The organism is Micromonospora sp. HM5-17, from assembly GCF_003762835.1.
Classification (GTDB): domain Bacteria; phylum Actinomycetota; class Actinomycetes; order Mycobacteriales; family Micromonosporaceae; genus Plantactinospora.
Genome location: NZ_RJWA01000003.1, coordinates 344030 through 400205 on the forward strand (window position 1 = coordinate 344030; position 56176 = coordinate 400205).

Consider the following 56176-nt stretch of genomic DNA (forward strand, 5'->3'; position numbering starts at 1 on the left):
GGTCGGGCTTCCCCGGACCACTCGGAGCAGCGGTTTCTCATCGGCCATGGCCCCGAGCGTACGTCTGTCGGTTGGCGGACGTCTCAGATGGGCGTGCCGACCGTGTGGCCCGTAACGCCGTTGGGTACCGTCCATAGGTGTCCAGTGCGCCCCCCCAACTGATTGGTAACCGTTATCGGCTTGTCGAGCCGCTCGGCCAGGGCGGCATGGGTCGTGTCTGGAAGGCACGCGACGAGGTGCTGCACCGGGACGTCGCGATCAAGGAATTGGTCGCGCCGCCGGGGCTGACCGAGGACGAGCGTCGCGAGATGCGGGAGCGCTCGCTGCGCGAGGCGCGGGCGATCGCCCGGCTCAACCACGCGAACGTGGTCCGGGTCTTTGACGTGCTGCGCACCGACGGTGACCCGTGGATCGTGATGGAGTACATCCCGTCCCGGTCGCTCCAGGACGTCCTCGCCACCGATGGGCCGGTGTCGCCGACCCGGGCCGCCGAGATCGGCCTGGGTGTGCTGGGGGCGCTGAAGGCCGCGCACCGGGCCGGGGTGATGCACCGGGACGTGAAGCCCGGTAACGTCCTGCTCGGCGAGGACGGGCGGGTGGTGCTCACCGACTTCGGCCTGGCGACGGTGCCGGGCGACCCGAACGTCACCCGTACCGGCCTGGTGCTGGGCTCGCCCGCGTACATCGCTCCGGAGCGGGCCCGGGATGGCACGTTCGGGCCGGAGGCCGACCTCTGGTCGTTGGGCGCGACACTCTTCGCGGCGGTGGAGGGGCAGTCGCCGTTCGCCCGGCCGTCCGCGATCGCGACGCTGGCCGCGCTGGCCACCGAGCCAACACCCGTCCCGCGCCACGCCGGCCCGCTCAAGACGGTCCTGGCTGGACTGCTGCAGAAGGACCCGGCGCTCCGGATCAACGCCGAGACCGCCGAGCGGCTGCTGCGCCGCGCCGCGGGCCGGCGTGGTCGCGGCGGGCTGTCGCTGCTCGACAGCGTACGGCGTTCGAACTCACTCGGTTCGCGCGAGCCGGGGGAACCGCGTGCCCGGATGGCGCCGCTGCCGGCCCCGCGGGCGGGTCAGAAGCAGCCGGCCGCGGCCGCGCCGGACAAGCCGGCCCCCTCGGCCGGTGCACCCGCCGCACCCCCGCCCCCGCCGTCGGCCGCACCCGAGACCGCTCCGCTCGTCCCGGCTGCCGCCGAGACCCGGAAGCTCTCGCCGACGGACGCCGAGGCGTCGACGGCAAAGCCACCGGCCGAGGACAAGGCACCGAACCGGGAAGAGTCACCGGCCGAGGCGCCGTCAGCCGCCGACGAGAGGGCGCCGGCCGAGGAGAGGCCGGCGGCGGAGCCGACGGTGGTAGTACCGGCGAGCGGTTCGGCGGAGGCTTCCTCGAAGCAGGAGGTAGCCGCACCGGCTCCGGCCCCGGAACCGGCCCGGACGAAGCCGGAACCGGGACCGATCGAGGTGGTCGCGCCGTCCGCGCCGTCGACCGGCCGCACCCCGGGTCCGGCGGGTACACCCGCGACGTACGAGGGCGGGCGTGCCGGCCGTGGTGCGCTGGCCGGGTTGGCCAGCGACCGCAGGCTGTGGCTGGTCGGCGGTCTGGCCGTCCTGGTGCTGCTCCTGATCGCGGTGATCGTGCCGCTGGCCAACGGCGACTCGGGCGACGGGGGCGATGGCGGGACCGGCCCGGTCGCGAAAGCGACCAGCCCGGCCGCGCCCACGCCATCCGCGCAGGCGACCGGTGCGCCGCCCGCGACACCGCCGAGCACCCCGTCGGCGCAGCCGTCCGCGACCCCGACCGGCCAGCCGGACGGGCAGTTGCCGCCGGGCTGGCGCCTGCACCGGGACGAGACCGGCTTCTCCGTGCCGGTGCCGGAGGGCTGGGAGATGACCCGGACGCGGTGGGGTAAGCGGCCGGACGAGGTGCGGGTCTACTTCCGTGATCCGAACAGCCCCAAGGCTCTCCTCATCGACCAGAACAACAGTCCGAAGTCGGATCCGGTCGCCGACTGGGAGAACCAGGAGAAGGCCCGCAAGGGTCGATACCGCAACTACCAGCGGGTGACGATTAAGCGCGTCGACTACTTCGACATCGCGGCCGACTGGGAATGGATCTACACCGATGACGGCGTCCGGATGCACGTCCGTAACCGGGGCTTCGTCACCGCCAAGGACAAGGCATACGCGATCCGCTGGGACGCCCCCGCCGACGAGTGGGAGGAGAGTCTGGCCGACTTCCAGATCATCGCCAACGGCTTCCGGCCCGTACGGGACTGACCACAGTGCGGGTCGGTGCCGTTCGACGACGACCGGGCTCGGTCGCGTCCCGGGACGGGGACCGTCGACCGATAGCCGGATGCGCGGCGGCTCGCCAGCGTGCCGGGGGAGGCGAGCCGCCGCGCATCGTGAGCTAGGCTCGGTCGAATGTCGCTGGACGGCGTGGCCGAGCTGTGGGACCGACTCGTCGGGACGCAACCCGATCCGCCGCCGTGGCTGGTTCTGCTCACCGGGCTCCTCGCGCTGACCGTGGTGGTCACCCGGTTGCCGTGGCGGATCGGGCGCAACGCCATCACCATCGCCCACGAGGGCGGGCACGCGTTGGCGGCCGTCCTCACCGGACGGCGGTTGCAGGGCATCCGGCTGCACTCGGACACCTCCGGGCTGACGCTGTCGGCCGGCCGGCCCACCGGGTCGGGGATGGTGTTTACGCTGCTCGCCGGCTATCTGGCGCCGTCGCTGATCGGGCTGGGCGGCGCCTGGCTGCTGGGCGGCAACCGGATAACCCTGTTGCTCTGGATCGCGGTCGCGCTGCTGCTCGCCATGCTGGTGATGATCCGGAACGTCTACGGCGTCCTCTCGATCGTGGTGACCACGGCGGTCGTACTCGGGGTTTCGTGGCGGGCGTCGCCGCAGGTGCAGGCGGCGTTCGCGTACACCGGGGTGTGGTTCCTGCTGCTCGGCGGCGTACGGCCGGTGGGTGAGCTGCAAGCCCTGCGCCGCCGAGGGCAGCTTCCGCAGTCGGATGCCGACCAGCTCGCCTGGATCACCCGGGTCCCCGCGCTGGTCTGGGTTGGTCTGTTCGGCGTGGTGAACATCCTCGCCCTCGTGGCCGGCGCGGCGCTGCTCACCGGACCGGCCCTCGACCGCCTCGACCTGCCGGGCTGACCGGCGCGCCACGACCGGCGCTGATCGAGGCGGCCCCCTCCGGCCTATCGCCGGCGCAGGAAGGCGTGCACCAGTTTGCTGTTGCCGAACTCGGCCACGTTCAGCAGCTCCCAGCCGAACTGGGCGAGCGCGTCCGCGGCCATCAGCGCCTGGGTCACCCGCTCCGGCCCCACGCCGCGATGCGACAGGATCGCCAGGTAGCGGTACGGATAGCCGCGAAGGTCGGCGGTGCCGGTCAGCACCGCCTCCGCGGTGACCATGCGGCGCTGGGCGATCGTCTGCGGCGTCTCACGCATCGACATGCGTTCACCGTAGCCAGCCGGTGGTGGCAGGTGAGCGGGCTGCGAGGGCTGGTGTCGCGCGGTAGTTTGTCGACATGGGTCCATCGTCATCCGGGCTCCGGTACGCCCGCCGGGGCGGACGACGTCTCGCCTGGTCGGCCAGCCTCGGTGTGCTCGTGATCGTCCTGTCCGCCACCGGGTGCACCGGGGGTTCGGCGGACCCGACGGTGGCCGAACCGACCACGACCTCGACCTCGACCGGCGCGTCGCCGGAGCCGACCGCGGGCGGTCCCGGCGGGGCGTCCGGCGTGACCTACGACGCGGTGGGGGTCGACTTCTGCGACCGTACCGATCTCGAGTCGCTCGCCGACCTGTCGCTCAAGCTCGTCAACCGGACCCCCAAGCAGCCCGCCTCGGCACCCGGCGCGGCCTGCCTCTTCGAGTTGCGTACCGGGAGCGGGCACGAGGCGAGCCTGCTGGTCGAGGCGTCGACGTTGGGTTCGGCGGACGAGGCGGGACGGCTCTATCGCGCTACCCGAGAGACCACGGAGATGAGCCCGGACGGCCCGGTGTCCGGCCTCGGTGAGGAGGCGGAGGGCTTTTCCGAACAGTCCGATACCGACGTCAAGCGGGCCGAATACATGATCCACGCGCGGAGTTCAAACCTGGTGCTCAAGGTGTGGCTGGCGGTGAGCGGCACGACGTACACCCCGAAGGACGTACTGGCGACCAAGGTCAAGAAGATCGCGCAGCTGAGCCTCGCCGAGGTGCCCGGCTCCTGACCCGCCTGCCCCGGGCCGGCGTGCCTGACCCGCCTACGCCGGGGAGGCGGCGACCGTGTCGGGGACCAGGGAGTCGATGGCAGTAACCTCCCGGGGCTCAGCCGCGTACCGCCTCGGGCCACCGTCCGCCGGGCAGCTTCGAGTGGTCGCCCACCTGGCTGGCCAGGTCCCGGACGTTGCCCAGCGCTTCGACGAACCGCTTACCAATCTCGAGCAGCGTGTTGAGCCCCGATTCCACCAGGCTGCCGATGGCGTTGCCCAGGGTCTCCACCACCAACGGGATGGTGATGACGCCGCCGGCCTCGGCGACCGCCTCCACGATCTTGGCGGCGACGTTGGTCACGATTTTGGCCAACTGGACGGCGTAGTCGACCTTCGACTTGGCGATCTTGAAGAGCCACTGGCTGATGAACTCGGCCTTGGCGGCGGCCTCGTCCACGGCCGCCTTCTGCTGGGCGGACTTGCGGGCGTAGGCCGACGCGGCGTCGCCGCTCCACCTGACCAGGTCCTCGTCCCGCGGCTCGGTGGTCACGAACGAGAGCCCGGAGATCGGGGTCTTCACCTCATGAACCCAGCGAAAGCTGATTTTGATGAGGGAGATGACCGGGGTCTCGTGTTCGATCGCGTACTTGACCCTTTCCAGCAATTTGTTGATGGCTTCCCGTATCTCGTGGAGGCGTCGGATGATCCACGACATGGCCGTGGTGCCGAGCAGGAAGGCGACGCTGCGAATATTCTCGACCAGCGCCGTGAACCCGTCGGTCGCCCGCGCCATGCCTTCTCGCATCTGCTGGAACGCCGTGGTGTACGGTTCGAGGTATTCCGCCTCGCTGCCGATCGGCGGCGGCGTCATGACACCATCCCTTCGCGTCACGCGCTGTAGATCTGGTTGAGGTTGAGGGAGACGATCGCGTCAGCCCGGTCGTAGGCGTCGGCGATGCGGTCGAGCGCCGTGCCGAGCTGATCAAACTCGGTCACCGCACCGCCGAGGATGTTCTCCATGAAGGACTGGTAGCCGTTGTATGCCGCCGAATGTCCGTGAGCGTTGGCATCACCGATGAAGAACGCCGAGACGCTGAGATCGAGGCTGGCGACCGCCGCCTTGATCGGGACCATCCTGTCGGAGAGCTGTTTCCACTTCTTGCCCTCGTTGTAGAGGGCCCGGGTGATGACCCTCACCTCGTCCATGGTGGGTCTTCCTCTCGTCGGCCGGAATCGGATCCGATCAGTTCTCGACAACCTTGGCCACGGTGCGGAACAGGCCGAGCGCCTCCATGCGCAACTGTTCCGGATTGGCGCTCCGGATGTACTGGATGTCGCCGGTGATGTCGGTGATCCCGCCTCCCCGCACCCGGGCGCGCAAATACCCCTGCGGGCTGGTCACCGTCTGCTCCCGGAGGTGCACGTCGGCGCTGATGTGGTGGAGCCGCCGGAGCTGCGTGTCGATGTCTTCGAGCAGTCGCCAGGTCTGATTCAGCCACTCCTGGTCGTCGACCGGTGGCTCGGGCGCAGCGTCCGTCTGATCCGACCGTACGTCCGTCGGGTCGCGCGGCGCGACGGGCTGGCCGCCGACCTGTTCCTGGGCGACGAGGGCGGCCAGGGCGTTCGCGTTGATCAGCTTCCGTACCGCGTCGGTGTACGCCTCGTGGAGCGCCGCCGGAAAGCGCTCCGAGCCCAGCCGGTCCCGCCAGTGCCGGCTGATGTCGACGCTCTCGATGTGGCCCTCGGCGTCGATGGTGACCCAGATCGAGTCCGATCCGTCGGCACCCTCGTGCCGTGGCGGCGGCACGTAGTGGTCGCCGACGTTCGCCAGCTCCCGTCGCAGCTCGGCTTGCAGCTTGTCGGAGTCGCCGAGGACGTCCAGGTCGGGCAGTCTCAGATCGTCGTCGTGACCGTACCGGTCTGGCACAGGGCGCCCCCCGATGCTCGTGGCGAGCGATCCGGGGCATGAGGCCGTGGACGGACGGAGATGCTCCGTCGGACCCGCGGCAACCCGCGTCGGGTCAGGCCGCGCCGGGGTGTCGGGTGACCCGGAAATCGCTCCGCCTGAATATATATGACGCCGGATATCCTAGCGCCTCTCGCATACACGCCGTTACATCCGCGTTACGAACCGGCAGGGGTGGGGCGAGGCGCAGGGCAACCCCGATCGCCGGGACCGGCCGCGGCGCCGCGACGCCGGACCACGTCAACCCCTCGACCCGGGCTCGTGGTGGGCTGACGGGTACGCCCGCTCAGAGCGGGATGTTGCCGTGCTTCTTCGGCGGCAGGGTCTCCCGCTTGGTCCGCAGGAACCGCAGCGCCCGGACGATCTGGCCCCGGGTCTCCGACGGTCGGATCACCGCGTCGACGTACCCGCGCTCGGCGGCGACGTACGGGTTGGCGAGGGTGTCCTCGTACTCCTGGATCTTCTCGGCCCGCAGCGCGGCCGGGTCCTCGGCGGCGGCCAGTTCACTCCGGTAGAGGATGTTGACCGCCCCCTGGGCCCCCATCACCGCGATCTGGGCGGTCGGCCACGCGAAGTTGAGGTCGGCACCCAGGTGCTTGGAGCCCATCACGTCGTACGCCCCGCCGTACGCCTTGCGGGTGATCACCGTCACCTTCGGCACGGTCGCCTCGGCGTACGCGTAGATGAGCTTGGCACCGCGCCGGATGATCCCGTCCCACTCCTGGCCGGTGCCGGGCAGGAAGCCGGGGACGTCCACGAAGGTCAGGATCGGGATGTTGAAGGCGTCGCAGGTGCGGACGAACCGGGCCGCCTTCTCGGAGGCGGCGATGTCCAGGCAGCCGGCGAAGTGCATCGGCTGGTTGGCCACCACCCCGACGGGGCGTCCCTCGACCCGGCCGAACCCGACCACGATGTTCTGCGCGTACAGCGGCTGGATCTCCAGGAACTCGCCGTCGTCGAGGACGTGCTCCACCACCCGGTGGATGTCGTACGGCTGGTTCGCGGAGTCCGGGATCAGCGTGTCCAGCTCCCGGTCGGCGTCGGTGACCTCCGGGTCGGCGACCACGTCGGCGAAGGCCGGCGGTTCGTCGAGGTTGTTCGACGGCAGGTACGACAGCAGCGCCCGGACGTACTCGATCGCGTCCTCCTCGTCCGTGGCGAGGTAGTGCGCGTTGCCGCTGCGGGTGTTGTGGGTCCGCGCGCCGCCCAACTCCTCCATCCCGACGTCCTCACCGGTCACGGTCTTGATCACATCGGGACCGGTGATGAACATGTGCGAGGTCTTGTCGACCATCACTGTGAAGTCGGTCACCGCGGGGGAGTAGACCGCGCCACCCGCGCACGGTCCCATCACCAGCGATATCTGCGGGATGACCCCGGAGGCGCGGACGTTGCGGAAGAAGATCTCACCGTACAGGCCGAGACTGACCACGCCCTCCTGGATGCGCGCGCCGCCGGAGTCGTTGATCCCGATCACCGGACAGCCGATCTTCATCGCCAGGTCCATCACCTTGACGATCTTCTCGCCGAAGACCTCGCCGAGTGAGCCGCCGAAGACGGTGAAGTCCTGGGCAAAGACGCAGACCTTCCGGCCGTCGACCGTGCCGTAGCCGGTCACCACGCCGTCGCCGTACGGGCGGGTCTTCTCCAGCCCGAAGTTGGTCGAGCGGTGTCGGGCCAACTCGTCGAGCTCGACGAAGGAACCCGGGTCGAGGAGCAGCGCGATCCGCTCCCGGGCGGTCTTCTTGCCTCGGGCGTGCTGCTTCTCCACCGCCCGGGCGGATCCGGCGTGCACCGCCTCGTTCACCCGGCGGTCCAGATCGGCGATCCGTCCGGCGGTGGTGTGCGGGTCGACGCCGGTGCTGGTCCGCTGCGCAGTCACGTCCGCGATCGTAACGATGCGCCGTACGCTGGCCTGATGCCGGGATCGCCCTACACCGACCTGGACCGTCCGCCGCTCGACGCGCGACGGTTGCGCCGTGCCCTGATCGTCCCCGACGGCCTCTGGACCGAGCTGGTGCTGCACACCGAGACCGGTTCGACCAACGCCGACGCGGCGGAGGCCGCCCGGTCCGGCGCGCCGGAGGGCTTGGTCGTGGTCGCGGAGCGGCAGACCGCGGGCCGGGGCCGGCGCGGCCGTTCCTGGGAGTCGCCGGCGCGGGCCGGGATCGCGGTCAGCGTGCTGCTCCGGCCCGGTACGGCCGTGCCGGACCGGGGCTGGCCGGCGGTGCCGGCAGCCCGGCACGGCTGGCTGCCGCTGCTGGCCGGGGTCGCGCTGGTCGAGGCGGTGGACCGGCTCGCCGAGCTGGGCTCCGCGCTGAAGTGGCCCAACGACCTGCTGGTCTGGCCGCGGCTCGTCCCGCCCCGCCCGGCGCCGACCGGCGCGGAGCCGGCCGGTCCGGACCCCGCCGGTCTGGACCGGCCGCGCCCCGGACAGGTCGGTCCGGAGCCGCCGTCTCCCGGACCGAACGGTCTCCTGCGGCCGAATCCCCGGGCGGCGGGCCCGGCACCGGTGGGCCCGCCGTCGGAGGGCGAGGCGAAGTGCGCCGGCATCCTGGCCGAGGGGGTGGCGACGAACGCCGAGGAGCCGGCGGCGGTGGTGCTCGGGGTGGGGCTCAACGTCACGCTGCGCGCCGACGAGCTGCCGGTCAACCCCACGGGCCTGCCCGCCACCTCGCTACAGCTGGCCGGTGCGGTGGCCACGGACCGGGATCCGCTGCTGCGGGAGCTGCTGCGCGGGATCGAGCGCTGGTACGGCCGCTGGCGCGCGGTCGGCGGGGACGCTCGGGAGTGCGGGCTGCACGAGGCGTACGTGCGGAGCTGCGCGACCCTCGGCCGTGAGGTCCGGGTGCTGCTGCCGGGCGGGAAGGACCTGGTCGGCGTCGCCACCGCGATCGACCCGGACGGCCACCTGGTGCTCGACACCGCCGTCGGGGAGCGTCGGGTCGCGGCGGGCGAGGTGCTCCACCTTCGCTGATCGGCCGCGCCCGTGCCGGAGCGGACGCCATCGGTCACGACGACGCCATCGGTAAAACCCGGTACCGGTTGGCGCCCCGGTGGCGCGCAACCGCTACGGTCACCGGCGGACATTCGTGTATGGACGAGGAGGTTCGGGTGGCTTTCCCCGAAGACGTGCTCACCGCGGACGAGCACGTCGTGGCGCACCTGCACCCGCACTGGAAGGCGCTGATCCGGCCGGTGCTGGTGCTGATCGTGGCCGTGGCGGCCGTGGTGGCCGGGTTCGTGCTCCTGCCGTCGGACGGCGTGGGCGCGATCGCCAGCTACGTCATCGCGGCGCTCGCGTTGGTGGCCGTGGTGGTGTTCAGCGTCTGGCCGTACCTGGTCTGGCGTACCACGCACTATCTGTTCACCAACGAGCGGGTGCTGCTGCAGAAGGGCGTCTTCTCGCGCGACCGCCGGGACATTCCGCTGAGCCGGGTCAACGACCACTCGATGAACCAGCGGTTCATCGAGCGGCTGCTCGGCTGCGGCACGCTGACGATCGAGTCGGCTGGGGAGCGCGGCCAGTCGGTGCTCGTCGACGTTCCCCGCGTGGAGAAGATTCAGACGACCCTGTACGAACTGGTCGAGGCGCTGCACGACAAGCACACGCTGGGCGACGACGAGATGCGCGAGATCCTCGCGGACATGGCGGAGGGGAAGCCGCTGCGCCAGCAGCCCGCCAACGAGTCGCAGGCCGGGTAGCGGCGGCACGGCCGGAACCGGTCGGCCGGCGGGCCGGGCAGCGCCGAGCGGCCGACCGGGTGTCGGGATGACGAGGTCCGCGCCGGTCAGGATGCCCGGCCGGCGCGTACCGGTGGGTGCGGGACATCCCGGACCGACCGAGCCGTTCGCGTGGGTGACCAGCGCTTCGCGGCGGCCCGGGCCGGGCGGCCCACCGGACCGGCCGCACGGTTGTCGAACCCGATCGCCCCGGGGCGCTTGGCGAGGGGCCCGCGCCGGGCGTTTCCACGGTGCCCGCGGCGGGTGCTCAGCGCGCCGGAGGCCGCGGGCTCATCTTCAACTCCACCGCGTCCAGCTCGGTTACCAGTTCCGCCTCCAGGTCGACGTCGAGCGTCTGGGCGAGTTCCGCGGTCAGCGGATCGACGCCGCGGTGAAGCTCCCGTCGTACGCCGGACGGCGCCGCCACCCCGTCCGGCGAGGCCTGCGGGGCCGCGAAGGCCGCGGAGGCGTCCACCGGCGGCGACTTGCGGAACACGAAGGTGCGGTAGGACCAGAAGCGGAAGATGGTGGCGAGCCCGACACCGATCGTCTTCGCCACGTTCAGCGCCAGCAGACCGCTGATCCCCAAACCGTACTTGGCGAGCGCCAGCACCCCGAGTTCGATGGCCAGACCGGTGGCGTTGAACAGGAAGAACAGGCTGGTTTCCCGGTGTATCGCCGACTTCGGCCGGTCCCGGTACGTCCAATGCCGGTTCATCAGGTACGAGGTGCAGGTGGCGACGACGGTCGCCACGACGTTCGCCTTCAGTTGCCCGTCGGTGAAGACGGTGAGCGCGAGCGCGTTGAAGACCGCGTAGTTGATGGCGGCGTTGACGCCTCCCACGGCACCGAACGTCAGCGCCTCCCGGAGGAGCCGCTGCCAGCGTTCAGGCAACATACGGACGAAACGCATTCGCCCACCTTAGGTCAGTCGGCTGAGCCAGGCACGTCGGCCGTACGGGGCTGGGTCGGGGGTCACGGGCTCTGGTGGCCCTCGGCGACCACCTCAGGGGCGTCGGAGGCGGCCGGACCGACGAAGACGAACCGCCGGTACGACCAGAAGCGGAAGAACGTCCCCAACGCGGCGCCGACGATGTTGCCGGCGATGTTGTCGGCAACCAGGGACGTGAAGACGCTCGGCCAGAGGCTGCCCAGCCCGTAGTGGCTGATGGCGAGGCAGACCAGCCCGATGCCGAGGCCGACCGCGTTGAAGAAGAAGTAGAGCGAGTACTCCCGGGCCATGCCGGAGCGCTCGCGGTGCCGCCAGGTCCAGAACCGGTTGCCGATGAAGGCCACGGTCGCGGCGACCACGGTGGAGAAGGTCTTCGCCGTCAGCGTCTCCCAGCCGAAGCTGGCCTTGGCGAGGTTGAAGAGGGCAAAGTCGACCGCGAAGGCGATCGCCCCCACCGTCCCGAACTTGCCCAACTCATGCACCAGATGGCCGAAGCGGTCCCACAGGTGGAGGAGGAAGCCGCGCCGGGTGCCCGGGGATGAGGGCTGTTCGCCGGTGGCGGTCGAGGACACGGCTTGAGCCTACCGGTTGTGGGCCGCGGCCACGGCCCGCACGGGCCGACTCGCGGCGGAACGGTCGCGCGGGCCGCCCGCCGCGCGTGCTCCGCGCCGACACGCCGGTGGTCGTCCACCCCGCGGGCGCCGCCCGCGACCGCCCGGTGCCGACGAACGAACCACGCGCGGCGCCACTCGACGTACCGCGCGGCCCGCGACCGCCCGGCGCCGGCCGCCCCGGTCTCCCGGGACCCGCTGTGACGTCCGCGACGGCTGACACCTGCGGAGAAAACATGGGTACGCCGTGACGGAATGCAATGCCCGGGAAGATGTGCGCGAAACTGCGCGTGGGAGCGAAAAAAGGGGCGCATTACCGCACCCACCGTTGCCCTGTGCAGTCTTTCACAACCAGTCTCGCCGCCCTGAGCGGCCGCTCGGTTTACGCTGACGGAAAATCCCAGGCTTTCACCGGCGGCACCGTCGCCGGTTCGTTCGGCACCGCACGCTCTGCACTCGGTCAGCGTCGACCAAAGGAGAACTGCCATGGCCGCTCCGGCTACCATCCGGGGTCTCGATCAAGCTCCGACCCGCCACTCGAAACTACTCGCCTGGGTCAAAGAGGTTGCCGAACTGACCAGTCCCGACCAGGTCGTCTGGGTGGACGGCTCCGATGCCGAATGGAAGCGACTCACCGACGAACTGGTCGAGGCCGGCACCCTGGTACGACTCAACCCGGACCGTAAGCCCAACTCCTTCTGGGGACGTACCGATCCCTCCGATGTGGCCCGCGCCGAGGATCGTACCTTCATCTGCTCGGTCAACGAGTCGGACGCCGGACCGACCAACAACTGGATGGCCCCGGCGGAGATGAAGCGCATCATGACCGACCTCTACCGGGACTCGATGCGCGGACGCACCATGTACGTCATTCCGTTCTGTATGGGTCCCCTCGAGGCCAAGAAGCCCATGTTCGGGGTGGAAATCACCGACAGCCCCTACGTCGTGGTCTCGATGCGCATCATGACCCGAATGGGCGCGAAGGTGCTCGCCGGCATGGGGGAGGACGCCGACTTCGTCCGCTGTCTGCACTCGGTCGGCGCTCCGCTCGAGCCGGGTCAGCCCGACGTTCCCTGGCCCTGCAACGACACCAAGTACATCTCCCACTTTCCCGAGACCCGGGAGATCTGGTCGTTCGGCTCCGGGTACGGCGGGAACTCGCTGCTTGGCAAGAAGTGCTACTCGCTGCGGATCGCCAGCGTGATGGCCCGGGACGAGGGTTGGCTCGCCGAGCACATGCTGATTATGAAGCTCACCTCGCCCGAGGGACGGGTGCACTACATCGCCGGGGCCTTCCCGTCCGCCTGTGGCAAGACGAACCTCGCCATGCTGGAGCCGACCCTGCCGGGCTGGAAGGTCGAGACCATCGGCGACGACATCGCCTGGATGCGCTTCGGCCCGGACGGCCGCCTCTACGCGCTCAACCCCGAGTACGGTCTCTTCGGGGTCGCGCCCGGCACCGGCTGGAAGACCAACGTCAACGCGATGCGCACGATCGAGCGGGGCAACTCCATCTTCACCAACGTCGGGCTGACCGACGACGGTGACATCTGGTGGGAGGGGATGGGTGACCCGCCGGCGCACCTCATCGACTGGAAGGGCCGGGACTGGACGCCGGAGAGCGGGGAACTGTCCTCGCACGCCAACAGCCGGTTCTGCACGCCGATCCTGCAGTGCCCGATCGTCGCCGAGGAGTTCAACGATCCGAACGGCGTACCGATCGACGCGATCCTCTTCGGTGGCCGGCGCAAGGACACGATTCCGCTGGTCACCGAGGCGCGGGACTGGGTGCACGGGGTCTACATGGGAGCGACGCTCTCCTCGGAGACCACGGCGGCGGCCTCCGGCGAGGTCGGCGTGGTCCGACGCGACCCGATGGCGATGCTGCCCTTCATCGGCTACCACGCGGGTGACTACTTCCGGCACTGGATCGAGATCGGCAAGGGGGCTGGCGGCGACGAGACGAAGCTGCCCAAGATCTACTACGTCAACTGGTTCCGGAAGAACGCCGCCGGCAACTTCATCTGGCCCGGGTACGGGGAGAACGCCCGGGTGCTCAAGTGGATCGTCGAGCGGCTGGAGGGTCGGGCCGAGGCGGTCGAGACCCCGATCGGGTTCGTGCCCGCTCCGGGCTCCCTCGACGTCGAGGGGCTCGACATGAGTCCGGAGGATCTGCGGATCGCCACTCGGGTTGATGTCGAGGAGTGGCGGCAGGAACTGCCCCGGATCAGCGAGTGGTTCGAGAAGTTCGGCGACAGGCTACCGGGGGTCCTCTGGGCCGAGCTGGACGCGCTACGGGCCCGCCTCGACGAGGAGGCGGCCCGGCAGTGACCAGGGGCCCGGCCGGGCGGGCGGGTGGTCCGCGCCGGGCATCATCGACGACATGACCACGACGGCCGCCGGTAGTGCCCTCCGGCGGCCGTCCGCCGTCCGCGCGCTGGTCTGGTTGCTGGTCGCGACCGCCGCGGCCACCGTCGTGGTCGACGTCCTCACCTGGTGGTACGCCCCGGAGCGCGGAGTCGGACTCGCGGTCCGGACCGGCTGGGCGCTGCTGCGTGCGCTCGGGTTCCTCGTCCTCGTCCGGCACGTGCGGCGCGGCCGGGCGCTCGCCCGCCCGTTCGGGCTGATCCTCGCCGTGACCACGGTCCTCGCGGTCGGACGGCTGATCGTGCCCCGAGCCGGGCTACCGTCGGCGCCCGGCCTGCTCGGCTTCGCCGTCCTGGCCACGCTCTGCGGGGCGGTGCTCTGGCTGCTCTACCGCTCGCCGGCGGTGCGGGACCATCTGGTCCGGCACCCCCGCCGGCTCGTCCTCCACCGCCACGGCATCTCCTGGCGGGAGGTCGCCCCGCGCCGGCCGCCGGTGACCGGCTGGCTGCTCACCGCCCGGGTCGCCGCGCTGACGTACGGGCCGTTGAGCCTGGCGCCCTGCCTGGTGGCGATCGGCACGATCCTCGACGGGCGGCTGCTCGTCGCGCCTACCGTGGTGCTGTGGTTCGTCGTCAGCGTCGCCGTCAGCTGCGCGGTGCTCGTCGCCGGCTTCTTCCTGCTGCGGGGCAGACGGTGGGCCTCCGGGCTGCTCGTGCTGCTCACCGTGCTGGTGCTCCTGGTGGACCTGCCGCTGTGCGGGCTGCTGCTCGGCCTCGACGGCCTGGTGCGGGACGGCACCCCGCTGGTGGTGTCCGCGGGGCTGGCCCTGTACGCGCTACGCCGGGCGAGTCGGGCCGGCCCGGCGGGCCGGGAAACCGCCGGGGCGGCGGAGGCGACCGTACCCCCGGTGGGCACCCGGCTCGGGTGAGCTGAGGGGGCGGCCGTGGAGACCGTTGACGTCGCGGTGGTCGGAGCCGGCCCGGCGGGGGCCAGCGCCGCGTTGGCCGCCCGCCGGCTCGGCGCGGACGTGCTGCTACTGGATCGCGCCGACTTCCCCCGGGACAAGGCGTGCGGGGACGGCATCGCCGCGCACGCCCTCGACGTTCTCACCGCGCTGGGCGTACCGGATGCGGTCGCCGGTTACCGCCCGGTGCCGGCGCTGCGGCTGGTGGCGCCGGGCGGCGGGCAGGTGGCGCGACCGTTGCCCCGACCGGCGTACACGGTGCCCCGCCGGGTCTTCGACGCCCGGCTGGTGGCGGCGGCGCTGGCGGCCGGCGCCGGGCTGCGCCGGCACACGGTGCGCCGGGTCGAGGTCGCCGGCGATCGGGTGGTGCTCGACGGCGTGCTCGCCGCCCGGGCCGTGGTCGGGGCCGACGGCGCCGGCTCGGTGGTCCGCCGCGCGCTCGGGCAGGCCGCCAATCCGGACGGCCACCTGGGGCTGGCGATTCGGGGGTACGCCCCGGCTCCGGCCGGCCCGGTCGAGCAGCGGATCGTCACCTCGGCCACGCACTGGCCGGGCTACGCCTGGGCGTTCCCGATCGGCGACGGCCGGGCCAACGTCGGGTACGGCGAGGTGCTGACCGGGCGACCGCTGCGCCGCACCCACCTGCTGGAGCGGCTCGCCGTCCTGCTCCCCGAGGTGGATCCCGGCGCGGTCACCGACCTGCGGGCGCACCATCTGCCGTTGTCGACCCGCCGGCCGGTGCCGGGCCGGGGCCGGATCGTGCTCGCCGGCGACGCACTGTCGCTGATCAATCCGCTCACCGGCGAGGGGATCTTCTACGCGGTCCTGTCCGGCGCGCTTGCCGGGACGGCCGCCGCCGGCTCGCCGGCCGCCGCGGCCGACGGGTACGCGGCCGCCCTGCACCGGCGGCTGGGTCGGCACCTGCGACACAGCTCGACCGTGGCCGGGCTGGCCCGGCGACGGCCCGTCGTCGACGCGGCGGTCGGGGCCGCCGCCCGGGACGCCGAGGTCTTCCGAACCCTGGTCGAGCTGGGGCTCGGTGACGGCCGGCTGGATCTCCGGGCATTGATCGGGATCGTGGCCGCGACGCCGGGCGCGGTCGGGCGACACTTCCGTCGGCGGGTCTGGTCGGTACGCTGCAGGGGATGAGTCTGCGCGACCTTATCTACTCCGTTTACGAGCGACGTCTGACGGCGAAGCTCGCCGGTAAGCCCGTACCGAGGCATGTCGGGGTGATGTGCGACGGCAACCGGCGGTGGGCCCGGGAGATGGGTTTCGTCGACCCGAACGACGGGCACCGGGTCGGGGCAGCCAAGATCAAGGAAGTGCTCGGGTGGTGCGACCAGGCCGGAATCGGACACGTCACCCTCTACCTGCTCGCCACCGACAACCTGCGCCGTCCGGCCAGTGAGCTGGACCCGCTCGTGCAGATCATCGAGGATCTCGTCGTCGAGCTGGCCGAGGAGGGCAACCCCTGGCGGTTGCGGATGGTCGGCGCGCTCGACCTGCTGCCGGCGCAGACCGCCGCCGCGCTGAAGTCGGCCGAGGAGCGGACCCGGAACCGGACGGGCGGGGCCCAGGTCAACGCCGCGGTCGGGTACGGCGGTCGGCGGGAGATCGCCGACGCGGTTCGGTCGCTGCTGTGGGAGCACGCGGCGGCCGGCGGAACCATCGAGGAACTCGCCGAGGTCCTCGACGTGGAACACATCGCGAAGCATCTCTACACCCGGGGGCAGCCCGACCCGGACCTGGTGATCCGGACCAGCGGCGAGCAGCGCCTCTCCGGATTCCTGCTCTGGCAGTCGGCGCACTCGGAGTTCTACTTCTGCGAGGTCAACTGGCCGGACTTCCGCCGCGTCGACTTCCTCCGGGCCCTGCGCTCGTACGCCAACCGCCAGCGCCGGTACGGCCAGTAGCCCCTCCCGCCGGTATCCGACGGCTGCCCGCCCCGGGGCACCTCCGGGTGTCCGCGCGGTACGCCCGGCGCGGGCCGGGCGGCGAGACCCCGGTGGCCCGGCGTCGAGCGCGTACGCCCCGACGCCGCGCGGGGCGCGCCGGCTCGGCGAGGTGTCGGCACCGGGCCGGCCCGACTCAGCTGAGCCGGTGCAGCGCCTCGGTGAGGAAGTCGCCCAGCGCCTCCGGGGACTCGATGGTCAGGTCGGCGGCGGTGGAAACCTCGTCCCCGGTCTCCGGGTTCGCCACGGCGACGCAGACGCCGAAGAAGTCCGGGTCGCCGGCTTCTCGGGCCCGCAGCGCGGCGAAGGCCTTCAGGTCCGACACGTCGTCCCCGAAGTACCAGGCGCAGCCGGCGGAGCGGACGGCCTCGCCGATCACCATCCCCTTGTCGCGGTCGACCGGCGGCTTGAGCTCCAGCACCATCCGCCCGACCTGCAACCGGAGACCGAGCCGCTCGGCCTGCTCCCGGCCCCACTGCTCGACCGCTCCGGCCAGGTGCGGGGCGGTGCGGTAGTGCAGGGCGACCGAGAGCCGCTTGTACTCCACCAGCGTCCCGTCCGGCAGCTCGTCCCGGGCCCGGTCGGCGAGCCCGGCCATGGTCGGGACCCAGGGGAGGGCGGCCTCCTCGGTGACCGTCTCGCCCGAGGGCAGCAGGTGCTCCAGGCCGTAGAGCCCGTAGATGTCCACCCCGTCGACGCTGGCGAGCCGTTCCCGGAGAAACTCGACCGGCCGGGCCGAGACGATCGCCACGCGCTGCACCACGCCGGTGAGGGCGTTGATGGCGGCCAGGGCCTTCGGCGCGGGTTCGACCGCCGTCGGGTCGTCCCGGACGGGCGCCAGGGTCCCGTCGAAGTCGAAGAAGAGGAGGCAGCGGTCGAGGCGGTCGGCAGTGGCCCGCCATGCCTGCTCAGCAGTCAGGGAACGGGGCGGGGTCTGCTTCCCCGAATTGATCGGCCGCACGCGCGTCAGCGTACCCCGGCGGGTCGCCGCCGCAGACGCCAAAATGAGAAGCTCTCGTTCGGCGTCGCGACGGCGAGTCGTTCCGTCGGTCAGGGGCGTGTCTGGCGGGGCCACCGGCCGGTCGCGGCGGGCCCGGAGGCCAGGAACACCCCACACCTGGCAGTTCTCGATCCGGCCGGCGGTGCCGGACCGCGTTGATCAGCGGTCGGGTGGTCCGTCCGCGCCCGGTGGCGTTGCCGGCCGCCCGGACACCGCGCCGGCATTCGAACGAAGCTCCGCCTCGCCAAATCGGTCCGGACTCCGCCGCGCTGCGCCGAGCCCCACGAACGCCGTCAGTCGTCGCCGCTGATCATCGCCCGGCGTTCCCGTAGCCGGGGGCCGATCGGCACGACCGCGGGGTCCTGCGCGCGGCTCAGCAGGTAACCCTCGACGAACGCGGTGTGCGAGTCGCCCGCGGTGCGGTCCAGGTCGTTCAGCCGCGCGACGAGGAAGTCGGTGAGTGCGGTGATCCGCGCGTCGAGCCGTTCGTGGAGGCCGGCGACGACGGCCAGGACGGTCGCGGTGCCGGCGACCGTCAGGGCGAGGACGTTGACCAGCAGCGGCGCGGGGCCGCCGCCCCGGACGGTGCCGACCACGACGTTCGTGGTCACGAACAGGGTCAGGGATACCGCCGCGACAACAACTGCCAACCACTTCAGGGTCATCGGTTGACCCCTCCTTCTGTCCCGCAGGGCTGGGTTCGGCCTTGTCCCGTCCCCCCGCCGACGACGAGCCCAAGCAGTACGAAGAGGCACGTTAGCGCGAGTGTTTGGTGACCGGAGGTGGTTGGATGGGTAGCATGCGCGAAGTTGCACCATTTGAGTAACTAGCTGGCGCGTTTCCGTCCTTTTCGAATCTCCTTCGGCAGAGGCGGACGATACGCCAGATAGCGGATGGTCTCGCGAATGTGGAACTTTTCCGCGTCCGATACGTTGGGGTCGACGAGCCGGCGCAGCAGCGCCTCGACGTCCGGGTCCATCGGCGGCGCGCTCGGCGCGGGTCGGGCGGATGCCGTGCGGTCCCAGCCCAGCACGCCGAACGCCACGCTCGGGTCCAGCCCCAAGCCCTCACAGAACGCGATCACCCGCTTGGCCTCGGGATCACTGACCCACTCGCCGCGGACCCAGCGGTTGATGGTCTGCCGGGACACCCCGGTGCGGCGCGAGACCTCGGTGCCCGTCCAGGCCCGGGTGGTCCGGGCGTCCTCCAGTGCCTTGCGTACGAACGCGGCGAAGGCGATCTTCCGTCCCTGTGCGCGATCCGACACCTGCCGACGGTACGGCCAGTCGCCCCGTCCCGAGGGATCCGGATCAGTTATGTCCTGTGTGCGTGACAACTGTTCGCGTTTCCGGGATGCCCTATCACGGCTTGTGTCGAGGGGTATCACGCGGACACAATAGGTGTCCGTGGGTGTGGGGGTAATCAGACAAAGAGCTGATACTGTCACGCGTATGGGACGATTTACGGTGTGTCTCGTGCTTGAGACGTTCTTTGTTCACGAGGGTCACGCCCTCGTGACAGGAGGAGTCCGGTGACCGAACTAGCAACCCGGGCCCAGGCGTTCCGTCTGGTCGCCGACGGCGTCGCCGCCGGTCTCAGCGCGCCATGGCGGCTCTACCTGGCCCGGGGCTGCCGTTATCTGTCCCTCAACGTGGGCGACCGCGAGGAGTGGAACTCGTGGCGGGCCCACCTCGGCTGTCCGGAGCTGAGCGTGCGGGTGTACGACGCGGGGGGCGAGATCCGCCGGGCCTCGGTGGCCGGGGTGGTTCTGGACGGCTGCCGGATCAGCGTCGAGTTGATCGAGGAGGTGAGCACCGACGATCTCGATCGGTTGCTCGTCTCCGATCCGACCTCCGTCGATCCGGAGGGGTCATGAGTAGATCGGGGTGCCTGAGCAGATCGGGGTGGATGTGCACGGGAGCGGAGTGTCGAGCGGGGGCGGTTGGCGGGTCGGTCGGGGTCGGGGCGGGGTGACCGGGTGAGTCCCTTCTTCGTGGTCTTCCTCATCGTGCTGCTCGCGTCCTCCAGCTACGCGGTGGGACGGTTGCACGGGCAGCTCAGCTACCGGCTCGGCTACCGGTTCGGCTATCGACAGGGGTACTTCGACGGTGACCGGGGGGCCTGGAACCGTCGACGTCGAGAGGCGCAGGCGGCGATCGCCTCGGTGTTGGCGGTGCCATCACCCACCACACCGCACCACCCCCACACCGTCGTGGGTCAGGGAACGACGTACACGGGCGCCTCTTTCGCGGGGACCGCGACCAACGGCGGACGGCACTCCACCGACGCCTTCGCCGGTCGGAATCTTTGACCGGTGCGCGGTGGGGTGAGCGGTCACCCGCGAGCACGGTGCGACGGTCCGTCGCGGACGCGCACCGTCGGGACCATGTCAGACCGGTGACGGTGGTCCCACCGGCCGGGGTGCGCGCAGGGGGCATGCATCCCGGCCGGTCCGCCGGTCATCCCGCGGTCGCCCCGCGCGTGCCGGCGCTTCCGGTTCCGCGCCATCGTCGTGCTGTCCCGGTCCGGCGTGTCGCGCCGCGTCCGTCCGGGCCGGTGCCGGCGTCGCGCTGCTCGTCAGCACGGAGCGCACGCGAGCGCCAACTCGCACACGTCCATGCCCTAGCCCAACCTGGCGTTCTCCGGTTAGCGTCTAGGCATGGCGCGGGGTCGTCCCGGGCCAGCCGGACGGCCCGGACTCTGCGACCGCATGCACGGGGCCCGCATCCGACCCCGTCTCCGGGCACCGGACGAGGCGGACCGCGGGCGGACGGGTGCACGCCCGCCGGAGCAGGCCTGTGACGACTCGCCGTACCAATTCCCGGGCCGACGACCAGCGCGTAACCGCCACCGAGAAGACTCCGGGCCGGGCCCGGGGCGAACGCCGGAGCCGACCGGCCCAGCCGACGGACACCGCGGAGCCCGGACCATCCACCCGGGCGTTCGTCCTGGACACCTCGGTGCTGCTCTCCGACCCCGGAGCCTTCCACCGGTTCGCCGAACACGAGGTGGTCGTGCCGTTGGTGGTGATCTCGGAACTGGAGGGGAAGCGCCATCATCCGGAACTGGGGTGGTTCGCCCGACAGTCCCTACGACTCCTCGACGACCTGCGGGTCCGGTACGGGCGCCTGGACCAGCCGGTGCCGGCCAACGATCAGGGCGGCACGCTGCGGGTGGAGCTGAACCACAGCGACGACGCCGTCCTGCCGCCCGGGTTCCGGACCGACTCCAACGACGCGCGGATCCTCTCGGTGGCGCTGAACCTGGCCGCCGAGGGCCGGCCGGTCACGCTGGTCAGCAAGGACATGCCGCTGCGGGTCAAGGCGGCCTCCGTGGGGCTGACCGCCGACGAGTACCGGCACGGCCAGGCCAGTGACCCGACCTGGACCGGCATGGCGGAGCTGGAGCTGACCGAGGAGCAGGTCAACCGTCTCTACGAGGACGTCTCACTCGACCTGGACGAGGCGGCCGGGTTGCCCTGCCACACGGGGCTGGTGGTGCACTCGCCGCGCGGCTCCGCGCTGGCCCGGGTGCTGCCCGACAAGACGGTGCGGCTGGTGCGGGGCGACCGCGAGGCGTTCGGCCTGCGCGGCCGCTCGGCCGAGCAGCGGGTGGCCCTCGACCTCCTGCTCGACGAGTCCATCGGCATCGTCTCGCTCGGCGGGCGCGCCGGAACGGGCAAGTCGGCGCTGGCGCTCTGCGCCGGCCTGGAGGCGGTGATGGAGCGCCGCCGGCACAAGAAGGTCGTCGTCTTCCGCCCGCTGTACGCCGTGGGTGGCCAGGAGTTGGGCTACCTCCCGGGCACGGAGGCGGAGAAGATGTCGCCGTGGGCCCAGGCCGTCTTCGACACCCTCGGGGCCGTGGTCCACGAGAACGTGGTGGACGAGGTGCTGTCCCGGGGAATGCTGGAGGTCCTGCCGCTGACCCACATCCGGGGGCGGAGCCTGCACGACGCCTTCGTCATCGTCGACGAGGCGCAGTCGTTGGAGCGCGGGGTGCTGCTCACCGTGCTGTCCCGGATCGGCCAGGGCTCCCGGGTGGTGCTGACCCACGACGTCGCGCAGCGGGACAACCTGCGCGTCGGTCGGCACGACGGCGTCACGGCCGTGATCGAGGCCCTGAAGGGCCACCCGATCTTCGCGCACGTCACGCTCACCCGGTCGGAGCGGTCGCCCATTGCCGAGGTGGTGACGGACCTGCTGGAGGACATGCCGTTGTAGCAGGTGGGGACCGGAAACGTCCGGATCGATGGTGATCTGCGATGTGATGCGGGTCACAAAATATGTCACTGCTTCCCCATGGGTCACACCATGCGCAAGGGTGTCCCTCGAGCGCCCACGCCACCCGGGCATCGTCGGTCATCGGACCCGGGTCCGGCGGTACCGACGACGCCGATCGGAGTCACGACCCGGCCGGGTCGGGGCGCTTGCGGCGTGACCAGGGAACCCCTCGGGTTTTCATACGCCGCGTCCCTGCCCCCGACGAAGGGAACACTGTGTGAGTCGGCTGTGGAGCCGGTTCGGTGTCCGGGGTCTTGCCGTCGCGCTGCTCCTGGGGGGCGTCGGCGGCGGCTACTACCTCGGCGAGGACCGGGAGGCTCAGCAGCGGAGCATCGACGCCCAGTCCGTCTACGAAGCGCAGCAGGCCGAATGGGCCCTACTCCGCCAGCAGCGGGCGGCGCACGTCCTGGCGACCCTCGACCAGCGGGCCGCGGAACGGGAGGCCGCGCGCAAGGCTGCCGAGCTGGCCCGGGCCGCGGCGGCGCGGGCCCGGCAGGCCGAGGAGGCGGCGAGCCGTAAGCGGGAACGCGAACGGGCAGAGAAGGAGGCCGAGCAGGCGACCAAGCCGTACACCGGCCCGATCCCGGACTCGTGCAACGAGTACAGCGGTAACCGGGCCATCGGGTGTGCGCTGCTGCTCGAGGCGGGCTTCAAACTGGCCGAGATGCCCTGCCTGGACAAGCTCTGGACCAAGGAGAGCGGCTGGAACCACAGGTCCGCGAACGCATCGACCGGCGCGTACGGCATTCCCCAGGCGCTGCCGGGAGAGCGGATGGCGAGTGTCGGATCTGACTGGAAGACCAACCCGGCGACCCAGATCAAGTGGGGTCTGGGCTACATCAAGGGCCGGTACGACACCCCGTGTGGTGCCTGGACGTTCTTCCAGGAAGAGGGCTGGTACTGAGCGAGCACGACGATCGAGGGGCGCGGACCGGGGTCCGCGCCCCTCGGCGGTCTCGGGTCCGGTCGGATCCTGCCCCGTCGGTCACCAGGTGAGCGGGTGCATGCTCCTCCCCTTCGCGCCCCTTCCCGCGCCCGGCGGCCGACCGGCCGTCGCCCCCGGTGGCGGCCGGTCACCGAAGCTGATAGCAACGTGAGGGTGACGTTCAACCCGTACTCCCGGGACCCGCACCGGTTCGGGACGGAGGCGTTCTACGCCTCCCTCGGCCGGGCGTTCGTGGCCATGTGCGCCGTCGTACCGGTGCTCTTCGCGATCGAGGCGCTGGACGTCTGGCTGAACGCGGGGTTCGACGCCGGCGCGGGGATCATTCCCCGCCACCTGGAAGGGCTCGACGGTGTCTTCTTCGGCCCCTTCCTGCACCACGGCTGGGACCACCTCTACGGCAACAGCGTGCCGCTGATCCTGCTCGGCACCTTCGTCCTGGCCGCCGGGGCACGTCGCTTCCTCTACTCCACACTGGTCATCATCGTGGTCAGCGGGCTCGGGGTCTGGTTCACCGGCTCACCCCAGTCGATCGTGGTCGGGGCGAGTGGCGTCGTCTTCGGATACCTCGGGCTGCTGCTGATGCGCGGCATCGTTGAGCGGACCTGGTGGAACCTTGCCGTCGTGTTCCTCGTCGGGCTGCTCTACGGCTGGCAGTTGCTGGGGGTGCTTCCGACCGACGAGTTGATCTCCTGGCAGGGCCACCTCTTCGGACTACTCGGCGGCATGCTCGCCGCGGTGCTCTTCCGTCGGCGTCGTCCACGCGACGACCCGTACCGGTCGGAGTCCACACTGACGCTGCCCTGAGCGGCCCGATCGGGGAAAGCCTTTCCTCCTGTTCGCGCAGGGGATGGGACGGCTATTGCCCGATTCTCGTCCCGCGCCTACCGTCGACAGCAGCAAGCCCGTGAGCAGGTCGTAGACGGAGAGCGACGGTGGGAACATGCGCGAGGTCGATGTCGCGATAATCGGGGCCGGCCCCACCGGGCTCTTCGCCGCGTACTACGCGGGCTTCCGCGGTCTGTCGGTCGTGGTCGTCGACGTGCTGCCCGAACCCGGTGGGCAGGTCACCGCGATGTACCCGGAGAAGATGATCTACGACGTCGCCGGGTTCCCGTCGATCAAGGGTCGTGACCTGGTGGCCAATCTCGTCAGCCAGGCGTCCGCCTTCAACCCCGAGTACCTGCTCGGCGTCCGCGCCGATAAGCTGTCGTACCTGGACGGCCAGCCGGTGCTGAGCCTCGCCAACGGCGACGTGCTCCGGTGCGGCGCGATCATCGTCACCGCCGGCCTGGGCAGTTTCACCCCGCGTCCCCTGCCGGCGGCCGAGAACTTTGTCGGTAGCGGCGTCGTCTTCTTCGTGCCGCACCTCGCCGACCTGGCCGGGCAGAACGTCCTGATCGTCGGCGGCGGCGACTCGGCGTTCGACTGGGCGTTGGCCCTGCAGCCGGTGGCCCGCTCGGTCACCCTCGTCCACCGCCGGGAGAGGTTCCGGGCCCACGCCGCCACCGTCGACCGGGTACGCCAGCTGCCGGTACGGATCGTGGTCAACGCCGAGGTGACGAGGCTGCACGGCGACGGGGCGGTGACCGGAGCCGACATCGCGGTCAAGGGCGGCGGCGTCGAGACGCTGCCGGTCGACACCGTGGTGGCCGCGCTGGGCTTCACCGCCGACCTCGGGCCGCTGACCGAGTGGGGCCTGGCGCTCGACAGGCGGCACATCGTGGTCGACAGCACGATGCTGACCAACCTGCCGCGGGTCTTCGCCGCGGGCGACATCACCGAGTACCCGGGCAAGGTCCGACTGATCGCCACCGGCTTCGGCGAGGCCGCGACCGCCGTCAACAACGCCGCCGTGGCGATCGACCCCGCCGCCCACCTCTTTCCCGGGCACTCCTCGGACGCGGGCTGAGCCGACCCCGTCCAGCTCCGCCGGCGCCGGGCGCGGGTGGGGGAGCCGGCTGGCGTTACCCCTGCTCCGCGATCGGACGGCCGTCGAAGTCGACGGCGGAGTAGAGGGCCAGCTTCTCCAGCCGGTGGTACGAGTCGATCACCCGGATGGTGCCGCTCTTCGAACGCATCACGATCGACTGGGTGTACGCCCCGCCGGCCCGGTACCGCACCCCGCGCAGCAGGTCCCCGGTGGTGATCCCGGTGGCGACGAAGAAGCAGTTGTCCCCGGCCACCAGGTCGTCGGTGGTGAGCACCCGGTCCAGGTCGTGACCGGCGGCGATCGCCTTCTCCCGCTCCTCGTCGTCCCGGGGCCAGAGCTTGGCCTGCATCATCCCGCCCATGCACTTCAGCGCGCAGGCGGCGGTGATCCCCTCCGGGGTGCCGCCGATCCCCATCAGGACGTCGACCTCCGACTCGCCACGAGCGGCGGCGATCGCCCCGGCGATGTCGCCGTCGCTGATGAACCGGATCCCGGCACCGGCCTGCCGGATCTCCCGGACCAGGTCGGCGTGGCGCGGCCGGTCCAGGACGCAGACCGTCACGTCCGACACGCTGGAGTTCTTGACCCGGGCGATCCGGCGGATGTTCTCCGCGACCCCGGCCTCGATGTCGACCACGTCCGCGTAGACCGGGCCGACGGCGAGCTTCTGCATGTAGAAGACGGCACTCGGGTCGAACATCGCCCCCCGCTCGGCGACCGCGAGCACGGCCAGCGCGTTCGGCATGCCCTTGCTCATCAGCGTCGTGCCGTCGATCGGGTCGACCGCGACGTCGACCTCGGGGCCGGTGCCGTCGCCGACCTGCTCCCCGTTGTAGAGCATCGGGGCGTTGTCCTTCTCGCCCTCGCCGATCACCACGACGCCCCGCATCGGGATCGAATTGATCAGCTTGCGCATGGCGTCGACGGCGGCTCCGTCGCCGCCCTCCTTGTCGCCCCGGCCAACCCATCGGCCCGCCGCCATCGCCGCCGCCTCGGTCACCCGGACCAGGTCGAGCGCCAGGTTGCGGTCGAGATTCTGTGGTACGCGGGTGCGGGTGCTGGTCATGTCGGTTCCTCCTCGCGACGCTGCGGGGTGGCCCGGCGGAGCGCGGCGCGCGCGGCCGGCTATGTCATGGATACTGACACGCTGGTCAACGTAGCGCCGGTTCGGGGGTGGGAGGCCCCGTTCGCGGGAAGCGGTGACGGGGTGGCCCGGGTGGCGGGAGCCGGCCGGGCTGTCAAGATGGATGGGTGGACACCGCCCCGTCGATCGGCCGTACCCCGGATGACCGCCTGCCCGACCAGCCCGGCGCGGACGGGCCGGACGCGCGTACGGTCGGCCCCGAGGCGCCGGCGGATCCGCCCGGGGCGGCGGATCCGGAGCACGTCCGGCGGGAGGTCGTGTCGACCGCGATCCGGTCCCAGCGATCGACCAGGGACATCGTCCTCTCGCTGGTGGTGCTGCTGGTGCCGATCGCGCTCCTGATCGGGTTCGGTCGGGTCTTCCTGGGCGCGGACACGCCGACCGAGATCGATCCGGCGCCGACCGTCCAGCTGGCCCGGGCCGCGAACGTGTTCCCGGTCAGCGAGGCGACCGGGCTCGGCGACGGTTGGCGTACGGTCAGCGCCGACTTCCGGCGCGGCGACACCGGCGCCACGCTGCGGATCGGGTACCTCAGCCCGGACGACGACGGGCTGCAGCTGGTGCAGAGCAACGTGCCGGCCGAGGAGCTGATCCCCGCGGAGCTGACCCGGGCCGGCCAGCCGCAGGGCACGGTCGAGATCGCCGGCCGCGGCTGGCAGCGGTACACGGCACGCGCCGGCGAGCTGGCGCTCGTGTTGCTGGAGCCGGGCCGGACCGTGATCGTCGTCGGACAGGCCCCGGAGGAGGACCTGCGTCACCTGGCCGCCTCGCTCACGTGATCCCGGCCGTACGGCGGCAGGCCGACACGACGTGCCGTGATCCGGGTCGTCGCGACCGTCGCGCTGCACCCGGGGTTACCGGGTCAGGCCGATGCCGACGTGTCGCGGGCCCGGCGGGCGGCCTCGATGCGTGCGCGGGCTCCCTCGAGCCAGCCCTGGCAGATCTCCACCAGCTGCTCGCCGCGTTCCCACAGCGCCAGTGACTCCTCCAACGAGGTCCCCCCGGCCTCCAGCCGCTCGACCACCGACGCCAACTCGGCGCGGGCCTGCTCGTAGCTGAGCCCGCCGTCCGCGCCGTTCGTGTGATCCTTTTCGTCCCTCATGGTGGTCCCATCTCAGCACACCGCGGGGATCCCGGTGGGCGCACGTCCGGGCCAGCGTGTCGAGGGCCGCCTGCCGACCCGGCGGGGGCGGTCGGCGCCGTTCGGTCAGTTCTCGGCCACCGCGGTCAGCTCTCCCTCGGCCAGGCGTACCCGGAGCCGGTCTCCGGTGCTCACCTCGTCCGGCGTGCGGACCACGCGGCCGTCGGCGCGCTGCACGATCGCGTACCCACGGTGCAGGGTCGCGGCCGGGGAGAGCGCGCGGAGCCGGGCCACGGTGTGCCGCAGCTCGTCGGTCGCGAGGCCGAGGCGGTGCCGTACGCACCGGTCGGCGCGGTCCCGCAGCGCCGCCACCTCGGTGGCCCGCTGCTCGACCATCACCTGCGGCCGGGCCAGCGCCGGCCGCGACCGCCAGGCGTCCAGGCGGTGCTGTTCGCGGTCGATCAGCCCGACCACCGCCCGGTCGAGCCGGTCGCGGGCCAGCCGGAGCAGCCGGACCTCCTCGCCAAGATCGGGAACGATCCGCTTCGCGGCGTCGGTCGGGGTGGAGGCGCGCAGGTCAGCGACGTAGTCGACCAGCGGGGTGTCGGTCTCGTGACCGATCGCGCTGACCACCGGGGTACGGCAGCCGAAGACCGCCCGGCACAGCGCCTCGTCGGAGAACGGAAGCAGGTCCTCCACGCTGCCCCCGCCCCGGGCGAGCACGATCACGTCGACCTCCGGGTCCGCGTCGAGCACCCGGAGCGCGTCGATGATCTGGGGAACCGCCGTCGGACCCTGCACCGCCACGTTGATCGTGCGAAACTCCACCGCCGGCCAGCGCCGCCGGGCGTTGGTCAGCACGTCGCGCTCGGCGGCCGAGGCCCGGCCGGTGATCAGACCGATCCGGCGGGGCAGGAACGGCGGTTGGCGCTTGCGGGAGCGGTCGAAGAGCCCCTCGGCGGCGAGCAGCCTCTTCAGCTTCTCCAGCCGGGCCAGCAACTCGCCGAGCCCGACCTGCCGGATCTCGTCGGCGCGCAGGCTCAGCGTGCCCCGAGCGGCGAAGAACTCCGGTCTGGCGTGCAGCACCACCCGGGCACCCTCGGCCAGTTCGGGGGCGCCGGCGTCCAGCACGTCCCGGTTCGTGGTGACGGTGAGGCTCAGGTCGGCCGACGGGTCGCGGAGGGTGAGGAAGACCGTGGCGGCGCCGGGACGGCGGCTGATCTGTGCCACCTGGCCGTCGACCCAGACCCAGCCGAGCCTGCCGATCCAGGCGCTCAGCTTCTGGCTGACCACCCGGACCGGCCAGGGCTCCTCGGGCGTACTGCGGGGGATTCCGGAGTCCGTCACCGGGCCAGCGTACGGCCGCCGACCGCGTCGACCCCGGAGCCCGGTCGATCGGGGCCGGACCCGACCGGGCCGGATCCGTGAGGTCGCCCTGGTGGGAGACCCGGGCGGGTCCGCGGTGCCGGCCGCTGACCACCCCGACCGTGCCCTGGGGTACGTCGAGGCGGGGCGAGCGGAGCGACGGCCCGTAGACTGGTCGGGTGACCGAGGCTCAGGCGACACTCCAGACCGGCAAGCGCGTCCTGCTGGCCAAGCCCCGCGGCTACTGTGCCGGCGTCGATCGCGCCGTCCAGACCGTCCAGGAGGCGCTGAAGCTCTACGGACCGCCGATCTACGTCCGCAAGCAGATCGTGCACAACAAGCACGTCGTCGCCACGCTGGAGCGCCAGGGCGCCGTCTTCGTCGAGGAGAACGAGGAGGTGCCGGAGGGCGCCATCGTGATCTTCTCCGCCCACGGTGTGGCGCCGGAGGTCTACGAGCAGGCGAGGGCGCGGTCCCTGCGGGCCATCGACGCGACCTGCCCGCTGGTCACCAAGGTGCACCAGGAGGCCCGGCGGTTCGCCGCCGAGGACTACGACATTCTGCTCATCGGGCACGAGGGGCACGAAGAGGTGATCGGCACCTCGGGCGAGGCGCCGGCGCACATCCAGCTCGTGGACGGGCCGGAGGCCGCCGACCGGGTGACCGTCCGGGACCCGTCGAGGGTGGTCTGGCTGTCCCAGACGACGCTCTCGGTCGACGAGACGATGGAGACGGTGGCCCGGCTCAAGCGCCGGCTCCCGCTGCTCCAGTCCCCGCCGAGCGACGACATCTGCTACGCCACGCAGAACCGGCAGCACGTGGTCAAGAAGATCGCGCCCGAGTGCGACGTCGTGATCGTGGTCGGGTCCCGCAACTCCTCCAACTCCGTACGCCTGGTGGAGGTGGCGTTGGACGCGGGGGCCCGCGCCGGCTACCTGGTCGACTACGCCTCCGAGATCGACGACGAGTGGCTGGCCGGGGCCGGTACGGTGGGCCTGACCTCCGGGGCGAGCGTGCCGGAGGAACTGGTCCAGGAGGTCCTCGACCACCTCGCCGCGCGCGGCTACACCGACGTGACCGAGGTGACCACGGCCCAGGAGCGGCTCACCTTCTCGCTGCCCCAGGAGCTCAAGCGGGACATGCGGGCCGCCGCGGCGGCCCGGGCCGGGGACGGGAACGAGCGGCGGGGCGTACCCGTCTGATCAGCATGAAGACCCTGCGGCTCGCCGGGTCCGTGCTCGTCGCCGCGCTGACCCTCACGGCGTGCGGCGAGGCCGGGCCGACGTCACCAACCGCACCGGGAGGAGCCCCCGTGACCTCGTCCACGTCACCAGACCCGACCGGCTCCGGTCCGGCCACTCCCGCTCCGACGACACCGCCCACGTCGACCGGTCCGACCCGGGGGAGGCCGCCGTCGCCGGGATCGCCGACGACCCTCAGCGGGGTCGTCCGGGAGGGCGTCGAGGCCGGCTGCTACCTGATCGACAACTATCTGCTGGTCGGCGGCCCACGTGACGTGATCGCGGCGGGGGGCCGGCTGACCGTGACCGGCCGGGTGCAGGCCGACCTGATGACCACCTGCCAGCAGGGGATTCCGTTCGTGGTGGAGACCGCCACCCGCGGCTGAGCCCTTGCGGCGCCGGCATCCGGCCGATCGCGCCCACCGGTGTCCGGACAGCCCGTTCCCGGGCGCGGCGCGGCCGTCTACGACCCGGGAGGCGTACGGTCGAGCAGCTCCGGCGCCTGCGGCTGGCGAGGTGCGGTCTCGACCTGCGGCGGCGTCGGTAGCTCGTCGCCGGCCACGCCCAGCTCGGCGAGCTTGCGGGCGCTGACCAGCACCCGCGCCTCCAGCGAACCCACCGTCCGGTTGTACGCGGTGACCGCGCCGCCGAGCGCGCTTCCCAGCTTCGAGACGTGCTCGCCGAGGGTGCCGAGCCGGCCGTACAGCTCGCGGGCCAGGGTGTGCACCGCGGCCGCGTTGCGGGCCAGCGCCTCCTGACGCCAGGAGTAGGCGACGGTACGCAGCAGCGCGACCAGGGTGGCCGGGGTCGCGAGGACCACGTTGCGGGCGAACGCGTGCTCCAGCAACGCGGGGTCGCGCTGCAGCGCCACGTCGAGGAACGGGTCGGCCGGGACGAAGAGGACCACGAACTCCGGGGACTGTGCGAAGGCGGCCCAGTAGGACTTGGTGGCCAGCGCGTCGACGTGCGCCCGCAGCTGCCGGGCGTGGGCGTCCAGGTGCCGGTTCCGCGTGGCCTCGTCCCGAGCCTCCATCGCGGTCAGGTACGCCTCGAACGGCGCCTTGGCGTCGACGACCACCGTCCGACCGCCGTACAGCCGGACCACCAGGTCGGGGCGTACCCCCTGCTGGTCGGTGCTGGCGGTGACCTGCTCGGCGAAGTCGCAGTGCTCCAGCATGCCGGCGGCCTCGACGACCCGGCGGAGCTGGTGCTCGCCCCACCGCCCCCGGATCTGGGGCGCGCGCAGCGCCGCCACGAGCTGCTTCGTCTCGGTACGTAGCTCCCCGGAGACGACGGCCATCGACCGGACCTGCTCGCGGAGTTCCGCGTAGGCGTCGACCCGCTCGCGTTCCAGCTCGGCGACCCGCTGCTCGTACCGGCGCAGCGTCTCCTGCAGCGGCGCGACCGCGCGGGCCACGGCCTCCTGGGACTGCACGGTCGCCTCGTAGGAGAGCGCCCGCATCGACCGCTCCAGCCGGTCCTCGCCCTCCCGGGTTGCCCGCAGGGTGGCGTCGAGCCGGGCGATCTGGGCGCTCGACCGCGCGGTGGCGGCGAGCCAGCCGACGGCGCCGCCCGTGACGAGACAGACCACCACCACGGCCACCGTCGCGAGACTCACGTGACGAAGCATGCCAAACGGGCATCGTGATCCGCACGGATGGCGCGTGAGCTGGGACCTTGGGCTGAGGCTCGACACCGTTGGGCCCGGGCCGGGACGATCTGGTCGCCACCGCTGGCCGTCCGCCGACAACCTCGCCGCGAACGCCGCCCGGCGTAGACGGCGGACGTCGCGCGATGCGTGTCGGGTGCGGTGGTGGAGGGGTGGTTAACCGGTTCGCGGGTGGTAGGGCTGGCAGGATGGCCCCGGCCCGGGCCAGGAGGCAGAGTCGAGAGCCGTGAGCGGTGAGGTGACGATGGCGGCGGGGCGGCGACCCGACACGGCCGCGCGGTGGTGGGGCAGCCTGGCGGTGGCGGCGCTGGCGGTCGCGGCGGTGACGGTCACCGCCCAGGCGGTCGGGCGGTTTCACTGGTGGGCCGGATTTGTTCTCGTACCCGGAGCCTTGATCGCGGCGTCCGGCGGGCCGCTGCTGCTTCGCGGCGGTGGACGAGGGTTCGTCGGATACCTGCTGGCCTGCGTCGGCGGTCTGGTCTTCGCGGTCGGTGGGCTGCTGATGCTCGGGCTGATGGGTCGGGGCTGGCCCCTCATGATCACCCTGCCGGCGCTGGCCATCGCGGGCACCTACGTCTGGCACGCGGCGGACCCGCTGCCCGCGGCCTTCCACCGCACGATCGCGATGCTGGCCCTGGTCACCGCCGCCCTTGGGATCACGTTCCTGCTGCTCGTCAACGGCGTCCTCGACTTCGGCGACCGGGGGTGGTGGGGCGGGTTCATCATGGCCGGTGGCGCGGTGATCCTCGGCAACGGGCTGGAACTGCTCCGGCACCAGATCCCGTACCGGGCGCAGGCGGTGACGCTGGCGATCGGGCCGGGGGTGATCGCCCTCCTGCTCGGCCTGCGGTTCCTGCGTGACTGGCCGTTCAACCTGTAGTCCGTGCCCGGCCGGTGCGCCGCCCGGCGGGCACGCTGCCCGACCGACGGGCGCTCCTGACGGTCTGACCGGCGACCCCGTCACCGTTCCTGATTCGTCGCCGTTCCTGATTCCGTCGCCGTTCCTGATTCCGTCACCGTCGACACGCCGAGGTGCGCGCCATAGCTTGATCGTTGATATATATTGACCATGTGAGCGGGATGCGCGAACCCACATTCCTGATCCTGGCTGCCCTGGCCGACCAGCCCCGCCACGGCTACGGGATCATCCAGGAGGTCGCGGCGCTGTCGGCGGGGCGGGTCACGCTGCTTCCCGGAACGCTCTACACCGCGCTGGACCGTCTGGCCGCGCAGGGCCTGGTGGCCCGGGACCGAGAAGAGGTCGTCGATGGGCGGCTCCGCCGGTACTACCGGTTGACCTCGGACGGGCTGGCCGCACTGGACGCGGAGACCGCACGCCTGCGCGCACTCGCCACCGTGGCGGAGCGCAAACTGCGCCGGCACGTTCGGGATCAGCCGGCGGTCGCCGTCCGTCCCCGTCCGGCGTGAGCCGACGTCACCGAGGAGATGTGATGCCCCAGCCGCTGGAGGTGCTGGCGCGCCGCTACCGCCGGCTGCTGCTGTGTTATCCGCGGCAGTATCGCCGGGCCCGGGGTGAGGAGATCGTCGCCACGTTCCTCGATCTCGCCCCGCCCGACCGGACCCGGCCGACCGTCCGCGAGGCCGTCAACCTGATCCGTCACGGCCTGCGGTGCCGACTGGGGCGCCCCAACAGCCGGGGTGTGGTGCTGGGCGCCGTCCTGACCGCACTGGCGTGGGGCCTGTTCACCGGGGCCTTCGCCGCGCGGCTCGGGTGGGAGACCGCCCGTCCACTCCCGACCGAGGCCGAGGCGACGGAACTCTTCGGCCGGATGCTGGGCCGGGACGTGACGGGGCAGGTCGTCGTGGATCCGGCGCTGTTCGTCATCTACGGGCAGCCGCTCAACGCGCAGAACCTGCACCTGCTGTTCTCTCCCGACGCCGGCGAGTACCAGCAGGGGCGTGCCGCGGTAAGCCTGCACGGTCCTTCCGATGTCGACCACCGGGCCCTGGTCGACTCCACCCGAGCCTGGTTGTACGCGCACGGATGGCGGGTCTCCGAGGTGGTGATCCGTAACCGCGTGGCGTGCACCGGATGCGACGAGTCGACGCTGCCCAAGGAGGCGGTGTTCGCCGCGCGGCGCGGGGACGACGTGGTGAGCCTGGAGATCTCGTTGGGCGATCCCCGGCCGCGTCCGCCGAAGCCAGGGGTGGACGGCTACGACGAGACGTACGCCTCGGTCGAGCTGACCCGGGCGAGTCCGGCGGCGGTCTGGCCCCTCGGCGTGGTCGGCGGGCTGACCGGTGCGCTCGTCGGCTGGTTGACGTTCGGGTGGGCCAGTCGGCGTACGGAGGGTCGTGGCCGGCTGCTCCGGGGAAGCACCACGGTGTTGTTCGGCATCGCCGTCGCCATCTGGTACGTGCCGCTGGTGGTGATCGTTCCGTCCATGCTGGTGGACCAACTGGAGACGTCGGCTCCATCCTGGCCTCCGATGTGGGAGTGGCTCGGGCAACCCGCCCTCCTGCCCGTGTCCGTCGTCGGTACGGGCGCGGCCCTGGTCGCGCTCGCCGTGTCCGCGCTACCGCGACGCCGCGAACTCGCGACCGACGCGCGGCCGGCCGTCTGATCGGCGATCCCCGCGGTGCCGGCGTACACCGTGGTCAGCCGGCGGTAGCCCGCGAACCGGCATCTGGCAAGAAACTCCTCTGCTCTTGAAGAGGACGTAGGAAAGCTTCATCCTGGTCTCGGCATCGACGCGAGGGGCGGGGTGACGATGGCGGGACGAGGGATCGGCGCGGGCGGCACCGACGGTGGTTCCGGCGCGTCCCGGCTCACGGCGGCGTTCATGACCGCGACGCTGGTCGGGGCGGTGCTCGCCGTCGCGCCGTCGGCCGCCGCCGGCCCGAGGGTCGGGCAGCGGGTGCCCTCCGGTCCCGAGGGCGGCCAGGAGGTGGTGGTGACCGGGCGTGCGTCCGGGCCGCCGACGGTCGATCCGGCGGCGCTGCGGTTCGTCCACCGGACGCTGCGGGTCGGCCAGGCCGCCGAGGTCGGGCTCCTTCCCGAGTACGTCGACCGGCTGCGCGCCGACGCGGAGGCGTACCTGACGCCGACTCCGGACCACCCGGACCACCCGACCTACGCCGGGGCGGTGGTACTCGCCGCGAAGGACGGGGTGATCGTCCGGCACGAGGCGGTCGGCACGGCGGTCCGGTACGAGGCGGTCGGGCCGCCCCCCGGACGGGAGGGCATCGAACTCCCCGCGGCGCGGCAGATCCCGATGCGTCCGGACACCATCTTCGACCTCGCCTCGATCTCGAAGCTCTTCACCACCGTGGTCGCCCTGCAACTGGCCGAGCGAGGGCGGATAGACCTGGACGCGCCGGTCGTCCGCTACCTGCCGGAGTTCGCCGCCGGCGGCAAGTCGGCGGTGACCGTCCGGATGCTCCTCACCCACACCGCCGGACTGCCGGCCTTCCTGCCACTGTGGAGCACGTACCCGACCCGGGAGGAGCGGATCGCGGCGGCCCTGGCCACCCCGTTCGCGGCCGGGGCCAGTCCCGGCGGCCAGTACATCTACTCCGACCTCGGGCTGATCGCCCTCGGAGTGCTGGTCGAGCGGGTGGCCGGACGGCCGCTGGACGAGCTGGTGGCGAGCCAGATAACCCGGCCGCTGGGAATGTCCGACACCGGCTACAACCCGTCGCCCGCGCTCCGACACCGGATCGCCGCCACCGAGTACCAGCCGTACGCCGGACGGGGCATGGTCTGGGGCGAGGTCCACGACGAGAACGCCTGGGCGCTGGGCGGGGTGGCCGGCCACGCGGGAGTCTTCTCCACCGCCGGCGACCTGGCCGTCTTCTGCCAGATGCTGCTGAACGGCGGCGAGTACGGTGGCGTGCGGATCCTCCGCGAGGAGACCGTACGGGCGATGCTGGTCAACTACAACGCCGCCCTGGAGAGCAGCTATCCGGAGAGCGACCGAGGGCTCGGCCTCGAACTGAACAAGCACTGGTACATGGCCGGGCTCGCCTCGCCGGTCGGCTTCGGACACACCGGTTTCACCGGCACCTCGCTGGTGGTCGACCCGCTCTCGCGCACCTTCCTGATCGTGCTGACCAACCGGGTCCACCCCGACCGGAACTGGGGGAGCAACAACGTCGCCCGGCGGGCGCTGGCCCGTGACCTGGCGTACGCGATGCCGGTTCGGCCACTCGGCGGTGGTACCGCGTGGCGGGCGGACGACCGCGACGGCGCCCGCCTCACCCTCACCGCGCCGCTGCGCCGGCCCGCCGGCCGGGCGACCATCGCCAGCTTCCACCTGTGGTACGACACCGAGCCGCGGTACGACACCCTGCGGTTCGAGGCGTCGGCGGACGGCGGCGCGTCCTGGGCACCGGTCGAGGTGACCCTCTCCGGGGCGGGTCACCACTGGACCGCCGACGGCGAGTTGACCGGCTACGGCGGGCGGCGCTGGTGGCACGTGCTCGCCACGGTGCCGGCCGGCACGACACACCTGCGCTGGAGCTACACCACCGACGGCAGCTCGCAGGGTCGGGGCGTGTACGTCGACCATCTCCTCGTACTCGGGCTCGGCGGGCTGTATTTCCACGGCGAGGGAGCGGACGCGAGCCGCTTCGTCGCCACCGGATGGAGTCGGTCGGACCGGTGACCCGGCGGCCCCGGCGGGACCGGTGTCGGGACCCCGGCCACCGGGCCGGAGACGAAGGCGATCATTGTTCGGTGAACACCCTGAGCGAAGCGTTCGAGAAACTCGGCGCCGACCACGCCGCCCTCGCCCTGGAGCGGCTCGGCGCCTTCAACAGCCACCTGCCGCAGGGCGAGGCCTGGTCGTTCGACCTGCATGCCCGCACCTTCACGATGGGGCGGACGACGATCGCCATCCAGGTGATCGGGACCTTCTCCGCCGAGCACGCCGCCTGGGTCTGGGCCTGGGACAACGCCAGCCTCCAGCAGTTCCCGGAGGCCATAGCCGACGCGTGGCGGGTGCGGGAGTATGGCGAGCGGTATGGCATCCCGGAGTTCGTCGACCGAGGCGTTGACCTGTCCGGCTTCGCCGACCCGCGGTTCGGCGCGGAGAAGCTGGCCCTCATCGCCACCGCCGTGCTCGGGGCGAAGGGGTACGCCGGGGTGACGACCTCCGGTGGATTCCGCGCGTACCTGGTGTCGAACGACCCGGCGATCCCGGAGCGCGGACCGCGTGGCCCGGAGCACGTCAGCCACTACCTGCGTACGGCGGCGGACTGGTTCCCGACGGCGAACCCGATGACGCTCGCGGCCGCGTACGCCACCGGCACCGGCGGACGGTGGATGCAGGTGCCCGGCGGCCTGGTGGTCAACCTGGGCGAGGGCTCGATGACCCTCCACTACCGGGAGGGTCGGCTCGACCGGGTCGGCCCGCCGGTGGCCCTCGTCTGACTACCGGAGCCTGAACCGTTTCGGCGCCAGCGCCGTGCCCGGTGGTCCGGGCCGTGTCCGCTCGGGAAGAACCCGGCCGGGTGGGTGTTGTTCGTCGCCACCGGCGGTCGCAAACTATCGTCGTGAATGTCCGCACGATCTGGCGACGGCCGGTTCCACCCGTCAGCGTGCTCGCGCTCGGGCTCAGCGTGGTCGCGCTGGCGCTGGCCGCGACGGCACTCTACTTCTCGGCCGGACGTCAGGGCGACGACCTGGCTCGGGACGCCTCACGGCGGTTCGCCGCCGTGGAACTCCTCGGCTCGCCCTCCGACACGGTACGGGCCAGCGGGGTCTTCGCCCTCGAGAACGTTCTCCGGGAGGCGCCGGCCGAGCAGCCCATCGTGACCGCGGTCCTCACCGCCTTCGTGCGGCAGTACGCCACGGCTCCGGCCGAAAGGTCCACTGTCGACGACGCGGCGCGGCATCCGGCGGTGGACGTTCAGGCGGCCCTGACCGTGCTCGGCCGGCGCGACGTCCGCTGGGACCGTCCGGGCGAGCGGCTCGACCTCTCCGGTGCGGTGCTGACCGGCGCGTCGTGGCGGGACGCGCGCCTGGCCGGGGTGATTCTCACCGGAGCCCGGCTGGACGGCGCCGACCTGCGTGGCGCGACGCTCGACGGCGCCGACCTCTCCGGCGCCGACCTGACCGGCGCGGACCTGGACCGGGCCAGCATGCGGGGGACCACCCTGACCCGGGCGAACCTGACGAACGCCCGGATCAACCTGGCGATCCTCGACCGCGCGACCCTCAGCGGTGCGCAGATGCCGGGCGCGGGCCTGGACGGGACCGGGCTGGTCGGCGCCACCATGGTCGGGGTCAACCTGCGCGGCGCCCGGCTCGACGCCACCAACCTCTCCGCCGCGAACCTGACCGACGCCGACCTGAGCGAGGCCTACCTCGGCTACGTCACCGCGCCCGGCGCCGACCTGACCAGAGCGAGACTGGTTGGCTCGAATCTGATCGACATCGACCTGACCGAGGCCCAGCTCGCCGGGACGAACCTCAACCGGGCGCTGCTGCACGGGGCGACGCTGAACCGAACCCGGGTCACCGCCGACCAGATCAGCTGCGCGGTGCTGAGCGACCGGACCCTCCTGCCGGCGGCGATGGTGGTCCCCAGCCGACCCGCCCCCACCTGCGCCGACTGACGCCGATCCGGGGAGGGCTCCGTCACGCCGCCGGCGCGACGGAGCCCTCCCGGTGGTCAGAAGGCGCAGGCGATGACGAGTTCCGGGGCGCGGTCGGGCAGGAGGTCCAGCTTGCCGATCCGGCCCGCCGCCTTCAGGTCTGCGGCGATCAGGCCCAGCCGCTCCAGTGTCTCCGCCGGGCCGAGCACCTCGGCCAGCGGCACCTCGGTCCGCATCGACAGCTTCCGTTCCGACTTCGCCCGCCGTACCTGGGTCAGCGCCGTACCGGCCAGCTCCAGCAGCGCCGGATCGCCGTCGGCCGCGACCCGCTGAATCTCGTACGTCGTCGGCCACGGCGCCCGGTGCACCGAGCCGTACCGCCACCAGGACCAGATCTCCTCGGTGACGTACGGCAGGAACGGGGCGAAGAGCCGCAACTGCGCCGAGAGCGCCGCGGCGAGGGCGGCCCGGGCCGAGTCGGCGCCGGAGCCCGTGCCGTACGCCCGCTCCTTCACCAGTTCGATGTAGTCGTCGCAGAACGTCCAGAAGAACGCCTCGGCGCACTGGAGGGCTTCCGTGTGGTCGTACCGCTCGAGAGCGGCGGTGGCGGTGGCGACCACGCCGGCGAGCCGGGCGAGCATCGACCGGTCCAGCGGCTCGGTCGCCGGTGCCCGCAGCGCGTCGGCGGCGCCGAGCCCGAGGGCGAACCGGGACGCGTTCAGCAGCTTCGTCGCCAGCCGTCGACCGACCCGGATCTGGGCCGGGTCGAAGGCGAGGTCGGTGCCGGGGCGACCGGTCGCCGCCCAGTAGCGGACCGCGTCCGGGCTGTGCTCCTCGAGCAGTCCCATCGGGGTGACGACGTTCCCCTTCGACTTGGACATCTTCTTCCGGTCCGGGTCGAGGATCCAGCCGGAGAGCACCGCGTCCCGCCAGGGCAGCACCCCGTGCTCCAGGTGGGAGCGGACCAGGGTGGAGAAGAGCCAGGTGCGGATGATCTCCTGGCCCTGTGGCCGCAGGTCCATCGGGAAGACCCGGGCGAACAGGTCCGGGTCGCGTTCCCAGCCGCCGACGATCTGTGGCGTCAGCGACGAGGTGGCCCAGGTGTCCATGACGTCCGGGTCGGCCACGAAACCGCCCGGCTGGCCGCGCTGCGCCTCGACGTACCCGGGCGGCACGTCGGTGGTCGGGTCGACGGGCAGTGCGGACTCCTCCGGAGTGAGAGGCTGGGTGTGGTCCGGCTCGCCGGCGTCGTCGAGTCGGTACCAGATCGGGAACGGCACCCCGAAGAAGCGTTGCCGGCTGATCAGCCAGTCCCCGGTCAGCCCGGTCACCCAGTGCTCGTACCGGTGCCACATGTGCTCCGGCACCCAGTTCAGCTCCCGGCCCCGGGCCAGCAGTTCCGCGCGCAGGTCGGCGTCCCGGCCACCGTTGCGCAGGTACCACTGCCGGGTGGAGATGATCTCCAGGGGCTGGTCGCCCCGCTCGTAGAACTTCACCGGATGGGTGACCGGTCGCGGCTCCCCGACCAGGTCGCCGGAGGCCGCCAGCAGTTCGACGATCCGCCGCCGGGCCGCGGTCACCGAGAGGCCGGCCAGCTCGGCATACGGGGCCGGGGCGACGCCGGCGGGCGGGTCGGGGAGCAGCCGGCCGTCCCGGCCGATCACCACCCGGGTCGGCAGCCGCAGCTCCCGCCACCAGGTCACGTCGGTCAGGTCGCCGAACGTGCAGACCATGACCAGGCCGCTGCCCTTCTCCGGGTCGGCCAGCGGGTGGGCGTACACGGTCACCTCGACGCCGAAGAGCGGGGTGGCGACCGTGCCGCCGACCAGGTCGGCGTAGCGCTCGTCGTCCGGGTGGCAGACCAGCGCCACGCAGGCGGGCAGCAGCTCCGGGCGGGTGGTCTCGATGTGCACGTACCTCCCGTCCCGGCCCGGTCCGGGCGCGGGCGGCGTCCCGGCGCTGCCCGGCCCGGGACGAACCACCGCGAACCGCAGTCGGTGGTACGCCCCGGGCCGCTCCCGATCCTCCAGTTCGGCCTGGGCCACCGCCGTGCCGAACCCGACGTCCCAGAGCGCCGGCGCCTCCGCGCTGTACACCTCGCCCCGGGCCAGGTTGCGCAGGAAGGCCCGCTGCGCGGTGGCCCGGGCTTCCGGTCCGATGGTGGTGTACGTCAACGACCAGTCCACCGAGAGCCCCAGCCGTCGCCAGAGTGCCTCGAACGCCCGCTCGTCCTCGGCGGTCAGCCGCTGGCACAGCTCCACGAAGTTGCGCCGGGAGATCGAGACCGGGTTCTTCCGCACCTCGTCGCTGACCGGCCGCGCGGGCGGCCGCCACTCGGGGTCGTACGGGAGCGACGGGTCGCAACGCACGCCGAAGACGTTCTGGACCCGCCGCTCGGTCGGCAGGCCGTTGTCGTCCCAGCCCATGGGGTAGAAGACCGTCCGGCCGCGCATCCGCTGGAACCGGGCCACGATGTCGGTGTGGGTGTACGAGAAGACGTGCCCCATGTGCAGTTCGCCGGATACAGTCGGCGGAGGGGTGTCGATGGCGAATACGTCCGCCCGGCTCTTCGACCGGTCGAACGCGTACGTGCCCTCCTCCTGCCAGCGGGGCGCCCACTTCTCGGCGAGCCCGTCCAGGCTCGGCCGTTCCGGGACACCGACGCGGCGCTGCCGCTCTGTATCAGTCATCCGCCGATGGTACGTCGGGCGTCCGTCGCGTCCGACCGGGTTTTACCTGCCCAAAGACCGGGGCCGAGCCGGGTGTGGGGGTGATCCGTCGCCCGGATCCGCCGTCAGGCGGGGGCGCGGCGCGGGCGGGTGCCGAGCCCCTGGAGCAGCGCGTCCAGCACGTCCGGTTCGGCCCAACCGTTGACCGCGATGCCGCCCGACGCGTCGACCGTGACCTCCAGCCGGTCAGGGCCGGCGACCAGCTCCGCGACGGAGGTGGCGATCCGGTCGGTGAGCAGCACGAACTCCTGGTTCGTCGACCCGACCCAGGGACGTACGCGGTCGATCCGGTCGGCAAGGAACGGTCCGGCGACCAGGAGGTCGGTCTCGGCGAGCAGCGCGGCCACGTCGGCACGACCGGTGCTGATCGCCCGGTGCAGCTCCTCGGTGGTGTAGCCGGTGAAGGTCATCACGGATCTGCCGGCCGCGCGTACCCCGGCGGCGACCCGGGCCAGGGCGGCGGCCTGGTCGAACGGCTCACCGCCGAGCAGGGTCAGCCCGGCCGTCCCGGCGTCGAGGATCCGGGCGACCAGCGCGGCCGGTGCGATCCGCTCGCCGCCACGGAAGCCCCACATGTGCGGGTTGAAGCAACCGGGGCAGCGGATGCTGCACCCCTGCACCCAGACCGCCGTTCGCTCGCCCGGCCCCTCGGCGCGGGTCGAGGCGAGGAAGCGTGCCACCGAGACGACGTCGGGTTCCGCGCTCGCCGCCGGGACGCGGGTGTGGTCAGACATCGAGGACGCGACCCTGGTGCGGCGGTCGCCACCCGTCGTCATCGGAGCCACGTCCGGCTCCGCCCGTCGGTCCGGTACCGGACCCGAACGTCGGCCCGGTGGTGTCTCCGGCCGCCGGTCCGAACGCCGATCCGGCGGCCTGCCCCGCCCGGGGCGGTGCGCAGACCAGCCGGTGTCGCAGCCGGGCGAACTCGTGCGGGGCCAGGCCGGCGACGGCGGCGAACTCCTGCACGCTGCCGAAGCCGCGCTGCGCCTGCCGCTGCGCGAGCACCCGGGCGGCGCGGTCGGGATGGAAACCCGGCAGCGCCACGAGCTGCTCGTAGCCGGCGGTGTTGACGTCCACAGCCGGCTCGCCGGCCGTCCCGGTCGGCGGCCCGGGCGCGACCGTCGACGGTGGCCCGACCGTGGCCGCAGCCCCTGACGGGGCGGTGGGTGCTGGCCCCGGCCTGGCGGGTGACGTGACCGGTGCGGCGGACGGCCCCGGGCCGTAGAACGACTCCGGCGGCGGCACCAGGCCCGGCGGCAGCGTTCCGGGACCGTACGGATTGCTGACGTATCCGGTTGGCGCGGAATGGGGTGACCCGTGGTGAGCGGGCCCGGGGTAGGCCGGCCCGGGGTGGCTCGGCGGCGGCGCCACGGCCGGCTGGGCGTACCACGGCACCCAGGTGGCCCGCCACCGCAGCCACGCGCCGTTGATCGCCGCCGCGTGGATCAGGCTCGCGAGGTAGGAGACGAGGTAGACCCAGACAGCGATGGTGCTGACGACGCTCTGCTGGGGTGTCACGCCGACCACGACGAAGGAGGTCCAGCCGAGTACCAGGTAGCAGATGCCGGAGATCCACCACGCCGGTCGACGGGCGCGTATCCCGACGTAGAGGAAGCCGATCCCGCCCAGCCAGCTGAGCCCGAGCGCGGGAATCAGCAGCCACAGGCTGTGCCGGATCCGCCAGCCGAGGCTGCGCGCCGGGTGGTCGGCCGGGAGCGCGACCTGACCGTGCTCAGGCCCGGTCGACATCACGCAGTTCCTGCCGCTGCGCGGCGTACGTCGGCGCCCGGTCGAAGTCGGCGGTGTAGGCGCTCTCCACCACGCGGGCGTCGAGCAGCTCCTCGAGCACCGCGATGTAGTCGAGGCACTCCTCGCCGACGACGCCCCTGGTCTCGGCGTTGACCGTACCGTCCGGGGCGACGGTTACCACGATCCGACGTTCACCCAGCACCACGTACCCCCTCCCGTACCGCGAAGACCAGCCGGACGGCCTCGTCCTCCATGGTCTGTTCCGACTCCAGCCGCAGCCCGGCGGCCGGGGCCCGCTCCCGCAACCGGTCGAGCACGGCCCGCTGCACCTGGCGACCGTACCCGGCGTCAACGGCGCGCACGATCTCGATGGCGCGGCTCTCGTCGACCTCCCCGGTGAAGGAGGCCGTCCAGATGCCGTTCTGGTCGCGCCGGAACGTCGCCTGGACGCCCTGCCAGGCCACCGCGATCTCGTGGCCCCGCACGGTGACCGCCGCACCGGTCTCCCGGAGCGCGGCGGCGAGCAGATTCTCGTCCCGCATCCGGGTCTGCACCTCACACACCACCCGGCCGTCGTCGTCCCGCCCGGATGCCAGGCCCGCCACGGTGGTCGCGGCGGCCAGGGCGACCGGAACGAGGAGCAGTGACACGCTCATCCGTCCCTCCCCACGGTTCGTTGTCGAACGCGTCCCGGCCCGCGACGCCCCGTCCGACGTGGACTGATCTGCACCGCGGGCCGGTCTAGTACTCGACCAGCCGGCCCCCGTGCGGGCCGGGCGGAAAGCCGTCCGGGCCCGGCCGTCCGATCGTGGGCCGACCACCGAGATCCCAGTCCTCGGCGGCGGTGGCCGCCACGGCGCGGGTCGAGGCCCAGGCCCGGACCGCGTCGATCTGCTCGGCCTGGGTGACGCTCAGCGGCACCATGGTGGCGACCGCCCGGACCAGGTCGTCCCGATCCAGCGGACGCCGGGCGGAGAACGCCTCGAAGAGGCCGGCGATCACCGCCTGCTCGATCTCGGCACCCGAGTAGCCCTCGGTCAGCGCGGACAACTCGGCGAGCAGGTCGTCGTCGAGGACGAGTCCGCCGGCGACCGCCGGGTTGCGCAACCGGCGGGCCAGGTGGACCCGCCAGATCGAGCGCCGCTCCACCTGGGTCGGCAGGTCGACGAAGAAGATCTCGTCGAACCGCCCCTTGCGGAGCAGTTCCGGCGGCAGCCGACCGATGTCGTTCGCGGTGGCGATGACGAAGACCGGACGGGTCTTCTCCTGCATCCAGGTGAGGAACGTGCCGAAGACCCGGGAGGCGGTGCCGGAATCGCCGCCGGAGTCCGGTGCCAGACCCTTCTCGATCTCATCCACCCAGAGCACGCACGGCGCGGTGGCCTCGGCGATCCGGATCGCGGTCCGCAGGTTCTGCTCGCTCGACCCGACCAGCCCGGAGAAGACCCGGCCGATGTCGAAGCGCAGCAGCGGCAGCTCCCAGGTCGCCGCGACCGCCTTCGCGGTCAGCGACTTGCCGCAGCCGGGGACTCCGGTGATCAGTACGCCGCGCGGGGCGGGCAGGCCGTACTCGGCGGCCGCGGCCAGCCAGGCCCCCTCCCGTTTGGCCAGCCACCGCTTGAGGTTCTCGAGGCCGCCGATGTCGGCCAGGCCCGCACCAGCCTCCACCACCTCCAGCAGCCCCGACTTGCGGACGGCCTGCCGCTTCTCCTCGTGCACCACGCGCAGGTCATGGACGTCGAGGATCCCGTCGTTGACGATCGCCCGGGCGAAGGCGTTCTCCGCCTCGTGCAGGGTCAGCCCGAGCGCGGCCTTGGCGAAGCGCTCCCGTTGCACGTCGTCGAGGCGGATCTGAATCCGGCCGCTGGCGATGTTCGCCGCGATCAGCCCGTCGAGCACCATCCGGATCTCCGCCTCGCTCGGGAGGGGAAAGTCGACGATCGTCACGTCCCGGTCCAGCTCGACGGGGATCCGCAGCACCGGTGAGACCAGGACCAGTGTCCGGGGCACCGTGCCGGACTTGAACGCCGCCGCCACGTCCCGGAGTCGTCGGATGATGCGCGGATCGCCGGGGCGGCCGTCCCCGCCGAGCACCGGATGCAGGTCGCGCAGGATCACCACGCTCGGTTCGTCGAGCCGGAGTACGGCGTCCAGCGCGTCCGCCGGGTCGGTGGTGCCACGGCGGACAACGCCGTCGGGTTGCACCAGTCCCTCGGTCAGCGACCAGGTCCAGACCGCCCGGGGCGTCCGGACCGAGGTGCCGTCCCGGGCCACCGCCGTCACCTCGGCGATGACCCGGGACTCCTCGTACGACTCCACGTAGAGGATCGGCAGTCGAGCCTTGAGCAGCTGGGCAAGATTGTCCCGAAAACTCCTGCTCACCTCTCCACCCCTACCGCCGCCGGTCGGTCAGCCACTCTAACAGTGCTGGCCAGCGGCGTTCGGACGTCGCTTCGGCCCGGGGTATCCCGGGCGGCTGGCCATGTGGCGTGCCCGCTGGGGGTTGGGTCCGCGTCGGTGCCGGCCGGCCGGAGGGCCTCGCGCCGTGCGGGGTGGCGACGAGGTGGCGGTGCGGGCCGACGCCGGGTGGGCGAACGGTGTGGCCGGGATCGGGGTGCTCACGACGGCTCCTCGCTGGTCGAGGTGGGGATGGTCGTGGTGGGCGGTGGCGCCGAGCCCGCCAGCGGAGTGGTGTCGAGGTACCTGACCTCGTAGACGCGCTCGGCAAACCGCCAGCCGTCCGGGGTGCGCTGGTAGCGGTCGTGGTAGATGGCGTAGTTCAGGTGCGAGCTGCCGTCGCGAAGGCTGACGAGCTCCTGGATGTACGCCCGGCCAGTCGCGGTGTCGCCCGCGAGCCGGATCGGCCCCGGGTGTGTCGTCTGGACGAAGAAGTTCCACCGGGCCTGCAACCGCTCACCGCCGGCACGGATCTCCTCGCGACCGACCAGCTCGACCGGAATGTTGGGCATCCGCAGCGCGCCGTCCGGCGTGAACAGCGACGCGATGCGGGCGGGATCGCGCATCATCACCGCGTCGGCGAACTCGTCACGGAGTGCCGCGATCTCGACGCGGTCCACGATGTCCCGAAGGTGACTCATGGTTCCCTTCCTCTCGTCGGCAAGCCGGGGCGTGGCGGCAGGGCCAGCGCTCCCGTTCGCCGGAAAGGTGTGTCCGGCTATGGTTCGACGACCCAACCCGGTGACATGTGTGGCGGCCCGGCGGCCACACGGTCTGGTCCGGTGTTTCGTCGAATCGGTGAGGGCAGACGTGTGCAGGGAGCCGACAACGCTATGAGTAGCCAGCCCGAGCCGGGACACGGCCGGTCGGAACCGGACCTGAGCAGCATCATGGACGAGCGGCGCCGGCTGACCGGTCTCGCGTACCGACTCCTCGGCTCACTCACCGAGGCCGAGGACGTCGTACAGGAGACCTACGCCCGCTGGTACGCCATGCCCCGGCACCAGCAGGAGGCGATCGAGAACCCGGGCGCCTGGCTGACGAGGGTGGCCAGCCGCATCTGCCTCGACCTGCTTGGCTCAGCACGGGTTCGGCGGGAGCGCTACGTGGGCGAGTGGCTTCCCGAGCCGCTGCCCGAGCGCACCGAGTGGCTCGGCGGAGGGCCGGGTGACAACCCCGTGGACCCGGCCGACCGAGTCTCGCTCGACGAGTCGGTCACCATGGCCTTCCTCGTCGTGCTCGAATCGATGACTCCGGCCGAACGCGTCGCGTTCGTCCTGCACGATGTCTTCCGGTACTCCTTCGCCGAGGTGGCCGAGATCGTCGGCCGTACGCCGGGCGCCTGCCGCACGTTGGCCTCGTCGGCCCGGCGCCGCATCCGCGCCGCGCGGGCTTCCGCGGCCCCGACGGCCTGGCACGCCGGGATCGTCCGGGAGTTCAAGCGGGCCTGGGCGGCCAAGGACATCGAGGCCCTCGTCAACCTGCTTGACCCGAACGCCACGGCGACCGGCGACGGCGGCGGGATCGTCAGCGCCAGTCCCCGACCCGTGGTGGGCGCCGAGCGGATCGCGCGCTTCTTCGTCGGCCTCACCGCCAAGACGGTCGACATGACGATCCTCGAGCGTACGGTCAACGGACGTCCCGGTCTGGTCGCCCAGCGCGATGGCGTCGTCGTGGCGGTGTACGCGTTCCACGTCGCGGGCGACCGGATCACGCGGATCTGGGCGATACTCAATCCCGACAAGATCCGGCACTGGACGGCGAACTGACGTCGATCCCCACACCACCAAGTCCGGCCAGGATGGTCCGCAACGCCCACGGAGGTGGCGGCAGTCGCCACAGGGTGCGTTGTGGTGTCAGCCGGGGCCTGTGGGGTCAGCCGTGGCGCTCGTGCTCGCGTTGCGGTCAGCCGCGGCGTTCGTGGTCGAGCAGCCAGGTCTTGACCGACAGCCCCCATCGGTAGCCGCCGAGGCTGCCGTCGATCCGGAGCACGCGGTGACAGGGGACGAAGAGCGCCGCGGCGTTGCGGGCACAGGCCGCCGCGGCGGCCCGGACCGCGCGCGGCCGTCCGGCGAGGGCGGCGAGATCGGTGTACGTGATGGGCTCGCCCGGTTTGACCTGACGCAGCGTCTCCCAGGCGTGGGCCAGGAAGCCGCCGTCGGTGTGCTGTACCACCGGCACCTCGTCGATCGCCGTCAGGTCACCGTCCAGGTAGGAGCGAACCGCGGCGGTGACCGGCCCGAGGTCGGGCCGGGCGAGCAGCGGTCGGCGCAGCCGGGGATGGACGAGTGCGAGCAGCGTGTCGGCATCGGTGGTGAAGCCGGCGGCGTGCACCACACCGGCGGGATCAGCCACGATCGTCAACGGCCCGGCCGGGGTGCCGAGGGTGGCGTGGTACAGGCTCCTCACTGTGCTCTCCAGAGTCTGATCACCGCGTACGAACGCCAGGGCCGCCACCGGGCGGCGTACGCGTCGAGGGTCGTGGGGTGGTCGGGGAGGCCGAGTGTGGCGGCGCCGCGGCGTACCCCGAGGTCGGTGGGGAGGAAGGTGTCCGGGTCGCCGATGGCGCGGATCGCGACGTACCCGGCGGTCCAGGCACCGATCCCGGGCAGTGCGGCGAACCGGGCGAGCTGTTCCACCCGATCCGCACCCGGGTCGAGGTCGAGTGCGCCGGCGTCGACCGCGCGGGCCACGGCCCGGATCGTCTCCCGGCGGGCGGCCGGCATGCCGAACGCGGCGTCCGGCAGCGCCAGCACCTCCGCCGCGGACGGGAACGGCCGTACGGCGCACCCCGCGCTGCGTTGATCATGGGCTTGTTCCCCCGATGACCGGTGTGTCGCGGGGACACCGTCGTGCCCGACAGGAACGGTCGCGGCGGTGACCAGCCGCGCCAGCGTGCTTCGGGCCGCGGCGACGGAGACCTGCTGGCCGACGACGGCCCGGACCGCCAGTTCGAAGCCGTCGACGGCGCGTGGCACCCGGATCCCGGGCTCCTTCGCCACCAGCCCGGCGAGCGCGGGATCGGCGCCGAGCACGGCGTCCACCGCCATCGGATCGGCGTCCAGGTCCAGCAGCCGGCGACACCGGGCCACCGCCGGGGCCAGATCCCGTACGTCGGCGAGGCGGAGCGTCGCCGCGACGTGTCCGGGCAACGGGGTCAGCGCGACCTCGGCGGGCCCGTGTGGCAGGCGCAGGCCCCGCCGGTACGTCCCGCCGCTCACCTCCTCCGTCCCGGGTATGGCCCGCCGGGCGAGGAAGTCGAGCAGTGCGTCGGCGTGCAGCGGTGGCCGGTACGCGAGCCGGAGGCTGATCGTCCCCGCGGTGCCGTTCCCGGCCCTCGCCCCCGGCCGGTCGCCTCCGGCCCCGCCGCGGCGGTCACGGCGGCGGCCGGGTGCGCGCAGCGCGGACGGCGGGACCGCGTACACCTCGCGGATGGTGTCGTTGAACTGCCGTATGCTGCCGAAGCCGGCGGCGAAGGCGATCTCCGCCAGGCCGAGGTCGGTCGTCTCGATGAGGATCCGGGCGGTCTGTGCCCGCTGCGCCCGGGCCAGGGCGAGTGGTCCGGCGCCGACCTCCGCCACGAGCATCCGGTGCAGGTGCCGTTCGGTGTACCCGAGCCGATGGGCCAACCCGGGTACGCCCTCCCGATCCACCACGCCGTCCGCGATGAGCCGCATCGCCCGCCCGACGACGTCGGCCCGGACGTCCCACTCGGGCGAGCCGGGCGCGACGTCGGGCCGGCATCGCCGGCAGGCGCGCAGGCCGGCGCGCTGGGCGGCGGCGGCCGACGGGAAGAACCGGACGTTCTCCCGCTTCGGGGTCACGGCCGGGCAGGACGGCCGGCAGTAGATGCCGGTGCTGAGCACGCCGGTGTAGAACCAGCCGTCGAACCGGCCGTCGCGACTGTCGACCGCCCGGTAGCACCGCTCGAAGTCCAGCTCCACGCCTCCGATCGTGCCCCGTCCCCGGCCGGTTCGACTGGCGGGAATCGGACCTGGGGGTGGGCGTCCCGGTGAGGTGCGTGGCCCGCCACGGCTGCCGGCCGCACCACGCGCCCGCGACGAGGAGAGGGTCCGGTCGGGGTGGGGCGTCGCCCCGCTGCCGGACGGAGGGTGGGCGGGGCGACCTCGTAGACTCGCGGGAGGCCGACCGGCCGGCACCGCCGGCGGCCGACCGCGCGCCGCGCGGTGCCGAGACCGACCGCGGGGCAACGAGAGAGAGCAGTCGCGTTCGCATGAGTTCACTGACCATCGGGATCGTCGGCCTACCCAACGTCGGCAAGAGCACGCTGTTCAACGCGTTGACCAAGAACGACGTCCTCGCGGCGAACTACCCGTTCGCCACGATCGAGCCGAACGTCGGGGTGGTCGGGCTGCCGGACGACCGGCTCACGAAGCTCGCCGAGATCTTCAACTCTCAGAGGATCGTCCCGGCCCCGGTGTCGTTCGTCGACATCGCCGGCCTGGTCCGGGGCGCCTCGAAGGGGCAGGGCCGGGGCAACGCGTTCCTGGCGAACATCCGCGACGCCGCCGCGATCTGCCAGGTCGTCCGGGTCTTCTCGGACCCGAACGTGATCCACGTCGACGGCAAGGTGTCGCCGCGTGACGACATCGAGACGATCAACACCGAGCTGATCCTCGCCGACCTGCAGACGATCGAGAAGGCGCTGCCCCGACTGGAGAAGGAGGCGAAGGCCCGCAAGGACCGGGCCGGGGCCGCCACCGCCGCGCGGAAGGCGGCCGAACTGCTCGACACCGGGGTCACCCTGTACGCGGGGGCGGCGAACGCCGGCATCGACGTGGCCGAGCTGCGTGAGCTGCACCTGCTCACCACCAAGCCCTTCCTGTACGTCTTCAACGTCGACGAGGCGGAGCTGGCCAACGCCGAGCTGCTGGACGAGCTGCGGTCGCTGGTCGCCCCCGCCGAGGCGATCTTCATGGATGCCAAGATCGAGTCGGAGCTGACCGACCTCCCGCCGGAGGAGGCACGGGAGCTGCTGGAGTCGATCGGGCAGTCCGAGCCCGGCCTCGACCAGCTGATCCGGGTCGGCTTCCGGACCCTCGGGCTGCAGACGTACCTGACGGCGGGGCCGAAGGAGGCCCGGGCCTGGACCATCCCGATCGGGGCGACCGCCCCGGAGGCCGCCGGCGTGATTCACTCCGACTTCCAGCGCGGCTTCATCAAGGCCGAGGTCGTCTCGTTCGACGACCTGGTGGCGGCCGGCTCGATGGCCGCCGCGAAGGCCGCCGGCAAGGTGCGGATCGAGGGCAAGGACTACGTCATGCAGGACGGCGACGTGGTCGAGTTCCGCTTCAACGTCTGACGGTTGAGGCACGCCCTCCGCCCGGGGCAGGACTCGTGCCGGGCGGAGGGGAGGCCGGCGGGCCCGCGGCCACCGGTGGTCGTCGGGGCCGCCGCCCGTGGACTCGGGTCTCACCCCGCCCCTCGGGTCCACTCGTGGCAGCGCGATGTGGCTCGCTACGAAATGCGATGTGATCCGCTACGAAATGTAGTGCAGGATCACGTTGTGGACGTGGTGGCTCTTTTTCTCACCGCGGAACTCCACCTCGTAGGTCTGGGCGCCGACGTGGATCGCGATGGCGCCGGTGGAGAAGAACGAACCGCCCCAGGACTTGTTGCTGACCACGCTCACGCTGGTGATCTTCGAGTACGGGATGCTGGTGATGGCGTACTTCTTCCCGATGAATGACTTGTCCTGGATGATGACGCGGCGGTTGGTCAGCCCGATGAAGCCGGTCCCGGCGCCGATCGCGTCGTACACGGCGATGACCTGCTCCCCGTCGAGCAACCCGCTCTGGATCTGCTGGAGTTGCTCCTGGCGGTCGTAAATGACGTTGGTCATGATCCCCAGGCTAGGTGGGGCCCGCCACCCCGAGCCCGGCGCGCGGATCGCGGTGCGCGCCGGACGGGGTCAGCTCCGCTCGTCGGTCACGGCCCGGTAGACGTCCTCGATACGGGCGGCCAGGGTGACCTCGTTCTCGGTGAGGGCGTCGGCGTCCCGGGAGCCGATCCTGATCTGGGTGTGACCGTCGAGCCGGCGGACCTCGGGGCGCAGGTGCAGGGCGTCCGCGATGACCTTCACTCGTTCGGTCAGCGCCGCGTGTTGGGCGTCGTCGAGTACCAGGGTCCGTTTGATCTGCTGGCCCTCGCGGGTCCAGCCGCCCAGTAGGGTGAGTGCGTCGCTGAGGTAGTCACGGTGCATCCGGCTACCCCACAAAGCACGCATCGCCTTACCTCCCGGGCGTCGTTGCCGGCTTGTGGCCAAATCGTCGCCATCCTGTGTCTCGTCGGTGCTCCCTAGTCTGTCGCTGAGCAGCTGGTGTGTCCACGTCCACCCCTCCGGCTTCTCTTGACCGTGGGGACTCTCAGCGCTACCCGAATTCCTGATTGATCTGGCACGCTGAATGGTCGTGCGCAGTGAACGGGTGAGCGGTAGAGACCGTACCGCGCCGAATGGGGGATTGTCCGACCGCAATCAGCACCAGCCTCGGGTTGTGGTGGGCGCGGCAATTATCGCGGGTGATCGAGTGTTGGGCTGCGCCCGGTCCGGTCCGCCGGAGGTGGCTGGCCGTTGGGAGTTCCCGGGCGGCAAGGTCGAGCCCGGTGAGTCCGAGGAGGCCGCGCTGATCCGGGAGTGCGCCGAGGAACTCGGCGTACGGGTGCAGATCGGTGATCGGGTCGGCGGGGACGTCCCGATGGGCCACGGGCGGTCGGTGCTCCGGGTGTACCTCGCCCGGCTGGTCGGAGACGACGAGCCGAAGCCGCTGGAGCACGCCGAGCTGCGGTGGATGCGGGCGGAGGAGTTGGACAGCGTCCCCTGGCTGCCGGCAGACGTACCGATCGTGCTGGCCCTGCGCCCCGTCCTCGCGGCCCGGTGCGGTTGAGCCGGGCCGGGTGACGGGTGTGCGCCGGACGACGCGGCGGGGTGACCCCGACCATGTGACGCGAATGCGTCGGGCCACGTGGCGACGGCTCGGCCCGTAACCCGGCGCTGGCGGTCGGGCGGTTCGGCAACGGGTTCAACAACGAGCTGAAAAGCGTGCGGGGGTTGCCGGCGACCGCCTGACAACCCCCACACACTCCGCGAGACGAATCAGTCCTGCTGTTCCGGGTGGGCGTAGTTGAGGTCCTTCGCCGGCATCGGGAACGTCACGTCGTCACCGAACGGTGAGGGCGCCGCCGGACGGTCGAAGGCGAACTCGCTGATCGGCAGCCGACCCCGGGAGTCGACCGCGGGCGCCTGGGGCTGCGGCACCTGCCGCCCCCAGTGCAGGCCCCGCTCGGCGTCGGTCTCGGCCCCCGGCTCGTGCGACGCGCCGGCGTGCGAGTGCGCCACGCCCAGCTGGTCGGGGTCACGCGGGCTCTGCCCGGCCCCGTCCTGGCCACGTCGGAAGATCCTGCTGCCCAACCACACAAGAGGATCGTACCGTCGGTCGACCACGCGTTCCTTCATTGGGATGATCGCGTTGTCGGTGATCTTGATGTGCTCCGGGCAGACCTCGGTGCAGCACTTGGTGATGTTGCAGTAGCCGAGGCCCTGGGACGCCTGGGCGTACTCCTTCCGGTCGGTCCTGGTGTCGAGCGGGTGCATGTCCAGCTCGGCGGCGCGGATGAAGAACCGCGGGCCGGAGAAGGCCGGCTTGTTCTCCTCGTGGTCCCGGACCACGTGGCAGGTGTTCTGGCACAGGAAGCACTCGATGCACTTCCGGAACTCCTGCGACCGCTCGACGTCCACCTGCTGCATCCGGTACTCGCCCGGGGCCAGGTCCGGCGGCGGGGCGAATGCCGGGGTCTCCCGGGCCTTCTCGTAGTTGAACGAGACGTCCGTGACCAGGTCGCGGATGATGGGGAAGGTCCGCAACGGGGTGATCGTCACGGTCTCGTTCTCGTCGAAGGTCGACATCCGGGTCATGCAGCCCAGCCGCGGCATACCGTTGATCTCCATCGAGCAGGAGCCGCACTTCCCGGCCTTGCAGTTCCAGCGGCAGGCCAGGTCGGGCGCCTGGGTCGCCTGGAGGCGGTGGATCACGTCGAGGACGACCTCGCCCTCGTTGACCTCCACCTGGTAGTCGGTCAGCTCGCCACCGGACTCATCGCCCCGCCAGATCCGGAAATGCCGGATGGTGCCGGCCTTGGCCGGCGCGTCCTGGTTCCCCATTACTTGGCCGCCTCCTCAGCGTGCGCCTCTGCGGTGAGGGCGTCGAACTCCGCCAGCTCCTCATCGGTCAGGTACTTGGCCAGCTCGGCCCGGTCGAAGAGCATCATCAGCTCCGGGCGCATCTTCGGCAGCGGCTTGTGCTCCAGCCGTACCTTCTCGCCGTCGAGCGAGCAGACCAGGTTGACGGTGCGCCACTTCGGCGACATCGTCGGGAAGTCCTCCCGGGTGTGGCCGCCCCGGGACTCCTCGCGCTCCAGCGCGGCCCGGGCCGTGCACTCCGAGACGAGCAGCATGTTGCGCAGGTCCAGGGCGAGGTGCCAGCCCGGGTTGTAGCGCCGGCCGCCGGTGACGCTGACCCGGTTGACCCGGTCGCGCAGCTCGGCGAGCCGGACCAGCGCATCCTCCAGCTCGCTCCTGCGCCGGATGATGCCGACCAGGTCGCCCATCACCGTCTGGAGATCCTGCTGCAACCGGTACGGGCTCTCCCCGCCCTTGCGCTCCAGCGGGGCCAGGGCCCGCTCCACCGCGGCCTCGACGTCGGCCGTCGAGACCTTCGGACGCCGGCCGACCGAGTCGGCGTACGCCGCCGCGTGCTCGCCGGCCCGCTTACCGAAGACCAGCAGGTCGGAGAGGGAGTTGCCGCCGAGCCGGTTGGAGCCGTGCATCCCGCCGGAGACCTCGCCGGCGGCGAAGAGCCCCTGTACGTGACCGGCCGCCGCGGTGGTGTCCGGGTCCACCTCGACGCCGCCCATCACGTAGTGGCAGGTCGGGCCGACCTCCATCGGCTGCTTCGTGATGTCGACGTCGGCCAGCTCCTTGAACTGGTGGTACATCGACGGCAGTCGGCGCTTGATCTCCTCGGCCGACAGGCGGCTGGCGACGTCCAGGTAGACGCCCCCGGCCGGGCTGCCGCGTCCCGCCTTGACCTCGGCGTTGATCGCCCGGGCCACCTCGTCGCGGGGCAGCAGCTCCGGCGGGCGCCGGTTGTTGTCCGGGTCGGTGTACCAGCGGTCCGCCTCCTCCTCGGTCTCCGCGTACTGCTTGCGGAAGACGTCGGGGACGTAGTCGAACATGAACCGCTTGCCCTCGGAGTTCCGCAGCACCCCGCCGTCACCCCGGACCGACTCGGTCACCAGGATGCCCTTCACCGACGGTGGCCAGACCATGCCGGTCGGGTGGAACTGGAGGAACTCCATGTTGATCAGCGTCGCGCCGGCACGCAGCGCCAGCGCGTGCCCGTCACCGGTGTACTCCCAGGAGTTCGAGGTGACCTTGTACGACCGGCCGACGCCGCCGGTGGCCAGCACCACCGCCGGAGCCTCGAAGAGCACGAACTCGCCCGACTCCCGGTAGTAGCCGAAGGCGCCGGCGATCCGGTCGCCGTCCAGCAGCAGGTCGGTGATGGTGGTCTCGGCGAAGACCTTGATCCGGGCCTCGTAGTCGCCGTGCTGCTTCTTGTCCTCCTGCTGGAGCGAGACGATCTTCTGCTGGAGGGTACGGATCAGTTCCAGGCCGGTCCGGTCGCCGACGTGCGCCAGCCGCGGGTACTCGTGGCCGCCGAAGTTGCGCTGCGAGATCTTCCCGTCCTTGGTCCGGTCGAAGAGCGCGCCGTACGTCTCCAGCTCCCAGATGCGCTGCGGGGCCTCCTTGGCGTGCAGCTCCGCCATCCGGTAGTTGTTGAGGAACTTGCCGCCGCGCATGGTGTCGCGGAAGTGAACCTGCCAGTTGTCCCGGGGGTTCACGTTCCCCATCGCGGCGGCGGCGCCGCCCTCGGCCATCACGGTGTGCGCCTTGCCGAACAGCGACTTGGAGATGATCGCGGTCCGCTTCCCGGCGAGCCGGGCCTCGATCGCCGCCCGCAGGCCGGCGCCCCCGGCGCCGATGACGACGACGTCGTAGTGGTGTCGTTCGATTCGGGTTGTCATGTCAGAGGCCCTTTAGTTGATGAACCGCAGGTCGGAGAACCACTCGGCGGAGACCGCCATGATGTAGAAGTCGGTCAGCGCGAGGGTGCCGAGGGTGATCCAGGCGAGTTGCATGTGCCGGACGTTGAGCTTGGAGACGAACGTCCAGAAGCGGTACCGCACCGGGTGCTTGGAGAAGTGCTTCAACCGGCCGCCGGTGACGTGTCGGCAGGAGTGGCAGGAGAGGGTGTACGCCCAGAGCATCACCACGTTGCCGACCAGGATCACGTTGCCGAGCCCGAAGCCGAAGCCCTCCGGGCTGTGGAAGGCGAGGATCGCGTCCCAGGTGTTGATCACCGAGATGATCGCGGCGGCGTAGAACGCGTACCGGTGCAGGTTCTGGCCGATCAACGGGAACCGGGTCTCCCCGGTGTACCGCTTGTGCCCGTCGGGCACGGCACAGGCCGGCGGCGACAGCCAGAACGACCGGTAGTACGCCTTGCGGTAGTAGTAGCAGGTCAGCCGGAAGAGCAGCAGCAACGGCAGGCTCAGCGCGGCGTCCGGGATGATCCACCAGCCGGGCAGGACCCGACCGAAGTGAGCCGCCTCGGGAAGGCAGCGATCGGTGACGCACGGTGAGTAGAACGGGGTCAGGTAGTGGTAGTCGTCGACCCAGTACCACCTGTGCATGAACACCCGCACCGTGGCGTAGGTGACCCAGGCGCCGAGTCCAATCACCGTGATCAGCGGAGCGAACCACCAACGGTCGGTACGCAGGGTTTTTGCCGTGATGGCCGCGCGCTGCCGCACGCTCCCCGGCAGTCCGGCCGGAGGTGGGGCCGTCCTCGTAGTCATCTATGTCTCCCTGACGGGGCCCGGTCTGGCTGACGGGCACTGATGGTGTTTCCGGCGGGGCCGCGCGGGCAGGGGAGGACCCGCAGCCGCGCTACCTGCGTCCGCGTCGGTGCACACGTTACGCCGCACACGGACGGGCATCTGCGCAAGGGAGTGTTGCGGGTTTCCCGCCGGTTACGAAAGTCCCGGCACCGGATTCGGGCATAGTTGTGCAGAACTTCACTCCACGTGGCGATTCCGCCGCGCTGCACCACCGCGCCGACCGCCGTCACCTGCCCCGCCGTCCCTTGAGGCCGGACCCCTCCGACCCCGCCTCGACGGCGGTCGCGCCGGGCCTGC

55 protein-coding genes and 2 pseudogenes (1 of these 57 only partly in view) are annotated in these 56176 nt (G+C 71.8%); 27 read left to right on the forward strand and 30 right to left on the reverse strand.

All coding sequences use genetic code 11. The features are described 5' to 3' along the window. Positions 1-48: the 5' end (the start) of an acyl-CoA carboxylase subunit epsilon gene (locus tag EF879_RS10970; RefSeq protein ID WP_123557497.1), read on the reverse strand. The gene continues 180 nt to the left of window position 1, outside the view; 48 of the gene's 228 nt are visible here — the first part of the coding sequence; the start codon lies at positions 46-48; the stop codon falls past the left edge of the window. An 89-nt stretch (positions 49-137) separates the two neighbouring features. Here EF879_RS10970 and EF879_RS10975 point away from each other — a divergent pair, with 89 nt between their 5' ends. Further along, positions 138-2276, forward strand: coding sequence for a serine/threonine-protein kinase (locus tag EF879_RS10975; RefSeq protein ID WP_123557499.1), 2139 nt, complete (start codon positions 138-140; stop codon positions 2274-2276). A 147-nt stretch (positions 2277-2423) separates the two neighbouring features. Further along, positions 2424-3164, forward strand: a complete 741-nt coding sequence (locus tag EF879_RS10980) for a M50 family metallopeptidase (protein WP_123557501.1) — start codon at positions 2424-2426, stop codon at positions 3162-3164. A 44-nt stretch (positions 3165-3208) separates the two neighbouring features. Here EF879_RS10980 and EF879_RS10985 read toward each other — a convergent pair whose 3' ends face one another. Then, positions 3209-3466, reverse strand: coding sequence for a transcriptional regulator (locus EF879_RS10985; protein ID WP_123557503.1), 258 nt, complete (start codon positions 3464-3466; stop codon positions 3209-3211). A gap of 74 nt (positions 3467-3540) precedes the next feature. On the opposite strand from EF879_RS10985, the gene EF879_RS10990 reads away from it, so the two are divergent. Continuing rightward, a complete protein-coding gene (locus EF879_RS10990) occupies positions 3541-4227 on the forward strand; it encodes a hypothetical protein (protein ID WP_148086406.1) in 687 nt (228 codons plus the stop codon). 97 nt (positions 4228-4324) lie between these two features. On the opposite strand, the gene EF879_RS10995 is transcribed toward EF879_RS10990, so the two are convergent. The 4 genes from EF879_RS10995 to EF879_RS11010 form a co-directional block, all read right to left on the reverse strand. After that, positions 4325-5080 carry a hypothetical protein gene (locus EF879_RS10995; RefSeq protein WP_123557507.1) on the reverse strand — a complete coding sequence of 252 codons (756 nt, stop codon included), beginning with the start codon at positions 5078-5080 and terminating at the stop codon, positions 4325-4327. A gap of 17 nt (positions 5081-5097) precedes the next feature. Continuing rightward, positions 5098-5415 carry a hypothetical protein gene (locus EF879_RS11000; protein WP_123557509.1) on the reverse strand — a complete coding sequence of 106 codons (318 nt, stop codon included), beginning with the start codon at positions 5413-5415 and terminating at the stop codon, positions 5098-5100. Between the two features lie 37 nt (positions 5416-5452). Further along, entirely contained in the window at positions 5453-6136 is a 684-nt protein-coding gene (locus EF879_RS11005) for a hypothetical protein (protein ID WP_123557511.1), read from the reverse strand. A 325-nt stretch (positions 6137-6461) separates the two neighbouring features. Then, on the reverse strand, positions 6462-8057 hold the full coding sequence (locus EF879_RS11010) for an acyl-CoA carboxylase subunit beta (protein WP_123557513.1): 1596 nt from the start codon (positions 8055-8057) through the stop codon (positions 6462-6464). Positions 8058-8093: 36 nt separating this feature from the next. Between EF879_RS11010 and EF879_RS11015 the strand changes: the two genes are divergently transcribed. Both EF879_RS11015 and EF879_RS11020 read left to right on the forward strand, forming a co-directional pair. After that, positions 8094-9152: a biotin--[acetyl-CoA-carboxylase] ligase gene (locus EF879_RS11015; protein ID WP_123558361.1), complete on the forward strand. Its 1059-nt coding sequence runs from the start codon at positions 8094-8096 to the stop codon at positions 9150-9152. A gap of 137 nt (positions 9153-9289) precedes the next feature. Then, positions 9290-9880, forward strand: coding sequence for a PH domain-containing protein (locus EF879_RS11020; RefSeq protein ID WP_123558363.1), 591 nt, complete (start codon positions 9290-9292; stop codon positions 9878-9880). A gap of 286 nt (positions 9881-10166) precedes the next feature. Here the strand turns inward: EF879_RS11020 and EF879_RS11025 are convergent, their stop codons facing one another. Then, positions 10167-10811 (reverse strand): GtrA family protein, encoded by a 645-nt coding sequence (locus tag EF879_RS11025; protein ID WP_123557515.1) that lies wholly within the window; start codon positions 10809-10811, stop codon positions 10167-10169. Positions 10812-10873: 62 nt separating this feature from the next. Next, positions 10874-11422: a GtrA family protein gene (locus EF879_RS11030; RefSeq protein WP_123557517.1), complete on the reverse strand. Its 549-nt coding sequence runs from the start codon at positions 11420-11422 to the stop codon at positions 10874-10876. 525 nt (positions 11423-11947) lie between these two features. Here EF879_RS11030 and EF879_RS11035 point away from each other — a divergent pair. Genes EF879_RS11035 through EF879_RS11050 form a run of 4 tightly spaced genes read left to right on the forward strand, consistent with a single transcriptional unit; the run spans position 11948 to position 16708 of the window. Beyond that, a complete protein-coding gene (locus EF879_RS11035; RefSeq protein ID WP_123557519.1) occupies positions 11948-13792 on the forward strand; it encodes a phosphoenolpyruvate carboxykinase (GTP) in 1845 nt (614 codons plus the stop codon). A gap of 52 nt (positions 13793-13844) precedes the next feature. Continuing rightward, on the forward strand, positions 13845-14756 hold the full coding sequence (locus tag EF879_RS11040; RefSeq protein ID WP_123557521.1) for a hypothetical protein: 912 nt from the start codon (positions 13845-13847) through the stop codon (positions 14754-14756). Positions 14757-14771: 15 nt separating this feature from the next. Further along, positions 14772-15941 carry a geranylgeranyl reductase family protein gene (locus tag EF879_RS11045; RefSeq protein ID WP_123557523.1) on the forward strand — a complete coding sequence of 390 codons (1170 nt, stop codon included), beginning with the start codon at positions 14772-14774 and terminating at the stop codon, positions 15939-15941. Next, positions 15938-16708 carry an isoprenyl transferase gene (locus EF879_RS11050; RefSeq protein ID WP_123557525.1) on the forward strand — a complete coding sequence of 257 codons (771 nt, stop codon included), beginning with the start codon at positions 15938-15940 and terminating at the stop codon, positions 16706-16708. Before EF879_RS11045 ends, EF879_RS11050 begins: the two co-directional genes overlap by 4 nt. A gap of 175 nt (positions 16709-16883) precedes the next feature. On the opposite strand, the gene otsB is transcribed toward EF879_RS11050, so the two are convergent. The 3 genes from otsB to EF879_RS11065 form a co-directional block, all read right to left on the reverse strand. Then, on the reverse strand, positions 16884-17708 hold the full coding sequence (gene otsB / locus EF879_RS11055; RefSeq protein ID WP_123557527.1) for a trehalose-phosphatase: 825 nt from the start codon (positions 17706-17708) through the stop codon (positions 16884-16886). Between the two features lie 332 nt (positions 17709-18040). Next, complete coding sequence (locus EF879_RS11060) at positions 18041-18412, reverse strand: hypothetical protein (protein WP_123557529.1); 372 nt, start codon at positions 18410-18412, stop codon at positions 18041-18043. A 161-nt stretch (positions 18413-18573) separates the two neighbouring features. Further along, complete coding sequence (locus tag EF879_RS11065) at positions 18574-19014, reverse strand: XRE family transcriptional regulator (protein ID WP_123557531.1); 441 nt, start codon at positions 19012-19014, stop codon at positions 18574-18576. Between the two features lie 264 nt (positions 19015-19278). Here EF879_RS11065 and EF879_RS11070 point away from each other — a divergent pair, with 264 nt between their 5' ends. The 6 genes from EF879_RS11070 (at position 19279) to EF879_RS11095 (ending at position 24882) form a co-directional block, all read left to right on the forward strand. Continuing rightward, a complete protein-coding gene (locus tag EF879_RS11070) occupies positions 19279-19623 on the forward strand; it encodes a hypothetical protein (RefSeq protein WP_123557533.1) in 345 nt (114 codons plus the stop codon). A 102-nt stretch (positions 19624-19725) separates the two neighbouring features. After that, positions 19726-20058, forward strand: a complete 333-nt coding sequence (locus tag EF879_RS11075; protein WP_123557535.1) for a hypothetical protein — start codon at positions 19726-19728, stop codon at positions 20056-20058. Between the two features lie 487 nt (positions 20059-20545). Then, positions 20546-21967, forward strand: coding sequence for a PhoH family protein (locus tag EF879_RS11080; protein ID WP_199736311.1), 1422 nt, complete (start codon positions 20546-20548; stop codon positions 21965-21967). Positions 21968-22244: 277 nt separating this feature from the next. Continuing rightward, the gene (locus EF879_RS11085) at positions 22245-22931 is read left to right on the forward strand and encodes a lytic transglycosylase domain-containing protein (protein WP_123557539.1); all 687 of its coding nucleotides are present in this window, start codon (positions 22245-22247) and stop codon (positions 22929-22931) included. A gap of 195 nt (positions 22932-23126) precedes the next feature. Beyond that, a complete protein-coding gene (locus EF879_RS11090; protein WP_233604379.1) occupies positions 23127-23777 on the forward strand; it encodes a rhomboid family intramembrane serine protease in 651 nt (216 codons plus the stop codon). 136 nt (positions 23778-23913) lie between these two features. Further along, entirely contained in the window at positions 23914-24882 is a 969-nt protein-coding gene (locus EF879_RS11095) for an NAD(P)/FAD-dependent oxidoreductase (protein WP_123557540.1), read from the forward strand. A gap of 55 nt (positions 24883-24937) precedes the next feature. Here EF879_RS11095 and glpX read toward each other — a convergent pair whose 3' ends face one another. Beyond that, entirely contained in the window at positions 24938-25969 is a 1032-nt protein-coding gene (gene glpX, locus EF879_RS11100; RefSeq protein WP_123557542.1) for a class II fructose-bisphosphatase, read from the reverse strand. Between the two features lie 185 nt (positions 25970-26154). On the opposite strand from glpX, the gene EF879_RS11105 reads away from it, so the two are divergent. Continuing rightward, complete coding sequence (locus EF879_RS11105; protein ID WP_123557544.1) at positions 26155-26826, forward strand: DUF4245 domain-containing protein; 672 nt, start codon at positions 26155-26157, stop codon at positions 26824-26826. Positions 26827-26909: 83 nt separating this feature from the next. On the opposite strand, the gene EF879_RS11110 is transcribed toward EF879_RS11105, so the two are convergent. Next, on the reverse strand, positions 26910-27149 hold the full coding sequence (locus tag EF879_RS11110) for an exodeoxyribonuclease VII small subunit (RefSeq protein WP_123557546.1): 240 nt from the start codon (positions 27147-27149) through the stop codon (positions 26910-26912). Between the two features lie 105 nt (positions 27150-27254). Then, positions 27255-28475, reverse strand: a complete 1221-nt coding sequence (gene xseA, locus EF879_RS11115) for an exodeoxyribonuclease VII large subunit (protein WP_123557548.1) — start codon at positions 28473-28475, stop codon at positions 27255-27257. 197 nt (positions 28476-28672) lie between these two features. Here xseA and EF879_RS11120 point away from each other — a divergent pair, with 197 nt between their 5' ends. Beyond that, positions 28673-29695: a 4-hydroxy-3-methylbut-2-enyl diphosphate reductase gene (locus EF879_RS11120; RefSeq protein ID WP_123557550.1), complete on the forward strand. Its 1023-nt coding sequence runs from the start codon at positions 28673-28675 to the stop codon at positions 29693-29695. 5 nt (positions 29696-29700) lie between these two features. Further along, a complete protein-coding gene (locus tag EF879_RS11125) occupies positions 29701-30120 on the forward strand; it encodes a hypothetical protein (protein ID WP_123557552.1) in 420 nt (139 codons plus the stop codon). A 77-nt stretch (positions 30121-30197) separates the two neighbouring features. Here the strand turns inward: EF879_RS11125 and EF879_RS11130 are convergent, their stop codons facing one another. Then, positions 30198-31364, reverse strand: a complete 1167-nt coding sequence (locus EF879_RS11130; RefSeq protein ID WP_123557554.1) for a DNA recombination protein RmuC — start codon at positions 31362-31364, stop codon at positions 30198-30200. A gap of 265 nt (positions 31365-31629) precedes the next feature. On the opposite strand from EF879_RS11130, the gene EF879_RS11135 reads away from it, so the two are divergent. The 6 genes from EF879_RS11135 (at position 31630) to EF879_RS11160 (ending at position 37985) form a co-directional block, all read left to right on the forward strand. Continuing rightward, entirely contained in the window at positions 31630-32283 is a 654-nt protein-coding gene (locus EF879_RS11135) for a hypothetical protein (RefSeq protein ID WP_123557557.1), read from the forward strand. A 200-nt stretch (positions 32284-32483) separates the two neighbouring features. After that, positions 32484-32831: a PadR family transcriptional regulator gene (locus EF879_RS11140; protein ID WP_123557559.1), complete on the forward strand. Its 348-nt coding sequence runs from the start codon at positions 32484-32486 to the stop codon at positions 32829-32831. Between the two features lie 23 nt (positions 32832-32854). Next, on the forward strand, positions 32855-33988 hold the full coding sequence (locus EF879_RS11145; protein WP_123557561.1) for a hypothetical protein: 1134 nt from the start codon (positions 32855-32857) through the stop codon (positions 33986-33988). Positions 33989-34135: 147 nt separating this feature from the next. Beyond that, entirely contained in the window at positions 34136-36031 is a 1896-nt protein-coding gene (locus tag EF879_RS11150) for a serine hydrolase (RefSeq protein ID WP_148086407.1), read from the forward strand. A 71-nt stretch (positions 36032-36102) separates the two neighbouring features. Beyond that, positions 36103-36798 (forward strand): DUF6882 domain-containing protein, encoded by a 696-nt coding sequence (locus EF879_RS11155; RefSeq protein ID WP_148086408.1) that lies wholly within the window; start codon positions 36103-36105, stop codon positions 36796-36798. A 122-nt stretch (positions 36799-36920) separates the two neighbouring features. Then, entirely contained in the window at positions 36921-37985 is a 1065-nt protein-coding gene (locus EF879_RS11160; protein WP_158624152.1) for a pentapeptide repeat-containing protein, read from the forward strand. Positions 37986-38041: 56 nt separating this feature from the next. Here the strand turns inward: EF879_RS11160 and valS are convergent, their stop codons facing one another. The 7 genes from valS to EF879_RS11195 all read right to left on the reverse strand — a co-directional run bounded on the left by valS (position 38042) and on the right by EF879_RS11195 (position 45540). Next, a complete protein-coding gene (gene valS / locus EF879_RS11165; RefSeq protein ID WP_123557569.1) occupies positions 38042-40654 on the reverse strand; it encodes a valine--tRNA ligase in 2613 nt (870 codons plus the stop codon). A gap of 104 nt (positions 40655-40758) precedes the next feature. Continuing rightward, on the reverse strand, positions 40759-41427 hold the full coding sequence (locus EF879_RS11170; protein WP_123558367.1) for a 4Fe-4S single cluster domain-containing protein: 669 nt from the start codon (positions 41425-41427) through the stop codon (positions 40759-40761). Then, complete coding sequence (locus EF879_RS11175) at positions 41420-42442, reverse strand: helix-hairpin-helix domain-containing protein (protein WP_123557571.1); 1023 nt, start codon at positions 42440-42442, stop codon at positions 41420-41422. Before EF879_RS11175 ends, EF879_RS11170 begins: the two co-directional genes overlap by 8 nt. Continuing rightward, positions 42426-42644, reverse strand: coding sequence for a DUF2997 domain-containing protein (locus EF879_RS11180; protein WP_123558369.1), 219 nt, complete (start codon positions 42642-42644; stop codon positions 42426-42428). Before EF879_RS11180 ends, EF879_RS11175 begins: the two co-directional genes overlap by 17 nt. Further along, a complete protein-coding gene (locus tag EF879_RS11185) occupies positions 42634-43098 on the reverse strand; it encodes a hypothetical protein (RefSeq protein ID WP_123557573.1) in 465 nt (154 codons plus the stop codon). The genes EF879_RS11180 and EF879_RS11185 overlap by 11 nt, the downstream gene beginning before the upstream one ends. Before the next feature lie 85 nt (positions 43099-43183). Further along, complete coding sequence (locus EF879_RS11190) at positions 43184-44824, reverse strand: AAA family ATPase (RefSeq protein ID WP_123557575.1); 1641 nt, start codon at positions 44822-44824, stop codon at positions 43184-43186. Between the two features lie 236 nt (positions 44825-45060). Further along, positions 45061-45540 (reverse strand): nuclear transport factor 2 family protein, encoded by a 480-nt coding sequence (locus EF879_RS11195; RefSeq protein WP_123557577.1) that lies wholly within the window; start codon positions 45538-45540, stop codon positions 45061-45063. Between the two features lie 192 nt (positions 45541-45732). On the opposite strand from EF879_RS11195, the gene sigJ reads away from it, so the two are divergent. Further along, a complete protein-coding gene (gene sigJ / locus EF879_RS11200) occupies positions 45733-46668 on the forward strand; it encodes an RNA polymerase sigma factor SigJ (RefSeq protein ID WP_123557579.1) in 936 nt (311 codons plus the stop codon). 136 nt (positions 46669-46804) lie between these two features. On the opposite strand, the gene EF879_RS11205 is transcribed toward sigJ, so the two are convergent. Together EF879_RS11205 and EF879_RS11210 are read right to left on the reverse strand one after the other, a co-directional pair. Beyond that, entirely contained in the window at positions 46805-47308 is a 504-nt protein-coding gene (locus EF879_RS11205) for a methylated-DNA--[protein]-cysteine S-methyltransferase (RefSeq protein WP_123557581.1), read from the reverse strand. Continuing rightward, positions 47305-48843: an AlkA N-terminal domain-containing protein gene (locus EF879_RS11210; protein WP_123557583.1), complete on the reverse strand. Its 1539-nt coding sequence runs from the start codon at positions 48841-48843 to the stop codon at positions 47305-47307. Before EF879_RS11210 ends, EF879_RS11205 begins: the two co-directional genes overlap by 4 nt. 290 nt (positions 48844-49133) lie before the next feature. On the opposite strand from EF879_RS11210, the gene ychF reads away from it, so the two are divergent. Next, entirely contained in the window at positions 49134-50222 is a 1089-nt protein-coding gene (gene ychF, locus EF879_RS11215) for a redox-regulated ATPase YchF (RefSeq protein WP_123557585.1), read from the forward strand. Between the two features lie 177 nt (positions 50223-50399). On the opposite strand, the gene EF879_RS11220 is transcribed toward ychF, so the two are convergent. Both EF879_RS11220 and EF879_RS11225 read right to left on the reverse strand, forming a co-directional pair. Then, positions 50400-50762, reverse strand: coding sequence for a PH domain-containing protein (locus tag EF879_RS11220; protein WP_123557586.1), 363 nt, complete (start codon positions 50760-50762; stop codon positions 50400-50402). A gap of 69 nt (positions 50763-50831) precedes the next feature. Continuing rightward, on the reverse strand, positions 50832-51146 hold the full coding sequence (locus EF879_RS11225; RefSeq protein ID WP_123557589.1) for a 4a-hydroxytetrahydrobiopterin dehydratase: 315 nt from the start codon (positions 51144-51146) through the stop codon (positions 50832-50834). A gap of 178 nt (positions 51147-51324) precedes the next feature. On the opposite strand from EF879_RS11225, the gene EF879_RS11230 reads away from it, so the two are divergent. Then, the gene (locus EF879_RS11230; RefSeq protein ID WP_123557591.1) at positions 51325-51804 is read left to right on the forward strand and encodes a (deoxy)nucleoside triphosphate pyrophosphohydrolase; all 480 of its coding nucleotides are present in this window, start codon (positions 51325-51327) and stop codon (positions 51802-51804) included. Positions 51805-52013: 209 nt separating this feature from the next. Here the strand turns inward: EF879_RS11230 and EF879_RS28795 are convergent. The 4 genes and pseudogenes from EF879_RS28795 to EF879_RS11245 all read right to left on the reverse strand — a co-directional run. Next, positions 52014-52253 (reverse strand): annotated as a pseudogene (locus EF879_RS28795) (succinate dehydrogenase/fumarate reductase iron-sulfur subunit); the annotation flags it as partial. 48 nt (positions 52254-52301) lie between these two features. After that, positions 52302-53078, reverse strand: a pseudogene (locus tag EF879_RS11235) (succinate dehydrogenase/fumarate reductase iron-sulfur subunit); the annotation flags it as partial. After that, the gene (locus tag EF879_RS11240) at positions 53078-55003 is read right to left on the reverse strand and encodes a fumarate reductase/succinate dehydrogenase flavoprotein subunit (protein ID WP_123557595.1); all 1926 of its coding nucleotides are present in this window, start codon (positions 55001-55003) and stop codon (positions 53078-53080) included. The gene EF879_RS11240 and the pseudogene EF879_RS11235, both read right to left, overlap by 1 nt. Positions 55004-55015: 12 nt before the next feature. Continuing rightward, complete coding sequence (locus EF879_RS11245; RefSeq protein WP_123557597.1) at positions 55016-55837, reverse strand: hypothetical protein; 822 nt, start codon at positions 55835-55837, stop codon at positions 55016-55018. Positions 55838-56176: the final 339 nt, after the last annotated feature.

What these genes read in the sequence shown, in the direction of transcription:
- ychF (WP_123557585.1), top strand. Translation starts at nt 49,134, where the DNA reads ATGAGTTCACTGACCATCGGGATCGTCGGCCTACCCAACGTCGGCAAG.
- EF879_RS11150 (WP_148086407.1), top strand. Translation starts at nt 34,136, where the DNA reads ATGGCGGGACGAGGGATCGGCGCGGGCGGCACCGACGGTGGTTCCGGC.
- sigJ (WP_123557579.1), top strand. Translation starts at nt 45,733, where the DNA reads ATGAGTAGCCAGCCCGAGCCGGGACACGGCCGGTCGGAACCGGACCTG.
- EF879_RS11035 (WP_123557519.1), top strand. Translation starts at nt 11,948, where the DNA reads ATGGCCGCTCCGGCTACCATCCGGGGTCTCGATCAAGCTCCGACCCGC.
- EF879_RS11125 (WP_123557552.1), top strand. Translation starts at nt 29,701, where the DNA reads ATGAAGACCCTGCGGCTCGCCGGGTCCGTGCTCGTCGCCGCGCTGACC.
- EF879_RS11095 (WP_123557540.1), top strand. Translation starts at nt 23,914, where the DNA reads ATGCGCGAGGTCGATGTCGCGATAATCGGGGCCGGCCCCACCGGGCTC.
- EF879_RS10995 (WP_123557507.1), bottom strand. Translation starts at nt 5,080, where the DNA reads ATGACGCCGCCGCCGATCGGCAGCGAGGCGGAATACCTCGAACCGTAC.
- EF879_RS11230 (WP_123557591.1), top strand. Translation starts at nt 51,325, where the DNA reads ATGGTCGTGCGCAGTGAACGGGTGAGCGGTAGAGACCGTACCGCGCCG.
- EF879_RS11175 (WP_123557571.1), bottom strand. Translation starts at nt 42,442, where the DNA reads ATGTCGACCGGGCCTGAGCACGGTCAGGTCGCGCTCCCGGCCGACCAC.
- EF879_RS11040 (WP_123557521.1), top strand. Translation starts at nt 13,845, where the DNA reads ATGACCACGACGGCCGCCGGTAGTGCCCTCCGGCGGCCGTCCGCCGTC.
- EF879_RS11110 (WP_123557546.1), bottom strand. Translation starts at nt 27,149, where the DNA reads ATGAGGGACGAAAAGGATCACACGAACGGCGCGGACGGCGGGCTCAGC.
- EF879_RS11050 (WP_123557525.1), top strand. Translation starts at nt 15,938, where the DNA reads ATGAGTCTGCGCGACCTTATCTACTCCGTTTACGAGCGACGTCTGACG.
- EF879_RS11225 (WP_123557589.1), bottom strand. Translation starts at nt 51,146, where the DNA reads ATGCGTGCTTTGTGGGGTAGCCGGATGCACCGTGACTACCTCAGCGAC.
- EF879_RS11220 (WP_123557586.1), bottom strand. Translation starts at nt 50,762, where the DNA reads ATGACCAACGTCATTTACGACCGCCAGGAGCAACTCCAGCAGATCCAG.
- EF879_RS11245 (WP_123557597.1), bottom strand. Translation starts at nt 55,837, where the DNA reads ATGACTACGAGGACGGCCCCACCTCCGGCCGGACTGCCGGGGAGCGTG.
- EF879_RS11025 (WP_123557515.1), bottom strand. Translation starts at nt 10,811, where the DNA reads ATGCGTTTCGTCCGTATGTTGCCTGAACGCTGGCAGCGGCTCCTCCGG.
- EF879_RS11145 (WP_123557561.1), top strand. Translation starts at nt 32,855, where the DNA reads ATGCCCCAGCCGCTGGAGGTGCTGGCGCGCCGCTACCGCCGGCTGCTG.
- glpX (WP_123557542.1), bottom strand. Translation starts at nt 25,969, where the DNA reads ATGACCAGCACCCGCACCCGCGTACCACAGAATCTCGACCGCAACCTG.
- EF879_RS11000 (WP_123557509.1), bottom strand. Translation starts at nt 5,415, where the DNA reads ATGGACGAGGTGAGGGTCATCACCCGGGCCCTCTACAACGAGGGCAAG.
- EF879_RS11130 (WP_123557554.1), bottom strand. Translation starts at nt 31,364, where the DNA reads ATGCTTCGTCACGTGAGTCTCGCGACGGTGGCCGTGGTGGTGGTCTGT.
- EF879_RS10990 (WP_148086406.1), top strand. Translation starts at nt 3,541, where the DNA reads ATGGGTCCATCGTCATCCGGGCTCCGGTACGCCCGCCGGGGCGGACGA.
- valS (WP_123557569.1), bottom strand. Translation starts at nt 40,654, where the DNA reads ATGACTGATACAGAGCGGCAGCGCCGCGTCGGTGTCCCGGAACGGCCG.
- EF879_RS11185 (WP_123557573.1), bottom strand. Translation starts at nt 43,098, where the DNA reads ATGAGCGTGTCACTGCTCCTCGTTCCGGTCGCCCTGGCCGCCGCGACC.
- EF879_RS11015 (WP_123558361.1), top strand. Translation starts at nt 8,094, where the DNA reads ATGCCGGGATCGCCCTACACCGACCTGGACCGTCCGCCGCTCGACGCG.
- EF879_RS11195 (WP_123557577.1), bottom strand. Translation starts at nt 45,540, where the DNA reads ATGAGTCACCTTCGGGACATCGTGGACCGCGTCGAGATCGCGGCACTC.
- EF879_RS11140 (WP_123557559.1), top strand. Translation starts at nt 32,484, where the DNA reads ATGCGCGAACCCACATTCCTGATCCTGGCTGCCCTGGCCGACCAGCCC.
- EF879_RS11240 (WP_123557595.1), bottom strand. Translation starts at nt 55,003, where the DNA reads ATGACAACCCGAATCGAACGACACCACTACGACGTCGTCGTCATCGGC.
- EF879_RS11170 (WP_123558367.1), bottom strand. Translation starts at nt 41,427, where the DNA reads ATGTCTGACCACACCCGCGTCCCGGCGGCGAGCGCGGAACCCGACGTC.
- EF879_RS11060 (WP_123557529.1), bottom strand. Translation starts at nt 18,412, where the DNA reads ATGACCCTGAAGTGGTTGGCAGTTGTTGTCGCGGCGGTATCCCTGACC.
- EF879_RS10980 (WP_123557501.1), top strand. Translation starts at nt 2,424, where the DNA reads ATGTCGCTGGACGGCGTGGCCGAGCTGTGGGACCGACTCGTCGGGACG.
- EF879_RS10985 (WP_123557503.1), bottom strand. Translation starts at nt 3,466, where the DNA reads ATGTCGATGCGTGAGACGCCGCAGACGATCGCCCAGCGCCGCATGGTC.